Origin of the sequence: Pleomorphomonas sp. JP5, assembly GCF_023721815.1 — a bacterium.
Taxonomy (GTDB): domain Bacteria; phylum Pseudomonadota; class Alphaproteobacteria; order Rhizobiales; family Pleomorphomonadaceae; genus Pleomorphomonas.
Genome location: NZ_JAMDLI010000007.1, coordinates 55,495 through 112,536, shown reverse-complemented (window position 1 = coordinate 112,536; position 57,042 = coordinate 55,495). Strand labels below are relative to the sequence as shown.

The following is a 57,042-nucleotide window of genomic DNA, read 5'->3' as shown; positions in this document are numbered from 1 at the left end:
CTAGGATTGGTCGGGACTATTTCAGCGGTTTAGTTTCGATATCATTCAGCGCCTTTGACCCCTTTAAACCACCAATGGAGCAGCCAGACCCTTCTCAAGGGACGTGTTATTTTTATGTTGGTCTAAAAGATTACTCAGACGAAGCTGGAGCTAGTCTGAAATCTCAGCATGATCTATTGCGTGAACTTATAGAAAGCCTAGAGATTTGCCTGAGTGAACGTTCTCGAAGTCAGAGGTGGCTGGAAGCAATTCGGAACCTTGAGTCCGACGACAACTTTGCCGAAATGAATCTTGGTCAGCTAAGTAATCTACGTGACGAAGAGCTTAGAAGAAACGTTTGCTCGCTGTGGAAGCGAATGAGTTCGGGGCATGCAATAGTTTTGTTAATTATAACTAAGCTTGTAGCGAGAGTTGACGAAAAGACTTTGGTTCTTTTTGATGAGCCAGAAAGCCATCTTCATCCGCCTTTGTTATCTGCTTTGATCCGAAGCCTAAGTGGTTTGCTTTCTAGTCGGAATGCAATTGCGATAATTGCAACACATTCGCCGGTAGTCCTGCAAGAAATACCATGTTCCTGTGTCTGGAAGATCACTCGCTCGGGGCTCTCATCGTTGTCGCAGAGGCCGGAGATCGAGACATTTGGTGAGAATGTTGGATTGCTGACACGAGAGGTATTTGGTCTTGAGGTGGCAAAATCTGGTTTTAACTCGTTGCTGGAGGGGGAGGCGGAAAGGACGCCTACCTATGAGGAGGTCCTGCAGACCTTTTCTCATCAGTTAGGTTCGGAGGGGAGGGCAATTCTGCGCGCCATTATGCACCGAAAATCGACGGCTCAATAACGATGAGAAAGATTGCACCTGCGAATGTGGATTTTGCTACTGCTTTGGCCGAGAGCGTGCGGGGGATATCCGACATAGACACCCAGAGGATTTACGTGGCTTCAATACCCGATCCAAAGGCGATCGAAGAAGCTTACTTGGCTAGTGCTTATTCTGGTGTGCTGTGCAGCATGCCAAGGACTGTCGGAAATGGTGACCCTATAGTATACGGTAGTCTTCATAAATCAGAACTGATGAAGCTATATACGCAATACTTTGTTCAAAAAGGTAAGCCGGCGAGAGAGCTGTACGATCTTATTAAGGTAAGTGCGGGTGGTAAGTGTCCATTATGTGGAGGGGTCGGTAGTGTTCGTACACTCGATCACTATTTGCCTAAATCAACATTCCCATTGTATTCAGTTATGCCAGCTAACCTAGTCCCCTGCTGTCGGGATTGCAATACCGATAAGCTTGATGGATTTTCAGAATCTCCAGATAAGCAAGCATTACACCCATATTTTGACGATTCTAAGTTCTTTACCGAGAAATGGATTGAAGCAAAGGTTGTGCCGGGGCTTCCTCCGGTTATAGAATACTATGTATCTGCCCCAGAGAACTGGAGTGAGCGAGATAAGAGTCGTGTGTCCTGTCATTTTAAATATTATCGTCTTGCTAGCAAGTTTTCAGTAGAGGCTGCGGCGGATATTCCTGAGACAATACATGTCAGGCGAACAATTATGTCTTCTATTAGCCCCTACGATTTCAGTATGTATCTTTTTGAGAAGGGTCAAACGCCTGCTTTGCCTATAAATAACTGGCGAAGAGTTATGTTCTCTGCTCTGGCGATGGATCCTTGGTTTTGCGAGAATCTGTTTGATGAGATCTAGCTGGAGGCATTTGGCCACGCCAAGAGAGTGCCGGCCGTGGCTTGTGCGCCTTCTCACTTCAATACTGCGTTACTGCCTTTTCTGGGTAGAATGTCGATGCTGTGAGGACGTCAGAAGGGGCTGGCGAAGAGGGGCAGGTTTGTTCAGTCCTATGCAAACTCGTAAGATCGAGCGCGGGTGTGCCCTTATCTCGCAGGGATATCCGCTCTCCACTTTGAGGTATCAGCGAGCTTTACTTGGGCGTCCCGCCTTGCTGCAGAGTATCAATCAGATCGGGCTTGGCAAATTGCTGGTCGAGGAGGACGATCAATCAAGACCGATCGGAAGGATGCCTTGTTGGACGGGGCGTTGTAGGCAGGGGCTTTGGCGATCATGCGCGCTGTTTGCCGTTCCCCATCCCGCCACCGGCATACCTGCCGCCCTGTCAGCGCACTGGCTTGCCGATTGAATCTCGCGCTTTCGCGTCCCAAGTTCCTTGCTTGACGTGTTCAGCATTTCGCGGCGTGGTCGGGCCGGCACCCCACAGGCCCCGCCTCGCCGCCGATCCATCCTCAGGAGACCTCACCTCATGGCCGAATCCATTGCCCATTACATCGCCCGCTTTCTTGGCGAGGCCGGGGTCAAGCGCATCTGGGGGGTGACGGGCGACAGCCTGAATGGCCTCAGCGACAGCCTGCATCGGCTGGGCGAGATCCGCTGGATGGGGACGCGGCATGAGGAGGCGGCGGCGTTCGCGGCCGGGGCCGAGGCGCATATCACCGGCGAGCTGGCGGTGTGCGCGGGGTCGTGCGGGCCGGGCAACCTGCACCTCATCAACGGTTTGTTCGACTGCCAGCGCAGCCATGTGCCGGTGCTGGCGATCGCCGCGCACATTCCCTCGTCGGAGATCGGCTCGGGCTATTTCCAGGAGACGCACCCGCAGGAGCTGTTCCGCGAGTGCTCGGTCTATTGCGAGCTGGTGACCAACCCCGAGCAGATGCCGCGCGTTTTGGAGATTGCCGTGCGCACCGCCATCGCCAAGCGCGGCGTCTCCGTCATCGTGCTGCCGGGCGACGTGGCCTTGAAGCCGATGCCCGAGGGCGTCGACATCCGCTGGCGCGCGCCGGAGCTTGGTCGCCTGGTGCCGTCGGGCGCGCAGGTGGATGCGCTGGCCGACATGCTCAACGCCAGCTCGAAGGTGACGCTGCTCTGCGGCGCCGGCTGCGCCGAGGCGCATGACGAGGTGGTGGCGCTGGCCGCCCGGCTGAAGGCGCCCATCGTCCACGCCCTGCGCGGCAAGGAGTTCGTCGAATACGACAACTCCTATGACGTCGGCATGACCGGGCTGATCGGCTTTTCCTCCGGCTATCACGCCATGGGCGCGGCCGACACGCTGTTGATCCTCGGCTCGTCCTTCCCCTACCGCGCCTTCTATCCGGCCGGCGCCAAGATCGCCCAGGTGGACAGCCGGCCGGAAAGCCTTGGCGCCCACACCCAGATCGATCTCGGCATCGTCGGCGACGTCAAGGCGACGGTGGCGGCGCTCCTGGACAAGCTGCCCGAGAAGCGTGACGACGCCTTCCTCAAGACGGCGCTCGACCATTATGCCAAGGCGCGCAAGGGGCTGGACGACCTCGCCACCGACGATGGCGCCAAGGGGCAGATTCACCCGCAGTATCTCGCCCGCCTCGTCAGCGAGAAGGCGGCGGACGACGCCATCTTCACCTGCGACGTCGGCACGCCCACCGTGTGGGCGGCGCGCTACGTGACGATGAACGGCAAGCGGCGGCTGGTCGGCTCGTTCAACCACGGCTCGATGGCCAACGCCCTGTCGCAGGGCATCGGCGCGCAGGGCATCGATCCGAAGCGTCAGGTGGTGGCGCTGTGCGGTGACGGCGGCTTCGCCATGCTGATGGGCGACATCCTCTCCGTGCGCCAGCTGGACCTACCGCTGAAGATCATCATCTTCCACAACCGCTCGCTCGGCTTCGTCGCCATGGAGATGAAGGCCGGCGGCTACATCTCCGACGACACCGACCTCAACAGTCCCGACTTCGTCAAGGTGGCCGAGGCGATCGGCATCAAGGGCATCCGCGTCGACGACGCCAAGGCGCTGCCGGCGGCCCTCGACGAGGCCTTCGCCACGCCCGGCCCGGTGCTGGTGGACGTGATGACCGCCAAGCAAGAACTGGCCATGCCGCCGCAGATCACCCTCGAACAGGCCAAGGGCTTCTCGCTCTACATGATGCGGGCGATCCTGAGCGGCCGGGGCGACGAGCTGATCGAACTGGCCAAGACCAACTGGCGGTGAGGGCTGCCGGTCTTTTCGCGGCCTCATTGCTGGCTTCATGATTGACCATGGTTCGCCTTTGGCTCAATGGCGAGCCGGCCATGGCGCGGGAGGGTGGTGATGAGCGACGCGGGGATGACGGTGGACGACTACACGGCGGCGCTGAAGGACATCCTGTCGGCGCACGCCCAGCCAGCGCTCGACCGTCTCGCGGCCATCCGGCAAGCCCTGCCGCCGAAGGCCCGGCGGGTCACGGTCGGGGTGCATCCGGCGCAGGATGGAGACGGCTTCTTCGATGTGGTGGTCCACCTTGAGGGGCCGGACCTCTACGTGCTGAACAAGGCGATAGCGCCGCATCGCTTCCTGTTCGAGGTGAAGATCGTCGACGGCAAGATGCAGCCGGATGTGCCGATGTTCGACCCCGATGAGGTCGACTTTTCCGTCAACGATGCCATCGTCGACAGCTGCATGGCCTGGCTTGAAGGGCTGTGGCGGCAGCTCGGCGGCCTCGGTCTTCCGGCTGTCGTGTTTGGCGAGGAAGGATATGGCAGCGTGGCCAGCAAGCCGCTGCTGCCGTGAGGCGGGGCCTTTCGGGCTCTCCGCCGCCACTCGAACGGACGAGGAGCTGCCGGGTGACCCTCGACTTTTATGACGAGAATGCCGCCGACTACGCCGCCGATGGCGGGACGAACCCGCGCCTTCCGGGCTTTCTCGCCCGCTGCCGGCCGGGTGGTCGCATCCTGGAGCTGGGCACCGGCGGCGGCTTCGACGCCCGCGCCATCCTCGATGCCGGCTTCGCGCTGGATGCCACCGACGGCTCGGCCGAACTGGCGGCGATCGCCTCGTCGCGCCTCGGCCAGACGGTGAAGGTGATGCTGTTCAACGAGCTCGACGCGGTCGGGCGCTATGACGGCGTCTACGCCTGCGCATCGCTGACCCACGCCGCAAGGGACGACCTCGGCGCGGTGATCGCCCGCATCCACCGCGCCATGGTGCCCGGCGGCATCGTCTGGGCCAGCTTCAAGACGGGGACGGCCGAAGGCAAGGACGGCCTCGGCCGCTATTACAACTACCTCTCGGCCGACGAACTCGACCGCCTCTGGCGCGACAATGGCCCTTGGGCGCAGCTCGCCCTCGAAAGCTGGCAAGGCGGCGCCTACGACCGGCGGCTGACGGAGTGGACGGCGGTTACGGCGGTGGCGGGGTGAATTTATAGCTTCACTAGCCGGTCAGGATGCCCGTCTTTCGTCAATAAATGAAACTATGATTTAGATTGACTCGCGTCTTTCCTCACTATCTAATCATAAGGCTTTCAATCCGCTTTAGGTGGGATTGAATAAAGTCATGACTTCATTATATCGCCGTATGGTAGGTTCGTCGTGTGAGGTGAAGGTGTAGCTGCATGATCGCTAGAAGCGCCGACATTCTGTTCAAGGGGGAGCCGGCCGGCACGCTGGTCGAGACGGCCGGTGGCGGCACGCGCTTTACCTATCGGACCGACTGGCGCGGCGGCGATATCGGCTGCTGTCTGCTGTCGCTCCGGCGCGAGCATGAATGGTCGGTCGGGCTGCATCCGTTTTTCCAGCATATCGGCTCGGAAGGCTGGCTCCGGGAGCGAAAGGCCCGAGCGGCGCACGTGGTTGGCGACGATGATCTCGGGCTGCTGCTGCGATATGGTGCCGATTGCATCGGCGCGGTCAGCGTTCTCCCGTCCGGCGATGCCGAGCCGCTGCCCGCGATCACCGAGGCAACGGTCAACCCGGGTCGCACCGTGTCGGGCGTTCAGCGAAAGCTGCTGGTCTCAAGGGCAGCGGGCAGGGGCTTCGTGCCGGCGGCGGCAACGGGGCCGGCGCCCTATATCGCCAAGTTCAATTCCGATCGGATCGACAGCTTGGTTCGCAACGAGGCGCTCAGCCTCAGGTGGACGGCGGCAGTGCTGGGCAAGGCGGAGGTGACCGAGTTCACCACGGCGCTGATTGCAGATATCGGCGAGATCGCGCTGGTCGTCACCCGTTTCGACCGGACGGCAGAGGGCGGCAAGCTGCGGCTGGAAGATTTCGCCCAGATCCTGCGCAAGCCGAGGGGGCAGGATTACGCCGGCAAATACGATGCCGCCTATGAGGAGGTGGCCGCTGTCATCGGCCAGTACTCGTCGCGGCCGCAGATCGACCTTGCGCGCTTCTTCCGTCGTCTCATCGTCTTTGCGCTGGTCGGCAACTGCGACGCCCACCTCAAGAACTTCTCGCTTCTGGAAACGCCCGAAGGTCTGCGCCTGTCGCCGGCCTACGATGTGGTCAACACGGCACTCTATAAAGATTACGACCAGTTTCTGGCGCTGTCGATCGGCGGCCGGCGCGTGCAACTGGAGGCGGCCGATCAGGCGCTGTTCCGGGCCTTCGGCAAGGACATCGGCCTGCCGGACCGGGCGGTCGAACAGGCCTTCAGGGATGTGAAGCGCGGCGTCGAGCGGGCGGCATCCGTCATCCGGCCGCCGGAGGCTGAGCCCGAGGATGGCTTCACCCATCGCTTCAGGGAGATCGTGGACCGCTCATGTCTCAGACTTCTTCCATAGCGCCGCTGTCCTGGCCGCGCCTCGTCGAGGAGGCTTTGCGTCGTCGCAAGGCGGAGGGGCTGACGCAGAAGGACCATGCGGCGCTGGCCGGCGTCAGCCATCCGACGATGGCGGCCTTCGAACGCGGCGAGACGACGCTGACGCTGGCAAAGGCGATGGACATCCTGCGCGTGGTCGGCCTCGTGGACGAGCCGTCGCCGGAAGACGCGCAGTCGCGCTTCGTGCGCGAGGCCTTCGAGCGCTGGCAGGCGTTGGTGGCGCCGCTGGCGCAGGATGCGCCAGCCCGCTTCCCGCATGGCTGGTGTCGCATCGACTATTGGCTGGAAGGCGATCTCAAGACGCCCGACCTTGCCGCCTTCGAGCGGCTTCTGGAACAGGCGGTGGTGGCAAAGACCGGCTGGCCGCCGTTCTGGATGCCGAGCCGCGACGACATTCGCCCGCACGGGGTGGATGGGCTGATCGAATGCTGGCTGGCGCCGCCGGGCGAGGCGGTGGACCGGCTGCTGGCCGATGCCGCTCATTGCGATTTCTGGCGCGTTGCACCGAGCGGTCGGGCGGTGCTGATGCGCGGCTATCAGGAAGACGGCGCCGATACCTTCCCGGCCGGCGCCATCTTCGATACGACGTTGCCGATCTGGCGGATGGGCGAGGTGCTGCTGCACGCCGAGCGGCTGGCCTCCCTCCTCGGCAAGAATGAGGACAGCGCGGTGACCGTGCATTTCCGCGCGCTCTACACCGGGCTGAGCGGCCGCGCGCTCCGCTCCTGGGCCAACCCGCTGAGCGACCTCGTCATCCAGGGCCACGCCGCCCGCAGCGACGAGGCCGAGCTGCAAGCGGAAATCCCGGCCGCCGACATCGGAACGCGGCTCGCCGAACACCTGTTGCCGCTCACCGCCTCGCTCTACGAGCGCTTCGGCGTCGCCGGCCTGTCGCTTGATCGGGTGAAAGCGGAGGTGGAGCGCCTCAAGGCAAGTTCGGTGCGTTGAGCGGGCGGAGCGCCGGCCGTGGCTGGCACTCCCTCTTGTCCGCCTCACTTCACCGCTGCGTTCCCTCCATCGGCGTAGAGCGCCGAGCCCGTGACGAAGCTCGAGTGCGGGCCGGCGAGGAAGAGGGCGGCGTTGGCGATTTCTTCCGGCTGGGCGAGGCGCTTCATGGCGTGGAGGCCGGCGGCCCAGTCTTTCTGGGCCTGATCGCCGGCCATGCCGGTGTCGGTGCCGCCGGGCAGAAGGGCGTTGGCTCGGATGCCCCGGGCGCCGTAGTCGGCGGCGATGGTCTTGACGAGGCCCATCAGCCCGGCCTTGGCGGCGGCGTAGGCACCCATGCCGGGCAGGCCGACGCTGGTGCCGACGAAGCTCGACGTGAAGACGATGGAGCCGCCGCCGCGCGCGAGCATGGCGGAGATCTGTGCCCGGCTCGCCAGGAAGGCCGAGGTGAGGTTGGTGGTCAGCGTTGACTGCCATTCGTCGGGCGTCAGATCGGCCAGCGGCTTCAGGGCGCCGACGGTGCCGGCGTTGTTGAAGGCGATGTCGAGGCCGCCGAAGGCGCTCACGGCCTCGGCCACCAGCGCGTCGTGGCAGGCGGCATCGCCGACGTCGCCGACGACGAGGCTCACCTTGCCGCCCCGGGCCTTGATGTCGTCGGCCACCGCCTCCAGCGCCGCCGGGCCGCGCGCGTTGAGCACGACGGCCGCACCCTCGGCCGCGAACATCCGCGCCGCCGCCCGCCCGATGCCCGACGATGCGCCGGTGATGATCGCCACCTTGTTGTCCAGGATTCCCATCTCTTTCTCCTTTGTTTTGGGGAGACCGAGATAGGAAATGGCGGCTGCCGCCAGACACCCGATTTTCGCCACGCGGGATGATGACAGCCGAAAATGGCGAGCGCGGTTCTACGTCACCCCGCTCTCCAGGATGGTCAGCCTTCCGCTCCGGCAGTCGATTTCGGCCTCGGCGCCATAGGGCAGGGTGAGCATGGGCTGGGTGTGGCCGAAGTCGAGGCCGGTGAGCACGGGCAGGGTGGCAAGGCCGGCTTCGGCGAGGGCGTCGACGAAGGCGACCTCGATGGCGGCCTGATAGGTGGGGTCGCCCTTGGGATCGGCGCGGGCGATCAGGATGCCCTCGATCACGCCGAGGATGCCCTGCGCGGCGAGATTGCGCAGCCAGTAGCGGATGAACTGGGCCGGCGGCGCGTCTTCCGACGTCTCGTAGAACAGGATGGCGCCGCGCCACTGATCGAGCGGCGGCCACCACGCCGTGGCCTTGACCATTTCGATCACCTCGGCGCAGCCGCCGAATAGGTGGCCACGCGCCGTGCCTTCGCCCTGCAGGATGCGCGGCGGATCGGCGGGTTGCAGCTTTCGCGCCTGGTCCCGCAACTCGGGCCGGCTCCAGTCGTCGCGGGCGGCCGTCCAGCCCTCGTCGTTGAGGGGAATGAGGCCGATCGGCTCGGCGTCGAACAGCGTCTTGCGCAGGGACTCGACGACGTAGCCGTGCATGCCGCCGTTCTCGGCAAAGCCCGCCATGACGCTGGGGCCGTAGAACGAGCGCAGGCCGGCGGCGGCGCAGGCGAAATGCAGCGAGGTGGTGTCGGAGAAGCCGAGGAACACCTTGGGGTTGGCGGCGACCACCCCGAGGTCGAGGTGCGGCATCAGGCGGATGCAGTCGTCGCCGCCGATGGAAGCGATGATGCCGGCGATGCCGGGATCGGCGAAGGCGGCCATCAGGTCGGCCGCGCGCGCCTCGGGGTGCTTGGCGAGGTGATCGGCCGGGGCGAGGGTGTGCGGCATCTCGACGACCTTGAGGCCGAATGTCTCCTCCAGCTGGCGCTTGCCGGCCGCGTAGCGGTGGGGAAAGCTGCCCGGCCCGCCCCAGGAGGGCGAGACCACGGCGACGCTGTCGCCGGGCCTCAGACGCGGCGGCTTGATCCAGGACACCATCGGCTTCCCCTCTCCACTCGGGGCAGGATAGGGTAAATCGGCCGGGCCTGGGAAGCAGCCGCGTCCGCCGGCCGTCAGGTTTTCCCGCCGTCGTGCAAGATGTCCAGCGTCTCCTTCGGGTACTTGCCGATGACCGCACGATATTCCTGGTTGAAGCGGGCGAGGTTGCTGAACCCCCATTTGGTCGCCGCCTCCCGGACGGAGGTCACCTTGCCGGAAATCAGGTCGCGCCGGGCGCCCTCCAGCCGGCCGGCCTTCAGCAGGTTGTGCGGCGACTGGTTGAGATGGCGGCGGAAGCCGTCCTGCAAGGCGCGGACGCTGATGCCCAGCGCGGCGGCGAGGTCGTGGATGGTCAGCGGCGTGGTCTGGCAGTTGATCATGTCGACGGCCTGCATGACGTTGCGATGGGAGGCGCTGACGCGCTCGCCCCTCGCTGCGTCGAGGCCGCCGGTGACGAGCTCGGCGATCGCAACGATTGCGGCATCCTGGATGAGCTGCAGGCTGGTTTCGGAGAAGGTGCAGTGCGGCCGGCCGTCGAAGTTCTCGCGGTAGCGGTTCATCAGCGCCTGTATCAGGTTGCCGAAACCGCCGCCGATGGGAAACTCCCGAATGCCCGACCAGCGATGGGGTATGTTTTCTGAGTATTGTTCAAGGGTCTGATCGAAAACCGAGCGCTTGATCTGGATGGTGGAGATGGCCGTCGCCTGCGCTGTCGAGTAGCCGATGGCGTGGCTGGCGGTGTAGGCGAAGCCGATGTCGTGCGAGAGGTGGTACTCGTCGCTCCGGGTCCTGATCTCGTAGCCGCCGCGCGAGCGGATTTTAATAACGATGTCATCGTTGTCAGAATCGAACGAAGATCTGACGCCACTGGTGTAGGAATCGCAGAGCAGGAAAGCCTGATCGCCGTAGTTGGATGTTCGGAACAGGAAGTCGTCGTCATTCAGTGCCTTGAGGTGAACGGGCGCGTCGTAGATGAGTGACAGAAGATCGTTCACATCGTTTACATTTCTGTAGACACTTTTGAAGCTGGTCCGGCCGGATCGAGTGGTTGTGCCCTTCATGCCGATCTCTATTTTTAGTGTGTATAGATTGCGCAACTCGGCAACGCCCTTCGAATACGAGGAGGGCGGCCGGATTGCGTGCTGAAAGGATTCGATCTCGGTACTGGTATCTATTCGATAGACACTGGCGAGCCTTTTGTCACTGTCAAACGACAGAGAACAATGACGATTATGTATCCGATCTAGGTTCTGGATCGTGGAAATCCATTCGGACGATCAGTGCCGCGAGGGCGCGTGTGGCCGCTCTTGCTTGCGGTCTTGCCAAAGGGCGCGCGCGGCGAAGGCGGTCGCATCGCGGGTGCTCCAGCAAATGAATCTGGAGCATTCGCAGGACGACCAAATGTTTCAATGTGGTTGGCGAATGCTCTGGTACAAATTGCGCGGGGCTGCACAAAATACGCATTAGCCGGAAATCAGTAAAGGCGTCCCTATCGTTCGACCGGGTAAGGGAAACATGACCTGAACCTCGGCTGGGGCTGACGCTTCGATTTCTGTGCTTTCCGCGCTCGCGGGCCTTCGGGTCCGCCCGCGCCGGGTCTCGAAGTCGCCGGCGCCATCCCGGCGAGTTTCGAGGCAGGCCCGGTGACTCAAGATCCGGCGGACTTGCTGCTTCGCTCGTCAGGTTTCCCACGCCTCGCAGGGCGCTTTCGTCCAGATGTCGCGGAAGTCGGATGGGAATGACCTTGATCCACGGGTTGTTGCATGGCCATCGCGATGCGTCACCGCCGTTTCATGCCTCCCGCTGTTCGGTCGGACGCATGGTGAACGCCGTGCCGTACGCAGAAAGGTTGGTGATAGCGTGTTCGGACGAGATTTTTCGGGTGCGGAGACCTCGGAAGTCGGCGTTCCCCAGTCGCTTGTTGCGAAAAGGCGCGCCGCGCTGGATACCGCCTCCACCTTCTCGGGTATGGCCTTCCCGGAGAGGCGGACGGCGCTGCTCGTCCTGGCCGGCCTTGTCCGCAGCGAGTGCGACGTCTCCACGCTCCATGAGGCCTATCAGGACCTCGCCGACGCCAAGGTCATCCCGCTTCTCGCCGCGCTTCGGCATCATTGCCCCAGCACCTTCCGCCACTGCGTGCGTACGATGAAGTTCGTCATGATCATCGTCCGACGCCTGGGGATCTCTCGCCAGGAACATGCCTCGATCTGCGTCGGGGCGTTGCTGCACGACATCGGCAAGCTTTCGTTGCCCATCGACCTGCTGCGGCTCAGCCGCGAGCTCAAGCCGGCGGAAGTCGAGAAGATCCGGCAGCATTCCGAGGCCGGCTACGAGAGCATCTGCGACAAGCGCGTTTTCGGCTGGAACGCGGTGCTCGACATCGTCCGCCACCACCACGAGCGCCTGGACGGCTCCGGCTATCCGCTGGGGCTCGCCGCGAACCAGATTTCGCTCAGAACCCGCTGCGTCAGCGTCGGCGACGTCTTCGGCGCGCTGACCGAACATCGGCCCTATCGCGCCGCCCTGAGCGCCGAAAAGGCGTTCGGCATCCTCTCCGACCTCGTCGCCGCGGGCAAGCTCGACGGCGGTGTCGTCAGCGCCCTGGGCGCCGGCCTCGGCCTCGCGGCGGGCCCGTCCTGATCCAACTCCAATGGACGACCTCGAGAGATCGCTCCGAGGTCCGTTGCACCCTATGACATCAAGGAGCACGTGTCGTGTCGTTCAAGAATCTGGCCCTGCAGTGGAAGGTCATTTGTCTGCTTGCGTTGCTGGCCGTCGTGTCGTGCGGCGTCATCGTCTATGCCGGGACGCAAATCGACGCCGTCAATGAGGTGAACGGCAGGATCATCGACGGCCCCGCGGCGGCCACCACCGCGCTGTCGCGCGGCAACCGCGACATCCGCCAGATCGAGGCGGGCCTGCTGGCCATGGCGATTGCCGGCTCGAAGGAGGAGGTCGCGGCGGCCGGAGGCATGGTCGACCTAGCGATGGCCAGCTACGACTACCAGATGTCCCTCGCCATCAAGGCCTACCCGGACGGGACCGAGAAGCTCGCTTCGCTGGCCGAGAAGACCAAGCAGGTCATCAACGGCCCCTGCAAGGGCGCGGTGAGCATGGTGAAGGCCGGCAGCCCCGCCTTCCGCACCATGCAGAGCAGCTGTCTCGCCGCCATCGACAAGCAGACGGACGAGGCGGTGGCCTTCAACAGGTCGATCGACAAGGAACGCGACCGGCTCGACCTTGCCGCCGACGACATCGCCGTCCGGGCCGAGGTCGTCTCGGGCCTCGTCATGGTCATCAGCAGCCTGCTGATGATCGGCGTCTCGATCGTCCTGACGCGGCGCTTCATCGTCGGGCCGGTCAGGCAGTCGCTGTCCGTGATGGAGGCGCTCGGGCGCGGCGAGTTGCAGGTGGACGTGCCCCACACCGACCGCAAGGACGAGGTGGGCGCCATCGCCAACTCGCTTCTCAAGCTGCGTGCCGATCTCGTGCATGCCGACGAGATCCGCCAGCAGCAGAAGGAGGCCGAGGAGGCCGCCAGCCGCTCGGTGATCCACCGCAACGAGGTGGGCGAGCGCTTCGTGGCGGAGATGCAGGACATGGCCGGCATCTTCGCCCAGACGTCCGACGAGGTCGCCGCCAGCGCCCGTGGGCTGTCGGCCACCGCCGAGGAAACCTCGCGCCAGGCGCAGGCCGTGGCCGCCGCCGCCGAGGAAGCGGCCACCAACGTGCAGACGGTGGCCGCCGCGTCCGAGGAAATGGCCGTGTCCGTCCGCGAGATCGCCAACCAGGTGACCCATTCGGCCGAGATCGCCGACAGCGCCTTCCAGGAGGCGCAGGCCTCCAACGAGCGCATCGCCACGCTGGCCGAGGCCGCCTCGGCCATCGGCGACGTCATCAACCTGATCAGGGGCATCGCCGACCAGACCAACCTCCTGGCGCTCAACGCCACCATCGAGGCGGCGCGGGCCGGCGAGGCGGGCAAGGGCTTCGCCGTCGTCGCCGCCGAGGTGAAGCAGCTGGCCGACCAGACCTCCAAGGCGACCGGGGAGATCGAGGTGAAGGTGTCGGAGATCCAGTCCGCCACCAACGGCACCGTCAGCTCCATGTCGGAGATCATCAAGACCATCGGCGGCATCAAGGACGTGTCGGCGGCCATCGCCAGCGCCGTGGAGCAGCAGGGCGCCACCACCGACGAGATCGCCCGCAACTGCCAGCAGGCGGCCACCGGCACCGCGCAGGTGACGCAGAACATTTCCGGCGTCGGCCAGGCGGCGGAGATGACCGGCGCCGCCTCCACCCAGCTGATGACCATGTCGGGCGGGCTGTCGCAGAAGGCGGCCAACCTCAAGACGTCGGTGGAGACCTTCGTCAAGGATCTCGCGGCCATCGCCTGACGCTTCCACGCCCGGGGCGCCTCGCCGCGCCCCGGGGCACGACACATCCATCCGCCGGAGGAGCCCGTGATGGCCGTGACCCAGATCCCCCTCTCGGACGCCAGCCGGGACCGCCTGTTCGGCCGCGCCGAGGACCTGTTCCAGGCCGCGATCGACGATTTCACCCAGAAGGTCGCCAAGGCTGAGGCCGAGTGCAACTCGGCCGCGCTCGCCCGCTATGCCGACGTCTATCGTCAGGCGCGGGCGCTGACCGAACGCTTCCCGATCAACTCCGAGGAGGGGATCCGCGCGCGGCAGCTGCTGTTCGGCCTGGTCGCCTGCATCACCTCGGCCGTGGCGAGCGAACGCGAGGCGTAACGCCTGCTCCGTTTGATCCGGCATCCTCCGGTTCAAGCGGCATAAGCCCGCCAAACCGCGCCTTTTCCGGTCGCCGCAGCCGCTTCTCCCCCAAAATGCAGCATCCTCCATATCCTTGGCGGTACCTGTCACTACTCATCGACAGGCGTCTTGCGGTATGGTGAGGATAACGATCATAGAGGTCGCCGCGCAAAGCGGACACCGTCAAAAGGGAGTTGAGAGCCGATGACGCAGCAGGCCAAGGCCGCGGCGATCGCCGAGGGGCGCACATCGCTGGGTATCGAACTGGGGTCCACCAACATCAAGGCCTGCCTGATCGGGCCGGACCACGAGGTGCTGGCCACCGGCACCCACGGCTGGGAGAACCAGTTCGTCGATCGCCTGTGGACCTATTCGGAAGAGGCGATCTGGGCGGGCCTGCAGGCCTCCTTCGCCGCGCTCAGCGCCGACGTGAAGACGCGCTATGGCGTCGAGCTGGCGAAGGTCGGCGCTCTCGGCTTCTCGGCGATGATGCACGGCTATCTGGCCTTCGACGCCGCCGGCAAGCTCTTGGTGCCGTTCCGCACCTGGCGCAACACCAACACCGAGCGCGCCGCCGCCGAACTGACCAAGACGCTGGGCTTCAACTTCCCGCTCCGCTGGTCGGCCAGCCACCTCTATCAGGCGGTGATCGACAACGAGCCGCATGTGGAGAAGGTGGCCTTCATCACCACGCTCGCCGGCTTCGTCCACTGGCGCCTGACCGGCCAGAAGGTGATCGGCGTCGGCGATGCCTCGGGCATGTTCCCGATCGACGCCGCCACCCACGACTACGACGCGCCGATGATGAAGCGCTTCGGCGAGATGGTGAAGGCGCACAAGTCGGGCCTCGATGCGGCCAAGCTGTTCCCGAAGGTGCTGGTCGCCGGCGAGGACGCCGGTTCGCTCACCGCCGAGGGCGCCAAGCTGCTCGACCCCACCGGCAAGCTCAGCGTCGGCATCCCGGTTTGCCCGCCGGAAGGCGACGCCGGCACCGGCATGGTGGCGACCAATGCCGTGGCGCCGCGCACCGGCAACATCAGCGCCGGCACCTCGATCTTCGCCATGGTCGTCCTGGAAAAGCCGCTGACCACGGTGCATGAGGAGCTCGACATCGTGACGACGCCGGGTGGCGATCTCGTCGCCATGGTTCACTGCAACAACGGCGCCAGCGAGCTCGGCACCTGGGCCGGCGTGTTCACCGAATTCGCCAAGGCGATCGGCGGCAAGTCGGACGCCAACGCCGTGTTCGGCGCGCTGTTCGAGGCGGCGCTGAAGGGCGAGGCCGATGGCGGCGGGCTCCTCGCCTACAACTATCTGGCCGGCGAGCCGATCACCGGCCTCACCGAGGGCCGCCCGCTGGTGGTGCGCACCCCCGGCAGCCGCCTCACCCTCGCCAACTTCATGCGCACCCAGCTTTACGCCGCCTTCGGCACGCTGAGCCTGGGCATGAACGTGCTCACCGACGAGGGCGTGAAGCTCGATTCGATGTTCGCCCACGGTGGCATGTTCAAGACGGCCGGTGTGGCGCAGCGGCTCTTGGCGGCGGCCATCGGCGCGCCGGTGACGGTGGGCGACACGGCGAGCGAAGGCGGCGCCTGGGGCATCGCCGTGCTGGCGGAGTATCTCAGGAGCGGCAAGGGCAAGGTGCTCGGCGATTACTTGGGCGAGCGGGTGTTCGCTGGCGCCAAGCTGGACGTCGCCAAGCCCGACGCCGAGGACGTGAAGGGCTACGGCGCCTGGCTGAAGCAGTACGAGGCTGGGCTGGCGATCCAGAAGGCCGCCACGGAAGCCATCAGCTGAGAGCGCTGTGTGGAAGATGGAACATCCCCGGTGGCCTGCGCTGCCGGGGATGTTTTTGTTTTGGGGGCGCGATATCGGCCCCTCGCTTTACCGTCCTAAGGTCCACCTTGCATTCGCCCGCGAATGCAAGCGGCCTTCGCGCAGGATGACAGTTTTATATATTTTAAACAATGTGTTAGACGCTCGTTCGTCCTTCTGCCGTTCCCATGGAACGTCATCCTGCGCTTTAGGCGCAGGACCTCAGGCAGGAAAAGGCGAGCGGTTGATATCGGGCGTCACGCTTGCTTCGTCAGCACCTTCTTCAGGAAGAACCGGCGGGGCGTTTGGGCGTCGCCGTCGAGTTCGCCGATCAGCTGGAAGCCGAGCTTGAGGTAAAACGGTCGCGCCTGAAAATCGAAGGTGTCGAGGAAGATGCCGAGGTAGCCGCGCTCGCGGGCCACCCGCTCGGCCTCCGCCATCAGACGCGCACCAAGGCCCTGGCCTCTCAGCGCTTCCGGCACGATGAGATACCTGATGAACAGCCAGTTGTATTCGTCGGATGCGTAGAGGCCGCCGACGATTTCGGCCGTGTCGGGCCGTCTCAGCAGGATGCCGAGGTTGGTCCGCTCCGCGATATGGCTGGTATGCGGGGCGTTGAAGTCCAGCAGCAACTTGAGGAGCTGGTCTCGCTCGTCGGCGGTCGGCTCATCAGGGAGAATGCCGACGATGGGGCGCATCGTCCAGACATGGAGCAAGGCGGGATCGCTGTCCAGCCATCCCTTTCGGGTATCGGGTTCAGGTCATTTGGAGCGCGATATCGGCGTTGAGCTCCATTCTGCCCGAGGTCCTGCGCCTAAAGCGCAGGATGACGGCTTTATATAGATGAAACAAAGAGGTAGCCGCTCGCTATCCCTTCCATAGAACGTCATCCTGCGCTTTAGGCGCAGGACCTCAGGCAGGAAAGGGCGCGCGGCTAATATCGGGCTCCCGACCGTCTTCGCTGCACCCTCAATCCACCTCGCGGCCGTGGCGGCGGTCGAGCCAGCGCATGGCGGGGGTGACGGTGAGGCCGTGCATGAGGATGGAGACGAAGGCGACCAGCGACAGGATCACCCACAGGCGGTCGCCCTCCCGGAACGCGCCGTGGTTGAGGCCGTAGGCGAGATAGTAGAAGGAGCCGACGCCCCGGATGCCGAAGAAGGCGATGGTGAGCTTTTCCGAGAGGGTGGCGGGGATGCCGATCAGCGCCACCAGGCCGGCAAGGGGGCGGATGATGAGGAGGATCAGCGCCACGGCCAGCATGTCGACCCAGCCGACGGCCGCGAACAGGCCGGCCGCGATGGCGGCGCCGAAGGCGAGCAGCAGGGCCATCATGGTGAGGCGCTCGATCTGCTCGGTGATGTCGTGCATGTCGCGCTGGAAGTCGTGGTCGCGGTGCGAGTTGCGCAGCGTCAGGGCGGTGACGAAGACGGCGAAGAAGCCGTAGCAGTGCAGCATTTCCGAGACGCCGTAGGAGACGAAGGTGGCGGCGATGGCGACGAGGCCGTCGCCGGTTTTCGCCAGCGCGTCGCCGGGCATCTTGAACGTCGCCCAACCGAAGAGGTGCCCCACCAGCCAGCCGCAGGCGATGCCGGCGGCGATCTCCCAGACGACGTTGAGGGCGAGCCAGCGGGCGAACCATGGCTCGCCGCCGGTGGCCGTGAGGCTGAGCGCGATGGCGAGGTGGACGAAGGGGAAGGCGAAGCCGTCGTTCAGCCCGGCCTCGGAGGTCAGCGCGAAGCGGGCGGCGTCCTCCTTGCCTTCCAGCGGGTGGCCCACCTGCACGTCGGAGGCAAGCACGGGGTCGGTGGGGGCGAGGCTGGCGGCCAGCAGCAAGGCGGCCGCGCCGCCGAGGCTCAGCACCGTGACGCCGGTGAGCGCGATGGCGAGGATGGACAGCGGCATGGTGACGAGGAGCAGCCGCCAGGTGGCGACCCAGCCGCGGAAGGAAAAGCGGCGGTCGATCTTCAGCCCGGCGCCCATCAGCGCCACGATGACCACGAACTCGGTCAGGCGCTCGGTGAGATAGGGATGGGCAAGCGGCGAGGTGTCCGGCACCGGCAGCGGCCCGGCATAGACCAGGGCGCCGATGATCAGGCAGACGATGGGCAGCGACAGCGGCAGGCGACGGAGTGACAGCGGCAACCAGGCGACCAGGGCGATCAGCAGACCGGCGCCAGCCATGGTCGCCGGATAGGCGCCGATTTCCCAGCCGAAAACCTCCAAACCTGCCCCCTTTCGCGACGTGCCCCGTGTAGGGGCAATGCGCGAGGGGCGAAAAGGTTCCGTTCAAGGGGAGGACGACGTTCGGTTCGATGCCGTTCCGCCCGAGCTGGCGCGCCTGGGAGCGGTGAGGGGGAGGGGAAGCGGGAGCGTGATATCGGCGGTTCACCTCTTTCTGCATGAGGTCCTGCGCCTTCGCGCAGGATGGTAGAATTAGATAACAAAAACATAAACATAATTCGTCATCCTGCGCGAAGGCCGCTTGCATTCGCGGGCGAATGCAAGGTGGACCTCGGGCCGGAAAGGGCGAGGGGGTGATATCGGGCTCTATCGCTCGTATGCTGGCGTTGCGCCCTCTGCACGGTCGCCAACCTCGGGAGCCTCGTTTTGGACAGCGCCTCGCCCGTTCGCACCCTGTGTCCGCCGGCCGAACTCGACTATTACGATGCCCGCTCGCTGGCGCTGCCGGTGGACATCACGCCGCTTCAGGCCTGGGACCTGATGACTGGCGAGCCGGGGCCGCTGATGCGGCTGGCGTTCCGCGCGCGGGATGCGATTTCCGCGTTGTTCGGCGTGCGGCGGATCGGCGGCTTTTCGGGGCGGCAGCGCAGCGATGCGAAGGTCGGCGACCGGCTGGATTTCTTTCTGGTGGAGGCGTCCGCGCCGGACGCGCTGGTGCTGACCGAGCGCGACCGGCATCTCGACGTGATGATCTGCGTTTCGGTGGTCGAGCGGCTGCTGACGGTGACCGCCTCGGTCGTCACCCACAACGCGTTCGGCCGCGTCTACATGCTGCCGGTCGGGCCGGCGCACAAGCTGATCGTCGATCATTATCTCAGGCGGCTGAAGCGCCAGCTCGACGCGCGGACCACGCCAGCCGCGTGAACCTGCTTGCCAAGGCAATTTCTTACAAGAGCCCCGCCGGGGGCGGTTGCTATGAGGGCTCGACTGAAATGGGAGCGCTCATGGACACCACGATCCTGCTTTCGATGGCATCATTCGCGCTGGCCGCCTCGATCTCTCCGGGGCCGGTCAACGTCATCGCGCTGGCCTCCGGCATCCAGCACGGCTTTCGCCGGTCGTTTGCCTATGTGAGCGGCGCCACGGTGGGGTTCACAGCGCTGTTGGTGCTGACCGGCTATGGCCTCAACGACGCGGTCGGGCGTCTGCCGACGCTGATGCCGGTGGTGAAATGGGCGGGCATCGCCTTCCTGTTCTACATGGCGTTCAAGCTGGCCTTCGACCGGGGCGACATCGACGCCAGTCGCAGGGAGCGCGCTCCGTCCTTTCACCATGGGGCGCTGTTGCGCGAGCGGATCGGCAACCCTGCCCATGTCCGGCTGCTCAACCGGACGCTGGCGGTCCGGCTGGTGCTCAGCGCCGGTTATCTCGCCTGGGAGCGGGTGTGATTCAGCGGGCGTATTCGCCGGGGGTGATGGCGGTGGCGCGCTTGAACGCCCGGTGGAAATGGGCCTGATCGAAGAAGAAGGTCTCCAGCGCGGCATCCAGGATGCTCCGGCCACGAGGGATCAGCCCCCGTGCGATCTGAACCCGGCGGTCGATCAGGTAGGCGTGGGGCGTCAGGCCGTACCGCCGCCGAGAATGGCGCCGATGGAAAAGGTTTCGTGGCTGTGCGGGTCAAAGCAGTAGCGCCGGCCGTCGCGCACGGTGCGCGCCTCGATGAAGGGCAGGCGGGGGTCGTACCAGAAACCGTGGTCGTTGCCCGCCGCTGCCATTTTTCCCCGTCCGCCGTTGTTCGCGTCCGTCCTGTTCGGCGCCGGGCTCATGTGGGGTCGGCCGCCGCGATCGCAAGAGGCGTCGCCGGTCCGGTGAGGAGGCCGGCGAGAACGGAGAGGGCCAGCTTCAGCGTGTCGAACGGCGGGGTGCCGAGGCTGAGGCGGATGCCGCTCTCGGGCGATGTGGGGTCGACCAGCGGCAGGCGCGGCGACATGAGGACGACGCCCATGGCGGCGGCGTGGTTCACCAGACGCTCCGCCGCATCGGTGGGCATGGGCAGCCAGACGTGAAAGCCTTTCGGCCCCTCCGCCCGGGGGACGGGCAGCATGGCGGCGAGAAGCTCGTGCCGCCGCGCCGTGTCGAGGCGGATGGTGGCGGCGACCGATTGGGCGGTGCCGTCGGCCAGCCACTCGGCCATGATCATCGACGACAGCGCCGAGGCCATGGTGGAGGTGGCCTGAAGGCCTGCGATCGCCCGATCGACGAGGGGCGGCGGCACGGCCAGAAGCCCCATGCGCAGGCCGGGACTGACGCTTTTCGACAGGCCGCTGACGTAGAGCGTGCGCTCCGGCGCCAGCGCGGCCAGCGGCGGCAGGTCCGGCCCGGCGAAGACGGAGTAGACGTCGTCCTCGATGATGGTCACGTCGTGGCGTCGGCAGAGGCGGGCGATGTCGTGGCGGCGGGCGGCGCCCATGGTGGCGGCGGTGGGGTTGTTGAGCGTTGGGGTGACGTAGAGCACCGGCGCGGAACCGGCCACGGCGGGCGAGCAGAGCGCCGCGTCCAGCGCCTCGGGCATCAGGCCCTCGCCGTCGAGGGCGAGGCCGACCAGCCGGTGGCCGGCGCTGCGGGCCAGCATCAGCGCGCCGGGAAAGGTGGTGGCCTCGGTCAGCACCACGCCGCCCGACGGGCAGGCGGTGGCGAGCGCCACGGAGAGGGCGTGCTGAGCGCCGTTGCAAAGCAGCACGCAGTCGGCCGGCGCTTCCAGTCGCTGGCCGGCCAGCCAGCCGGCGGCCAGCGCCCGGTGGTCGGCCCGGCCGGCCGGGGGGATGAAGGCGCCGAAGGTGTCGGCGTCGAGGCGCTTGGCAAGGCGCGCCAGCGTGGCGGCGAGCAGGCGGTCGTCCAGCACGCGCGGCGGCATGTTGACGCTGAGGTCGATGACGGTGTCCGACCGGGGCGCGAGGCCGGAAACGAACATGCCGCGCCCGCGCACGCTTTGCACCAGACCGCGCCGTTCCAGCACGCCATAGGCCTTGGTGACCGTGCCGAGCCCGATGCCGAGCCGGTAGGCCAGATCGCGGTGCGGCGGCAGCCGGTCGCCCCGGGCAAGGGCGCCGTCGGCGATATCCTCGGCGATGGCCGCCACCAGCCGCTCGGAAGGGCGGCCCTCGGCGGCAAGGCGCGGCGTCCAGGGGGAGGCGAGATGCATAGTTCTAAAAGTGTCACATGACGCTATTTCGTTTGAGGCGATAGTGTCACATGTTTAGCTTGGCGGCCACCCCGGACAGCGGGTTTCCAGCAGGTGGCCTCCATGACGCTCGACCTCATCATCGCCTTCGCGGCCTATGCCTTCGTGACCTCGATCACCCCCGGCCCGAACAACACCATGCTCCTGGCATCGGGGGCGAACTTTGGTTTCGGCCCCACCTTTCCGCACATTCTCGGCGTCAACCTTGGCTTCTCGGTGATGGTGCTGGCGGTGGGGCTTGGGGCCGGCGGGGCTTTCGTCGCCTTTCCGCCGCTGCACGACGCGCTGCGCTACATTGGGGCGGCCTATCTTCTCTACCTCGCCTGGCGGATCGCCCAGTCGGGCGGCGTCAACGGCGGCGCTGGCCGGGCCAAGCCGATGACCTTTGCGCAGGCGGCGGCGTTCCAGTGGGTCAACCCCAAGACCTGGATCATGGCCATCGGCGCGATCACGGCCTACACGCCCGAGAACGGCTACTTCCTCAACATGCTGGTGGTCACGGCGATCTTCACGCTGGTCAACGGCCCCTGCGTCGCCGCCTGGGCGGGCTTCGGCACGCTTCTGAAGCGCGTTCTCGACCGTCCGGTGCTGCTGCGCGCCTTCAACATCGCCATGGCGCTGCTGCTGGTGGCCTCGCTCTACCCCATCCTGACGATGGAGATGTGACCTGGAGCAAATCCAGCAAAAGTGGGAACCGGTTTTGCGTCCGGAGTTGCGTGAAAACAAGGAGATAGAGCATGTTGGCGAACCGGAGTTCGCCGAACTTGCGGCTGGCAGGCCCGTCGGGCGGATGGCCTATCCCCTTGCCACCAGCAGCGTGCCGACGCCCAGCATCGCCGCGCCGATCAGCGTTGGCGCGCTGAGCCTGGCGCCGTCGGTGCGGATGGCGTCGGCGATCAGGCCGCCGATCAGCTGGCTCGCCACCAGCACGGAGATGGTGGTGCCGGCGCCGAGGCGCTGGTAGCCGACGAGGCTGGCGAAGACGAAGAAGGTGCCGAGCAGGCCGGGCACGAGGTTGCGCCAGCCGACGGCGGCGGAGAGCTCGCCAAAGCCGGCCGCGCCGGTGCGAAAGGCGAGCAGCGCCAGGAGCAGGCTGACGCCGACCAGCGCGTTGAGGGCCATGGCGACGATGGGCGTCGACGCGCCGCTGGAGATCTCGGCCATGATCAGGTTCTGCACCACGATGGCGCCGCCGGCAGCGATCAGCAGGGCGATGATCGTCATGGAACCTCCGTCAGGGGCGCGGCGCGTCCGGGGTGGCGCGATCGTCCAGCGTCAGTTGCAGGAAGGCGAGGTCCAGCCACTTGCCGAATTTCATGCCGACCTCGGGCAGCCGGCCGACCTCGGCAAAGCCCAGCTTGCGGTGCAGGCGGATGGAGGTGGCGTTGCCGGCCTCGATGCCGGCCACCATCACGTGCTTGCCGAGTGCGCGGGCGCGGCCGATCAGCGCCACCATCAGCGCCTCGCCGATGCCCCTGCCGCGCGCATCGAGCCGCACGTAGACCGAATGCTCCACCGTGTGGCGATAGCCATCGTGCGGGCGCCAGTCGCCGAAGGTGGCGTAGCCGAGCACGGCGTTATTCTCGTCCGCCGCCACCAGCATGGGGTAGCCCTGGCGCACCCGGTCGGCATGCCAGGCGGCGCGGTTGGCGACGTCGACCACCTGTTCGTTCCAGATGGCGGTGGTGTGGGCCACCGCGTGATTGTAGATGTCGGTGATGCCGGCAATGTCGGTCGCCACCGCGTCGCGGATGTGCAAGGGAGCCTCCGTCGTCCATTATATGACGACGTATTGTCTAATATGATGGACGGACGAAAACAAGCCCTCAAAGATAAGGCCCCAAAGTCAAGGTCGAGGCCGCTCGGCTCACCTCAGCTTCATCAGCGTCACCGCATAGGTGCAGTCGCGGTCGGACTCGTTGGCGAACACGCAGTCGGTCGGCGGCCCGAGTTCCAGGCAGTCGCCCTCGCGCATGTCGTGGCGCGTGTCGCCCTCGATGAAGGTGAGCTCGCCGTCGAGCACCCAGATCAGCTGGCGCAGGAAGGCGTAGGCCGAGGCCGGGATCGGCACGCGTCCGCCGGCCGGCAGCGTGACCTCGACGATCTCCATCGGCAGGTCGGAGCGGGGCGACACCTGCCGGCGCAGGTAGCCGGTGCCGGGGTCGGTCCACAGCGGCTGGTCGGCCTTGCGGATCAGGCGGCCCTCCGGCGCTTCGGCGCGGGCCATCAGCGTGGACATGCTGAGGCCGAGCGCGCCCGACAGCTTTGCCATGAGGTTGGCGGTGGGGCTGCTGTCGCCGCGCTCTACCTTGTGGATCATGGCGCGCGACACCGCGGCCCGTGTCGCCAGCTCGGTCAGCGACCAGCCGCGGCTCTCGCGCTCGATGCGGATGCGGGCGCCGATACGGCGGTCGATGTCGTTATTGTCGCTCATTCGTCCACGATAGTGGACTGTGGGCGGTGGGGCAACCGGCCGGCGCCGGCCGCCCCCCCCTGATGATTATCGCGCCGCCGGGTTGAGCGAGTAGGTGCCCATCGCCTCGCCCTCGGCCAGCACGTGGCCGGCGAGCGCCGCCTCCAGCGCCGGGCCGTCGAAGGCGCCGGTGAGGCCGAGCGAGGGCGTGTCGAGGGCGTAGACGCGGACGGTGTAGTGGTGCGGCCGGGCGTCGTTCATCGGCGGGCAGGGGCCGTCATAGCCGCCGTAGGTGCCGGCCATGTCGGCGTTGCCCGTGAAGAAACCGCTGAAGGCGTTGGCGCCGCGAAGGCCGTGCGGCGTCTCCCCCACCGGCTTGCCGTGCGGGGTGACGCCGTCGCTGTCGGCGCCCTCGGGGATCGTGGTGACGTCGGCCGGAATGTCGGCCAGCACCCAGTGGTGGATGGTCATGCGCGGCTCGCTGTCGGCGATCACCGTGGCCGGCTTGTTGATCAGGCTGAGGTCCTTGGGCACGTCCGGGTCGGTCATCACCAGCGCATAGGCGCGGGTGCCTTCGGGGCCGGGCGACCAGGTGATCTCGGGGTTGACGTTCTTCGGCCCGCCTTCGCCGGGGGCGCAGAAGGCGGCCTCGTCAGGCAAGCGGCCGGTGGCGTCGAGCCCGCCGATGGTCACCGTCAGCGGGTCGGCGGCGCTGGCGGCACCGGTAAGCCAAAGGGCAAGGGCGGCGGCGGAGAGCTGATAAAGGGCCTTCATGGGTACTATCCTCTTGCTTTGTAACGGCTTGAGGATAGGCGGCGGCCTGGCGGGCCGCGCGCCGGAGCCGATCAAGTTCGGTGCCGAACCGATCAGCCCGGCGGGGCGTCCATGGTCTTGCGCGGGCCGGCAGGCTGGCCGAGGGCGGCGGGACGGAGCCTGGTAATGGCGTTGCACCCGGTTCTGCCCGAGGTCCTGCGCCTTCGCGCAGGATGACAGCTAAATATTTGTTTCAATTATATAGTTTCGTCATCCTGCGCGAAGGCGCAGGGCCTCGGGAAGGTGGAGCGCGCCGTTGATATCATGCTCCAAAAGCCACGGCGGCCTAATCCTCCGCGCTCCACCGTTTCTGGGGCCTCTCACCGCCGATATGCGCTCAGGCGCCGGCGACGATCTCCCTGAGGCGGGCCATCGTGTCGGCCGCCAGCCGGCCCTGCCGCACCGCCTCGACGTTGTCGATGACCTGCGCCGTCGAGGTGAAGCCGGGGATGGGGATGGTCCGCTCGGAGGCGCCGAGCACCCAGGCCAGAGCACCTTGCGGCATGCTCCTGCCATAGGCGGTCAGCAGCGGCGTGATGTTCTCGAGGACGTCGAGATAGTGCTCATTGGCGGCGCCGGCCTTGAAATACTTCATCCACGCGGCCGAGCTTGCGCGCACGTCGGTGCCGCCCAACCGGCTCGCGCGGTTGTACTTGCCGCCGAGCAGGCCCATGGCCAGCGGCAGCCGCGCCAGCGAGTAGAGGCTGCGCGCCTCGATCAGGGCCAGCATCTCCGGTGCGGTGTCGAACACGTTGAGGTCGTGTTCCACCACCTTGAAGCCGGGGTAGTCGGCGACGGCCGAGACCAGCGGCACGAAGTCGCAGCTCCAGCCATAACATGTCATCAGCCCCTCGGTCCGCATCGCCTCCAGCGTATCGAATACCGGGCGGGCCAGGTCCAGGGCGAGCTCGTTGTGGTGCAAGAGCACCACGTCGACCGACGACCGCCCGAGCCGCTTGAGCGAGCCCTCTACACCCCGGCGGATGCCGGCGGGGCTGAGGTCGTCGGGCTGCTCGATGACGCGGGTGACGGGGTCGCCGATGTAGCCGCACTTGGTGACGATGACGACGTCGTCCTTGTCGGCCAGCGCCTCGCCGACGATCAGCTCGGAGTTGCCGGCGCCATAGGCGGCGGCGGTGTCGAAGATGCGCAGTCCGAGGTCGTAGGCGAGGCGGATGCCAGCAATGGCGTCGTCGCGCGAGATCGACCCGTAGCTACTCGGCCCATGCGGCCAGATCATCATCCCCCCGGCCGCCCAGGTGCCGAGACCCATGCGCGGCACCGTGGCGCCATTCCAGAGCGTGATGGTCTCGGCCGGGCCGGATGGGGTGAGCGTGTCTTTCAAGGACGGCATGGCAAATCTCCCTCTATGCCCTGCCGACATAAACGCAGGAGTGAAGCGATTTAAGCGTGCAGATTTGAAAGACGAGGTGCAGGGATGAAGGATGGGGGAGGGGACCTCCGAAATCAACGAATGGGGTAGGCTGAGGGTTGTACCTGAGCTTGCAACCGGTGCGTCGGTCGGTCACACTTCAGACACGCATACGTTCATTAACATGGCAACTCCGGATAAATGGATCGCCCCTTTTTCAACGCGAGCATCGGGGAGCTCGAAGCCAAGTTTGGCAACAATCGCTCCGATCGTTCTGTTCTTGAGTCCCTGCTGCGTGAACTGGAATTCCGGTCGAAGCCCCGAGCCGTTCACCTTCGGGAGCGCGTCGTTCAGGCGATTGGTGTGCTGAAGCAGGGCGATAAGCCAAAGGCACCGAAGCCCACCGTTTCGGGCTCAAAGGCGAAGCCACCGCCTGCCGCTCCGCCGATCGCTGAACCTCCCACGCCCGCTAAGCCGCTGTCACAGCCATCGCTTTTCGACAACTCCCCGTTGCCGAGCAGTCAGCCAAAAGTCGATGCGGAGCCCCGTTCGGCTCCAAAGCCCGATGTCAGGCCTGTGTTTGTTCCCCACCAGATCGAACGCGTGCCGCGTGATCGACCGTATACCGATAAGCCGGCCGACATTCTGTCGGTGTGGACGGCACTCGAAGTTTTGTCCCCATTCACGTTCGTCAAGCCGGAGGATTTGGCAGACGGGGATGGACGCCGGATAGCCAGATTTGGCGAAGGCGAACCGCTGCCTTGGGTCATCGGTAAGGACAAAGCCAAGCCCAACACTCAGTTGTTTTATCACGTTGTCCTCGGGGCTATCCGCATGGCGGAGGCCACGAGTGCGTTGCTTCAGGTTTTTGCCGACAGCGACGTGGACCGTAGTCCCGCTCGCGGCTTTGCGGGGATCGCAACCATTACCGTAACGCGTGACGGCCTCCCCGTCCCGGACAACGCAGTGGCAATATCCAGCTTTGCCTGGGGGCTACCATTGGCGCTAAAGCGGGACCTTGTCGGGCTTGGTCAGTGGCCGAACGTGGAGGGGCAGCTCCGAGACTTTCTCGACAAAAAAATCAGACGGCAGGACGATGAGGGTAATCCGCTTCCTCTCGATCTCTCCACCATCGATCGCGCTTATTCCGCGCTCGTCGATCGGTTGGGCATTGCGAGCGACTTGGTGGATGCACCCGGCTTTGCCACAAGGCACTATCACTATTGGAAGGCGACAGAGCCGCCCGATCCGCCGCTGCTGGGCAGCTTCTATCTTGGCGATCTGGCTTTGGCTCAAAGTGTCATGGCCGAGGGCAAGCATCGCAACCTTGCCCGCTACCTTGGCAAGGAGAAGCCGAACAGTTGGCACGATCTGTTGGAGGATGCGCGTAAGCTTACGGAAGTAGTCAGGCCCCGCAACATGCCGGCCGGACGCTGGACGGGCGAAAATCGGTATCCTTTGGTGCTCTTGCAGCAAGCCGCCGTTAACCTTGCCATGTCGGGTGACTCGGCAACGTCCATCCTGCCCGTGAACGGGCCTCCGGGAACAGGTAAGACGACGCTGCTCCGCGACCTCGTTGCCGCCTTGTTGGTGAAGAGAGCTGCGGCAATGACCGCATTCGACGACCCCGAGGAAGCCTTCACCTATTCCGGCCAGAAGCATAGATCCGGGGCGGGATTCACCCACATTTACACGCCGCATGAGTCCATTTGTGGTTTTGAGATGATCGTTGCCTCGTCCAACAACAAGGCAGTCGAGAACGTCAGCAAGGAGCTGCCGCTCCTGAAGAACATCGCGGACGATGCCCCTGATCTTCGCTACTTCAAGACCGTTTCGGATCGGCTAGCAAAAGGGCGAGACGATCAATCCGAGGCGGAAGAAACGTGGGGAATGATCGCAGCGGTCTTAGGGAATGCTTCGAACCGCTACACCTTCAGGGACGCTTTTTGGAGCGACCCTGACCTTGGCTTAAAGCCGTATCTTTATGAGGCGGCAGGGCATCCCCAACTTGTCGAAGAGGTCGACCCGAAGACTAAGAAGGTCCTTCGCAAGCGTCGTCCGGAAGTCGTTGCCCGCGAACATCCGCCGACATCGCACGATGCGGCCCTGAAACAGTGGCGCTCGGCCCGAAAGCAGTTCCAGAAAGCCTTGTCTCGAATGACGGGCTTTCTCGAGGCTGTGGAGAGGGCTCAGGCTGAGCTTGGCCGGCTCGATCGGTTACGGTCCGAAGCTCGCGCCGCTACAGAGTTAATCGCAGTCATCGAAAGTCAGGAGACGCGGGCGCAGGCCGCTTTGTCAGCTTGCGAGAGCGCTACGAAGTCGGCCTCACTGAAAGCCGACGAACTCACACGACATATGTCCGATCTCAATCGGGACGTTCCGGGCATCCTGTCCAAGGTCTTTGGTTCGGCAGCCGCCAAGGACTGGGAAGCTAGGCGCAATCGGCTGACTGCTGCGTTGGCATCAGCCAGGGTTTCAGTCTCAAATGCCCGGACAAACGAGCGTCAAGCTCGAGACGAAGTTGCCGCCTTGTGCGCCAAGCGAACAGCCGCCGGTCAACAGGCAGAGCGCTTGCGGATGGAGCTTAGCGATGTCGAGCAACTGGTCAGTCTCTATCTGGATCGTTGCGCACCCAGAGCCGTGGACCAAGGCTTTTTCCGACGCTCTCACGCCGAAAGGCATTGTGCTGCGCCATGGCTCGATGCCGAGGCTCAGCGACTGCGGGATGAGGTCTTCGAGGCAGCCGTCCGCGTCCACCGGGCGTTCATCGGCGCGGCGGCGAAGCCGATGCGAAACAACCTCGATGCTCTCTTCAAGACATTTTTCGGCCGTTCGGCTTGGTCGCCGAAAATGCGACCCCTGATGCCTTCGCTTTGGAAAACGCTGTTTCTCAGCGTGCCGGTTATCTCAACAACCTTTGCCTCTATCGAGCGGATGCTGGGTTTCCTGCCTCCCGAAGAACTCGGCTGGCTACTGGTTGACGAGGCGGGGCAGGCCTGCCCGCAAGAGGCGGTTGGCGCGCTGATCCGGGTCAAGCGAGCCGTCGTGGTTGGCGATCCGCTTCAGGTCCAACCTGTGACCAGCTTGCCGACGGAGCTCGCAGAGGCCATCTGCGACGATTTCAACGTCGACCCCGATCGTTGGAACGCGCCCAAGGCATCCGTGCAAACAGTGGCCGATGCGACCAGCAGTCTTGGCGGCGAGTTCGAGCTTGCAAGTGGGAAAATCCGCGTTGGCGTGCCTTTGCTCGTGCATCGCCGATGCTCGGAGCCGATGTTCACTGTTTCAAACGAGATCGCTTACAACAACCTGATGGTGAAGGCCACGCAAGCTCGACAGTCAAAGATCAGGGATGTGCTCGGTCAGTCCCGCTGGATCGATGTCGCGCCGGGGCGGACTGAAGACAAATGGAGCGAGGCGGAAGGCTTGGCGGTGCGAGGCCTGCTCAAGCGCTTGGAGGCCGGCGACGTTGAAACCCTCGACCTCTACGTCATCACGCCGTTTCGCATCGTAGCGCAGAAACTGCGCGAGCGGCTGGCCATGCCCGGCGTTCTCAATCGCTGGACTGACAAACCGTGGGAGTGGGCGCGCGATCACGTCGGCACGGTTCACACTGTCCAGGGCCGAGAGGCGGACAGCGTCATATTCGTGCTGGGAGCCGCCTTGCCGGCGCAGGGTGGCGCAAGAGGGTGGGCTGGCGCGACGCCCAATCTCTTGAACGTGGCCGTCACGCGCGCCAAGGAGAATATCTACGTGGTCGGCTCTCACTCGGTCTGGCAGAACGCTGGCTTGTTTGGGCGGCTAGCCGATCACTTGCCGGTTCACAGAGCCTGATTGACCATCACCCCCACACCCCCACACCCCCACCCACCCCCTCGAACACCGGCTTGCCGAAGTAATACCCCTGGAAGAGAAGCGCGCCCATTTCCCTCAGCGTGTCGAACTCGGCCTCCGTCTCCACGCCTTCGCAGAGGGCGGTGATGCCGAGGTCGGCGAGCATGGCCAGCGTGTGGGCGACGATGGCGCGGCGCGCGGGGTTGGTGTCGATGTCTCGGATGAGGTCCATGTCGAGCTTGACGATGTCGGGCTGGAACCTGGCGAGCAGGCTGAGGCCGGCGTAGCCGGCGCCGAAGTCGTCGATGGCGGTCTTGAAGCCGATCTCGTGGTAGGTGGTGAGGATCCTCAGGAGGTGGGCGGTGTCGAGCGGCTCGTTCTCGGTGAACTCGAAGATGATCTTCTCGAGCGGGAAGCCGACGCGTTCGGCGGTTTCCAGCGTCTTGCGGATGCAGGCGCGCGGCTCGTAGACGGCGTTGGGCAGGAAGTTGATGGAGAGCCCAGACTCTTTGGTGGAGCAGCCGCTTTTCGATCAGGTTGGACAACCTGATCGGCGGGTGCTCTGGTCGCCACCGGCCGGGAACAGGCGCGAGGCCAGCTCGATGGCCTTGACGCGGCATTGCTGGTCGAACCAGTAGCGGTTGTCGGCGTCCACCTTCGAGAGGATGCTGCCGGCGCCTTCGCCGGCCGTGCCGCGCACCAGCGCCTCGTGGCCGAAGATCGTGCCGGTGCGCGTGTCGACGATGGGCTGGAAGGCCATGGAAAAGGCAAGCGGGAACCCGTTGTCGCGCTGGCAGCCCTGACATCCTGTCTGCATGATGGCCCCCATGGGCGAGCCTTCGCCCAGCTCCGTCCCGTCCATCCTTAGCCGGGGCGGGTTACGGCGGCGTAAAGCCGAGGGCTGGGGGAGCGGAGCCGCCGACGCAAGCCCGGTGCCCGCGTTTACCCGAGGTGCGCTTGTCAAAAAGCGTGGCGATCGGCGGTGGATTGAACCGTTTGGCCGTCCCCTGCGTATCTCTTCAGAGACCGTCCGGCGCTCCGGCGCCGGCCAACGGCAGGAGAGGAGGATGACCCATGACCTCACGCGTCCTGATCGCCATGCTTGCATCTCTCATGGCGGCGCCCGCGCTCGCCGCCTCCGACGCCACGCTGTTCGGCCTGTGGGCGCGCGGCGACGGCAAGGCCAAGGTGCGGGTGGAGCGCTGCGGCGAGAACATCTGCGCCGTCAACACCTGGGTGCGCAAGGGCACCAAGGGTGAGAAGGCCGGCGACATCCTGGTGATGTCGGTCGTGCCCGACGACGGCGGCCGCTGGTCCGGCACCGCCTTCGACCGCCAGCGCGACCTCACCTATCGCATGACGCTGAAGGTGGGCGAGAAAGAGATGGTCACCGAGGGCTGCGTTCTCGCCGGCATCGTCTGCAAGGAGATGGCCTGGACGCGCCTCGATTTCGAATGACAGGCGTTTCGCTTGATCGACCGGCCGCCGGCCCGGGAGTTGCGCAGGCCGGCGGTCCTGTCGATGCCGCGCGCGATCAGCCGGCGCGGAGGCTGGTGACGAAGTTGGCGACTTCGTCCTGAAGGGTCGACGACTGGCCGCTCAGCGTCGATGACAGGGTCATCAGCTGCGTGGAGGCCGCGCCGGTCATCTCGGCCGCCGTGCTGACGCCGGTGATGTTGTTGGTCACGTCGGTGGTGCCGGTGGCGGCGAGCTGGGTGTTGCGGGCGATCTCGCTGGTCGCCGCGCCCTGTTCCTCCACCGCGCTGGCAATGGCGGCCGACGAGCTCTGGATGCTGTTCACCGTGCGCACGATGCGCGAGATTGCCTCCACCGTGGCGCCGGTGGCGCCCTGGATCTCGGCGATCTTGCGGCCGATCTCGCCGGTGGCCTTGGCGGTCTGGTCGGCCAGTTGCTTGACCTCGGCGGCCACCACGGCAAAGCCCTTGCCGGCCTCACCGGCCCGCGCCGCCTCGATGGTGGCGTTCAGCGCCAGAAGGTTGGTTTGCGCCGCGATGTTGGAGATCAGCGTCACCACCTCGTCGATCTGCTGGGCGGCCTGCGACAGCGTCTGCACGTTCTGGGCGCTGGTTTCCGCCTCGGTCGCCGCGTCGCGGGCAATGGAGGACGACTGGCTCACCTGCTTGGAGATCTCCTGGATGGAGGCCGACAGTTCCTCGGTGCCGGCGGCCACCGTCTGCACGTTGCCGGCCGCTTCCTCGGCCGCGCCGGTGACGGCCTGCGCCTGACGGGCGGTTTCCTCGGCCGTCGCCGACAGGTTCTTGGCCGCGTCCGCCACTTCGGCGGACGACTTGGCGAACTCTTGCGCCAGCGCGCCCATCTTGGATTCGAAGGTGTCGGCGATCTCGCGCCGGGCGCGGTTCATGGCCTCGCGGTTCTTCGCCTCGTTGTCGATGGCCTGCTGGCGCAGCCGCTCGGTTTCGGCAAGGCTGTCGCGGAAGCTCGACAGCGCGCCGGCGATCATGCCCACCTCGTCCTTGCGCTGGAGGTAGGGCACCTCGGTGGCGAGCTCGCCGCCGGCGATCGCCTTCATGCGGGTGGTGATGGTCTTGATCGGCGTGGAAATGGCGCCGTTGAGCACCAGGATGCCGAGACCGGCGAACAGCACCATCAGCGCGCCGCCGGCTATGATCGACCAGGTAATGGAACGAAAGGCGTTGTCGCGGGCCCGGGCGCGCTCGTCGAGCAGGCTTTCCTCGGCGCCCTTCAGCTCCTTGACGATGACGCGGATGCCATCCATCGACTTCTTGCCGACGCCATTGCGTTCGAGGTCGTAGGCGGCCTCGCGGGTGAGGTCGTTGCCGCGCAGGCCGATGCCCTTCTCGGCGACGTTCATGCGCCAGGCATCGGCGGCGGTGGCGATCTGGTCGAGCCGGCCCTGCTGCGCCGGGTTGTCGGCGGTCAGCGTGCGGAGCTTGGAAAGGGCGGCCTGGAAGTTGCTGCTGCCGGACTTGTAGGGGCCGAGATTGTCAGGGTTGCCGGTGACCAGGAAACCGCGAAAGCCGGTTTCCTGATCCACCATGGCCGCCTGCATGGCGTCGGCCTGCTGCAGCACCTCATAGGTATGGACGGTCCAGTCGTCGGCCTGTTCCAGTACGTTCTTGTTGTAGAATATGTAGGAGTTGAGCGCGACGGAGATCACGATCATCGCCCCGAAAGCCGCCAGCAACTTGTAGGCGATCGACATGTTGTTCAGCATTTTCATCTTCGTCCTTCTTGGGTTCCGAAGGAAAACAGAGTGCGAAAGGCAAGGGCGCGCGCGACGGAGTGCCGCCTCGCACGGTTCATGGGTGGACCGGTATCTCGGAGTGCATTCCAACCCGGCCCGCCATGGCGCCGGACGGCGACCGACAGGCTCGGGCGTCCCTGGCGCGGAGACCGGGGAGACTCAACCAAACGGTGTACCGAAATGTCGAACCTACTCTTCAGGGATGAAATTGCCGCCGGTATGGTTAATGAAATGCTAATAAAAAGGCTCGAAAATCACCTATTACGGGTATTGATGGATATATTTCAACCTCCCGTCGGTGGCCGTGGCGAATCCGCCTTGGAGCTGGCGTGTCGGTATCTTTTTGAAAAACGGAATAGATTTTTGGGGGAGAGCCCAAACTCGCCAATAGTGCGCATGCGCGCAAGCGAAGGTTGCCTACAACTTTTGCGGAGGAGTGGCGCAACCAAGTAAATTTGCCGCGCACCGCTCTTTTTGCCGCGAGCCCGCTGCCAGCCGTTCTCTCCGGCTGTCGCCATGTGGCCTTGGGAGGGCCCGGCACGCCGGGGCGGACGCGCGTTCTCGTTCGCCGCCGCCCCCAAACCGAACAATTGGACGGCACCGCTTTTGCGGCGATCACGCCGCCAGATCGGCCGGCCGGTAGAGAAGGGACCGCCCGTCCGCGAACAGGTGGACCTTGGACGGGTCCGCCGAAAGGCCGACCAACGCGCCGCGCAGCTCCTTGTGCGAACCGCCGAGCTTGGCGATCACCGGCGCCTCGCCGTCCCGCGCCTCGAAGTAGAGCAGGGTCACTTCACCCAGCGCTTCCGTGATCTTCACCTTGCCCCGGAAGGCCGCTTCGCCGTCGGTCACGCGGCAGTCTTCCGGCCGGATGCCGACATTGACGCGCCTGCCGAGGTCGCCCTCCCGCGTGGCGACGGCGGACTGGATGGCGCCGCCGGCATCCAGCCTGACCGTGGTCATGCTGCCCGTGCCGGTGATTTCGCCGGAGAGCAGGTTCATGGAGGGCGAGCCGATGAACTGGGCGACGAACTCGCTGTTCGGCGTCTCGTAGAGTTCAAGCGGCGTGCCCACCTGGGCAATGCCCTTGTCGGCCAGAACGACGATGCGGCTGGCCAGCGTCATGGCCTCCACCTGATCGTGCGTCACATAGATCATGGTGCTCTTGGGCATCGATTCCTTGAGCTGGGCGATCTCGATGCGCGTCGCCACGCGCAAGGCGGCGTCGAGGTTGGAGAGCGGTTCGTCGAACAGGTAGACCTTGGGGTCGCGGACGATGGCGCGGCCGATGGCCACCCGCTGCCGCTGCCCGCCCGACAGCGCCTTCGGCAGGCGGTCGAGATAAGGCTCGAGCTGCAGGATCCTGGCGGCGTGCTCGACGGCGCGGGCGATCTCCGCCTTGGACCTCCGGGCGATTTTGAGCGCAAAGCTCATGTTCTCGCGCACCGTCATATGCGGATAGAGCGCATAGGACTGGAACACCATGGCAATGCCGCGCTGGGCGGGCGGCACGTCGTTGACGCACTGCCCGTCGATCTCAAGCGTGCCGCCAGTGATTTTCTCCAGGCCGGCGATCATGCGCAGCAAGGTCGACTTGCCGCACCCCGACGGCCCGACGAAGACGATGAGCTCGCCCTGTTCGATTTCGAGGTTGATGTCGTTCAGTATCTGAACGGTTCCACCATAGGACTTTTCGATCCCGGTCAGCTTGAGGCTCGTCATCGTCCCCTCGACTATGCTCGCGTTGCCAGAAATGCCTGCCAGGGCTCGAGCCGGACATGATTGCCGGACACCATGGTGGCGTCACCGAATTCACCGCCGACCGGACGCCAGTCGCCCTCCGGCAACGGGGTCTCCCTCGGCGTCTCGCCAAGGTTGAAGGCGCAGAAGATGTCGCCGTCCGGCCCGCGACGGACGAAGCGCAGCAGGTCGCCGTCGGCGACCAGATCGTCCATCGCCCCGTTCCGCAGCGCTCCGAACTGGCGACGCAGCGCGATCGCCCGGCGGTAGTGATGAAGAAGGGCGGTGGCGTCGGCTTCCTGCGCGGCGACCGAGCTTGGAAGATGCGCCTTCGGAACCGGGAGCCAGGGCGTCGCCGCGCTGAAGCCGGCGCCGGCGTCGGTCGTCCAGGCCATGGGCGTGCGGCAGCCGTCGCGTCCCTTGTATTCGGGCCAGAACTCCAGGCCGGCCGGGTCCCGCACCTGATCGAGCGTCAGCTCGGCTTCCGGCAGTCCGAGCTCCTCGCCCTGATAGAGGCAGGCCGAGCCCTTGAGGGCCATGAGCAGCGTGACATAGGTGCGCAGGGCGGCCGGCGACAGGCCCCAGCGCGTGCCATGACGGACGACGTCGTGGTTGGAGTAGGCCCAGCAGGCCCAGGCGTCGGGCGAGTAACCGTCGAGTTTGTCGAAGACGGTTTTCACCAGCTGGGCGGTCACGCGGCCGGCGTCGAGAAACTCGAAGGCGTAGCACATGTGGGCGCGGTCGCCTCCGGCCGTGTATTCGGCCAGGATCTCCAGCCCCCTTTGCGCGTCGCTGATCTCGCCGACGCAGGCCCGCCCGTTGTAGCCGTCCAGCAGCGCGCGCAGGCGCTTGAGAAAGCCGAGGTTCTCCGGGCGGTTCTTGGAATAGATGTGTTCCTGGTGATTGTAGGGATTGACCTTGGGGGCGACGGAGGCGTTCCGCCTCTCAGGGGCCAGCGGCGGATTGTTCCTCAGTTCGGCGTCGTGGAAGTAATAGTTGATCGTGTCCAGCCGAAAGCCGTCGACGCCGCGCTCGAGCCAGAAACGCACGACGTCGAGGACGGCGTCCTGAACGGCCGGCTCGTGGTAGTTGAGGTCCGGCTGGCTGGTCAGGAAGTTGTGCAGGTAATACTGCTCGCGCCGGGTGTCCCACTGCCAGGCCGGCCCGCCGAAAATCGACAGCCAGTTGGTGGGCGGCGTTCCGTCGTCCTTGGCATCCGCCCAGACGTACCAGTTGGCCTTGGCGTTGTCGCGGTTGGCCCGGCTTTCCTTGAACCAGGCATGCTGATCGCTGGTGTGGCTGAGGACCAGGTCGATCATCACCCGAATGCCGAGGGCATGGGCGCGGCTCAACAGGGCGTCGAAATCGGCCAGTTGCCCGAACAGCGGATCGACATCGCAGTAGTCGCTGATGTCGTAGCCGAAATCCTTCATCGGGGAGGTGAAGAAGGGGGAGATCCAGATGGCGTCGACGCCCAGCGAGGCGACATAGGGCAGGCGCTCGGTGATGCCCTTCAGGTCGCCGACGCCGTCGCCGTCGCTGTCCTGGAAGCTGCGCGGATAGATCTGATAGATGACGGCGCCGCGCCACCAGTCGCGGTCGGTTCCAGGCTGGGCAACAGAATTGATGGGTGTCACGACGTTCATACCAGTCCCTTGTCCACTATTTCACAGATCCGGCCAGCATGCCGCGCACCAGATATCTCTGCATCGAGAAGAATACGGCCAGCGGGATGGCAATCGACACGAAGGCGCTGCTTGCGAGAATTTCCCAATTGCCGCCGCGCGTGCCCAGCAGCTCGACGATATGCTTCGTCATCACCGTCGTGTCGCCGGAGCTGTCGATCAGGAAGACCATGGCGACCAGAAGGTCGTTCCAGGTCCACAGGAACTGGAAGATGGCGAAGCTCGCCAGCGCGGGATAGGACAACGGCAGAATGATCTTGGCGAAGATCTCGAACTCCGTCGCCCCGTCGACGCGGGCGTTCTCGATGATGTCGCGCGGCAGGCCGGCCATGTAGTTGCGCAGGAGATAGATGGCCATCGGCATGCCGAAGCCGGTGTGGGCGAGCCAGGCGCCGATGTAGCCCTTGCCGATGCCGATCTCGTTGTGCAGCCTGAGGAGCGGGATGAGCGCCAGCTGCAGGGGCACCACCAGCAGCGCCACGACAGCGGCGATGATCAGGCTTCGGCCGGGAAACTCCATCCACGCCAGCGCGTAGGCGGCGAAGGCCGCCACGAGAATGGGAATGATGGTGGCGGGAATGGTGACGGTCAGCGTGTTGTAGAACGCCTTGGCGATGCCGTCGACATTGCCCTCTTCAAAGAGAATGCCGCGGTAGTTCTCGAACGAGAAGCTCGGCGGCACGTTGGCGGTGACGAAGACGCGCTGGCCGCGCGCGCCGGTGAACGCCGTGTCGCTGGTCATGCGGTAGGCGCCATCGGCGCCGACGCTGAGGGTTCCGCCATCGCGCAGGCTGACGCTGTCGCCCGGCTTGTTGGCGCCAATGTCGTTCGAGGAGGTGCCCCAGGCGGAGATCGTCATCGTCTGGCCCGGTTCGAACAGCTGGCCCTCGATCACATACTGGCCGTCGATCTGGCGCTGGGCCTGCGCGTCGGCCGTTCTCAACGTCAGCGTTTGCTCCTGCGGGAACAGCGCATCCCACCAGCCGCTCGTCGCGATCTGGTCCGCCGTCCGGAACGACGACACCAGCAGGCCGAGCGTCGGCAGGGACCACAGGATGACCAGGAGCGCCGCCGAGATGTGAACCGCCCAGGTCAGGGCGCTCTTGCGCCCCGCGATATGTTCCATCACCGCATCTCCTTGCGCGCGTTGCGAACGTTCCAGACGAGGATCGGCGTCACCAGCAGCATGATGACCATGGCGCTTGCCGAGCCCACGCCCCAGTCGTTGGCGCGAAAGAGCTTGTCGTACATGTAGTTGGCAAGGACCTGGGTTTCCCACTGGCCGTTGGTCATCGCGAAGACGATGTCGAAGATCTTCAGGACGATGATCGTGATCGTGGTCCACACCACCACGATGGTGCCCATGATCTGCGGCGCCTTGATGCGGAAGAAGACCTGCAGCGGGTTGGCGCCGTCGATGATCGCCGCCTCGATCGTCTCCTCGGGAATGCCCCGGAGCGCGGCCGACAGGATGACCATGGCAAAGCCGGTCTGGATCCAGATCAGGACGGCCATGAGAAAGAAGTTGTTCCAGAAGGGCAGCGTCAGCCAGTGCTGCGGAGTGTCGCCGCCGAAGAACAGGTAGACGGCGTTGAGAATGCCGATCTGCTCGGTTCCCTCCGGTCGCGCGTCGTAAACGAGCTTCCAGATGACCGATGCGCCGACGAAGGATATGGCCATCGGCATGAAGATCAAGGACTTGGCAATGTTGCCCCAGCGGATGCGATCGGTCAGCTGGGCGGCCAGAAGGCCGAAGGCGGTGGACGCCGCCGGCACGATCACCAGCCAGAGCATGTTGTTGCGGATGGATTCCCAGAACTTCGGCTCGGACAGCATCTGGCCGTAGTTGGCCAGCCCTGCCCATTCCTCGCCGCCCCCGACGCGCCGGGTGACCGACAGCCACAGCGTCGCGACGACGGGATAGGCGAGATAGACGCTCAGGACGAACAGCGCGGGAAACAGGAACAACCAGGGCCGGATCATGTTGGCGCGGTTGATGTTGCGGCCGGCGCGGATGCCGCGAGCTGGAAAAATGACCTTGTCGATCAACAGGTTGGACAGGTAGAAATACGCGGTACACGCCCCAACCGCGACCACGATGGCGACAATGCCAAGTAGAGCCGGGTGCATTGCGCCCTCCCAACACCGGTATCACTGAACTTCAGGCCGAGACCCCTCCCGGTCGGGGCCGGGAGAGGGCGTTTCGGGAGAGGTTCTTACTTGAGGTTCTTCCAGCTGGACTGGATCTCGTCGGCGGCCTGTTCGGCCGTCTTGGCGCCGGAGGTGTAGTCGACCATCCCGGTCCAGAACGTGCCGGCGCCGATAGCGCCCGGCATCTGATCCGAGCCATCGAAGCGGAACGTCGTCGCGTTGAGCAGGATGTCGTTCATCTTCCTGACTTCGTCATTGGGGAACTTGGCCTTGTCCACGCTCTTCAGCGGCGTCAGGAAACCGCCCCGCGCCATCCAGATCTCGTGGGCTTCCGGCGTCTCCAGGAACTTGATGAAGTCGCGCGCTTCCGGGCTGTCCTTGGTGATCACCGCCATGGTGCCGGCGCCGAGAACCGGCGAGCCGAGGTCCTTGCTGGCGTAGGACGGGAAGTAGAAGAAGTCGGCGTCGACGCCCACTTTCGTCCCTTCGGGGAAGAAGGTGGGAATGAAGGACGCCTGGCGGTGCATGTAGCACTGCGGGGGCGAGGTGAAGAGGCCCTTCGGCGAGTCGCGGAAGTCCGTTGAGGAGACGGCGCCGACGCCGCCGGAGACGTATTTGTCGTTGCGGGCGAAGCTGCCGTATTCCTCGATGGTGGCCACGATCCTCGGATCGTTGAACGGGATCTTGTTGGACACCCAGCCGTCGTAGACCTCGGGCGGCTGCATGCGCAGCAGCAGATCCTCGACCCAGTCGGTCGCCGGCCAGCCGGTCGCCGCGCCGGAGCCGAGCCCGATGCACCAGGGCGTCTTGCCGTCGGCGACCATCTTGTCGCTCAGCGCCTTGAGTTCCTCCATCGTGGTGGGGACCTCGTATCCGGCGTCTTCGAAGTTCTCGGGCGAGTACCAGACGAGCGACTTGAGGTCGACGCGGTAGAACAGCCCGTAAAGGTGCTTCTGACCGCTCTGGTCGGGGAAGCTTCCGAGGTCGGCCCAGGACTGGCCGGCGGCGTAGTTGTCCTTCACCCAGTCGGCCGTTCCCTCGGGAAGGGGGGTCAGCGCGCCCCGCTTGGCGAGGTCGGCGGCGAGGCCGGGCTGCGGAACGAAGGTGATGTTGGGCGCCGATCCCGCCTCGACGTCGATGATGATCTGCTGCTCCATGCTGTCGGAGCCGACATAGGAATACGCGTGCCCGGTGGCCTTCGAATAGGCGTCGAGCATGGCCTCCATTGACTTCTGGTCCTCGCCCAGCCAGCCGCCGAGGACGGTGAGCTGTTCGGCATGCGCCGCGCCGGCGGACATCGCAAGGCAAGCGATGCCGGCCATCAGATGGCTTTTCATGACTTCCTCCCAGGTTCCCATAAGACGAAGCGCTGACCAAATTTGAAAGCGCTTTCGAATTGACCTATAGCGACATCCGTGGGGCATCGTCAAGAAGGGCGTTCCCATATTGTGGGGATCTTGCTACAATCTCATTGAAAACGCTTGATATTAGGCTCTTGATTGTTTCGACTTGTTCGTCGCTGGCAAGGGAATCCATGTCAGGGTGAGGCTCGGATTTCGAAAGCGGTTTAAAATGACGATGACCTTGAAGGAGTTTTCCAAGACAATCGGCATGTCGCAGACGACCGTCAGCCGTGCCTTGGGCGGCTATCCCGAGGTCAACGAAGCGACCCGGCGGAAAATTCGCGAGGCGGCGGAGCAGTACAACTATCACCCGAACAGCCGCGCCACCGGGCTGGCGACCGGCCGGTCGATGATGATCGGGCACATTCTGGCGACGAGGACCCGCCACGAGATGGTCAACCCGATCTTCGGCGATTTCGTTGCCAGCGCGTCGAAAACCTATGCCGAGCATGGCTACGACATGATGTTCACCCGGGTGGAGGACGGCAACGAGGAGGCGTCGTATCTGAAGCTCAAGGCAAGGCAGGTTCTGGACGGCCTGGTCGTTCAGGGACCGACCGTCAAGGATGCCCACATCCCCATCCTGAAGAAGATCGGGATCCCCTTCGTGGTCCACGGCCGGTCGAGCGAGCTGACGGAGTCCTACTCCTGGGTGGACGTCAACAACCGGGCGGCCTTCAAGCGGGCGACCCAGTTCCTGATCGATCTCGGCCACCGCCGCATTGGCCTGATCAACGGCCTCGAGCACATGGACTACGCCTTCCGCCGCCGCGAGGGCTACACGGAAGCGTTGACGGGGTCGGGCATCGAGGTGGATCCCGCGCTGATGAGCTGCGACGAGATGACCGAGGCCTTCGGCTATCAGCGCGCGCAGCAGATGCTGCAAACCGACGCGCCGCCAACCGCCTTCGTCGTGTCCTCGCTCATTTCCGCCTTTGGCGTGCGGCGGGCGGCCGAGCAGCGCGGACTGGTTCTCGGCAAGGACTTCTCGGTCGTCTGCCACGACGACGATCTGTCCTATTTCGAAAACGGCCGGGACGTGCCGATTTTCACCTCCACCAGGTCGTCGGTGCGCGAGGCGGGCCGGCTTCTGGCCGAGCTGCTGATCGAAAAGATAGCGAACCCCAGAATGAAGGACCGGCACATCCTTCTCGAGGCGGCCCTGGTTGTCGGCACATCGACGGGCCCGGCGCCTTCGGCGGGATGAGCGGCGGGCCGGTCGCGCCTTACGGGCGAGAGAGCGCCGTCAGTTCGTCGTTCTCGTGGACGAAGCGGCCCGCCTCCTCGTGGCCGATGAGGGCGACGATGGCGTCGGCCACCGTTTCGGCGTGGATGCCGGCATAGCGGCTGAGCGGGCCGATCATCACCGGCGCCAAGGTATCGAACAGGCGCTGGCCGAACGCCTCCATCGGCCGCCGCTCGCGGCGCTCGCCGATCAGCATGCCCGGCCGGATGATGTCCACCCGCTCGAAGCCGAGGTCGGTCACCGCCTGCTCGATGGCGCCCTTGGTCTTGAGGTAGAAACCGGGGCCGCCGGCGCCGGCCGAGGTGACCAGGATGAACTGCCGCGCGCCGAGCGCCCGCGCGCCCTGCGCCACCGCCAGCACATAGTCGTGGTCGACGCGGAACATGGCTTGTTCCGAGCCGGCGGCGCGGATGGTGGTGCCGAGGCAGGAGATGCCGACGTCGATGCCCTCGGGCGCCAGCGGGCCGAGCAGGGCGGCCGGCGCCTCGGTCAGTCGTTCGAACTCCACCTCGTGGCCGCCGGACGGCGCGCCGGGGCGGACGAGGCAGGTGGCGCTGACGTCGAGGCGCGAGGCGAGGTGGCTGCGCACGAGACCGCCGACCAGCCCGGTGCCGCCGGCAAGAAGCACGCGTTGGATCATCCGAAGATATCTCCTCAGAGTCCGGCCCGGAACGTCACCGGGACGGACAGCTGGTGTGGCCCGGCGAAGTTCGCGTCAGGCTCTATGCGCTAGATGGTAGGTCGTCAGGGTTGTGCAAGGCTGGTCATTGGGCGAGAGGCGGGGCCGCCGGCCCCACATCCTGGTTCTTGGCCCAGGTTCACGGGCGCAGAAGAACCTTGCCAACCTTGCCCGGCGTGAGCGAGGCGGCGACGGCATCCTTGATCCGGTCGAGCCCGAAGACGCCTTCCACCGGCAGCTTCAGCTCGCCGCCCGCCACCAGCCGCATCAGCTCGCCGATCAGCGCGGCGCGCTTTTCCGGCGCCATGTCGGCGCTGACCTTGGCGCCCCAGAAGCCCTTGACGACGGCCTGCTTGAAGATGGTGGCGCCCGAGGGGATGCGCATCGGTTCGCCGGCCATGCTGCCGAAGGAGACGAGAAGGCCGTTGTCGCCGAGCAGGTGCATCAGGTCGCCGCTGGCGTCGCCGCCGATGGAGTCGACCGCCGCGCGGATCGGCGCGCCGCCGGTGATCTCGGTGACGCGCTCCTTCCAGCCGTCCGAGGCGGTGGAGACGGCGTTGGCGATGCCGAGGGTTTCAAGTTCGCCGACGCCGGCGTCGCGGCGGACGAGGTTGACGACGTTGATGCCGCGCGCCTTGGCCAGCATGGCCAGCGTCTTGCCGACGGCGCCGTTGGCGGTGTTCTGGATCACCCAATCGCCTTTATCGACGCCGAGGAAGTCGAGCAGCGTGATGGCGCTGAAGGGCATGGCGATCAGCTGGGCGGCGGCCTCGTCGGGGATGGCGTCGGGCAGCGGCACCAGCGACTTGGCCGAGGCGAGGAAATACTCGGCCCAGCTCTCGTGAACGCCGGCCGCCGCCACGCGCGCGCCGGGCGCGATGCCGGTGACGCCGGCGCCGAGCGCGTCGACGATGCCCACCGCCTCGCTGCCGCCGATGGCCGGCAGTTCGGGCTTGTAGCCATACTGGCCGCGCACGGTCCACAGGTCGTGGTTATGGATGGGCGACAGGATCATCCTGATCCGAACCTCGCCGCCGCCGGGCTCCGGCATGGGGCTGTCGGCCGGCGTCAGAACCTCGGCCGGGTCGCCGAAGGTGCGGTGCAGTGCGCTCAACATGGGTTTGTCCTCGAAAAGGTGGATCAGCTTTGGGTCTGCCATTCGGCCAGCGGAAAGAGGCGATCGTAGGCCCAATTGAACACGAAGGCGTAGGCCATGTAGAAGGCCGCGAAGGAGATGTCCATCATCAGCGCCTGCCAGATTGTGATGCCGAGGTAGAGCGCGATGAAGGGCATCAGCACCGCCAGAAGCCCCGCCTCGAACAGGATGGCGTGGAACACGCGCATCACCGCGCCCTTGGCGGTATTGCCGCGCGCGGCGCGGAGGCCAAGGTCGAACAGGTAGTTGTAGACGAGGTTCCACAGCGTGGCGACCACGGCGATGATGGCGCTGAGCACGCCGATGTCCAGCATCGGCTGGTGGAAGGCCAGCGCGCCAAGCGGCGTCACCAGCGCCAGCCCGATGATCTCGAAGCTGACGACATGACGAATACGGTCGGGCAAAGAACGCATGCAACCTCCTGGTGCCGGCTGACGGGGGAGGTCGCCCTCGCGTGAGTGGGAAGGATATATACGGATGCGCCGGGGCGCAATGCGGGGGTGGGGATATCGGCGCGCGTGGTTCGGGGAGCGTGATATGGGCCGCGGCGCTTTCTCGTCCCGAGGTCCTGCGCCTAAAGCGCAGGATGACAGGAAATTGATATGAAACAGGAGGATAGGCGTTTCGCTTGGGGGAGGGGAGTGGGTGCCTTCCATCAGGACAGGCAAACGGGCCACTGGGTTGGCGATCGGCTTATCCCGCTGTTTTATCTATATAAATCGTCATCCTGCGCTTTAGGCGCAGGACCTCGGGCAGGAAGGGGCGCGAGGTTGATATCGGGCGCCCTGGTTCAGGGAGCGTGATATGGGCCGCGACGATTTCTCGTCCCGAGGTCCTGCGCCTAAAGCGCAGGATGACAATTAATTGATATGAAACAAGGAGATAGTGCCTTGCGTGCCCGTCCCCTCACCCCCTGATGCGCAGGCTCGTTTCGGCGTCGAAGAGTTGCGTCTTGGTCGTTGGCAGCGTCAGGCGGAGAGTGGCATCGCTGCGCATGCCCCAGCGGTCGTGGAGTTCGGCGGCGATGGTGGCGCCGGCGCAATCCAGGTGGACGAAGGTGGCGTTGCCGAGTTGTTCGACGGTTTTCACCTTGGCTTCCAGCGGGCCGTCGCCGAGTTCGACGTTTTCGGGGCGGCAGCCGATCACCACGCGGCGGCCGGGGCGGAGGCCGGGGATGGGGGAGGGGAGGTCGACCTCGGTTCCCACGGGGCGGAGGCGGCCGGTGATTTGCACTTCGGCGGTGAGGAAGTTCATGCGCGGCGAGCCGAGGAAGCCGGCGACGAACAGGTTGTCGGGGTCGTCGTAGAGGTGAAGCGGCGCGCCCACCTGCTCGATGCGGCCGGCGCGCAGCACGACGATGCGGTCGGCCAGCGTCATCGCCTCCACCTGGTCATGCGTCACGTAGATCATGGTGGCGCCGAGGCGTTCGTGCAGGGCGGAGAGCTCGGCGCGCATCTGCACGCGCAGTTCGGCGTCGAGGTTGGAGAGCGGCTCGTCGAACAGGAACACCTGCGGATCGCGGACGATGGCGCGACCGATGGCGACGCGCTGGCGCTGGCCGCCGGAGAGCTGGGCCGGCTTGCGGTCGAGCAGCTCGGTGAGCTGGAGGAGGGCGGCGGCCTTTTCCAGCCGCGCGGCGGCGTCCGCCTTGGGCACCCGGTTGACGCGCATGCCGAAGCCCATGTTCTGGCGCACCGTCATGTGCGGGAACAGCGCGTAGGACTGGAACACCATGGCGACGCCGCGCTTGGCCGGATCGACGCGGGTGACGTCGCGCTCGCCGATGACGATCTCGCCGGCCGTGACCTTTTCCAGCCCGGCGATGAGGCGCAAGAGCGTCGACTTGCCGCAGCCGGACGGGCCGACGAAGACCACCAGCTCGCCATCGGGGATCGTCAGATCGACGCCGGAAATGATCTCGGTTGGGCCGAAGGCCTTGCGCAGGCCCTTGAGTTCAACACCGCTCATGGCGTCATCCCTTGATGCCAGAGCCGGCGAGGCCCTGCACGTAATAGCGTTGCAGCGGAATGAGCAGCAGCATGGGGATCAGCGCCGTGATGACGGCCGCCCCGAACAGCTGGTTCCACGCCGTGGTGTATTGATCCTGGAAGGCGGCCATGCCCACCTGGATCACCTTGAACTGCTGGGCCGGCATGGCGAGCAGCGGCCACAGGAAGGCCTCCCACTGGAAGATGAACAGCATCAGGCCGGCGGAAATGCAGGTGGGCAGCGACAGCGGCACGTAGACCGACCAGAGGATGCGCAGCCAGCCGGCGCCTTCGAGGCGCGCCGCCTCGTAATAGTCTTTCGGCACCTGCTGGAAGAACTGGTAGAACAGGAAAACGGCAAGGCCGTTGGCAACCGAGGGCACCACCAGGGCGGCCACGTGGTCGATCCAGCCGAGCTGGCTGACCACCGAATAGAGCGGCATGGCGATGGCCTCGAAGGGCAGCATGAAGCTGACCACCACGACGCCGAGCACGGCGGACTTGCCGGGAAACTCGAACAGCGCGAAGGCGTAGCCGGCCAGCGCGTTGACCACGAGGCCGAGCGCCGTGGTGAGGCCGGCGACGAGCAGCGTGTTGGCGATGATCGAGCCGAAGCCGCGCTCGAAGATCGCCACATAGGCCTCGACCGTGAACGGCTCGGGCAACAGCGCCCGCGGCGTGAAGGGGAAGAGGTCGGCGAACATGGCGTCGTTGGGCCGGAAGGACGAGGCGATCGCCCACCAGAGCGGCAGCACGAAGACGAAGGCGGTGACGGCGATGGCGAGATAGATCAGCGCCTTGCGCGCGGTGGGCGACATCACTTGCCCTCCCTGGCCGGAGCGGACGACAACAGGCGGAACTGGATGGCGACGATGATCAGCAACATGACGACGAGGCAGACGACGATGGCCATGGCCCGGCCCATGTCGCCGAAGACGAAGCCGGACTTGTAGGCCTCGTACATCAACACGTTAGTGGAGCCGCGCGGGCCGCCGCCGGTGAGCATGAACACCGGCGCGAAGAGAAGGAAGTTGATGGTGATGTCGGCCACCAGAACGAACAGCAGCGTCGGCTTCAGCAGCGGCAGCGTCACCAGCCACAGGCGCTGCCAGGGCGAGGCGCCCTCGAGCCGCGCTGCCTCGTTGATCTCGGGCGGAATGTTCTGCAAGCCGCCGACCAGGAAGATCATCCAGTAGCTGATGCCCTTCCAGGTGGCGATGCCGATGATGGAATAGAGCGCGAAATCAGGGCTGGTCAGGAAGCGGTAGGGGCCGAGGCCGATGGCGCCGAGCGCGCCGTTGAGAAAGCCTTCCGGCAGCAGCACGATGCGCCAGATGATGACGGCGACCGGCAGCGACACGCCGATGGGGATGAGGAACAACAGGCGGAACAGCGCCATGCCCGGCAGCTTCTGCACGAACATCAACGCCAGCGCCAACGCCAGCGCCACCTGCAGCGGGTTGATGATCAGGTTGAACCACAGCGTGACGCGCATCGACTTCCAGAAGCCGCTGTCGGCGAAGAGGTCGGCGTAGTTGCCGAGGCCGACGAAGATCCGCTCGCCGCCGATGGTGGTGTAGAGGCTTTCGTAGAAGGCGAGGCCGATTGGGTAGGCGCGGAAGATCGCCAGCCCCAGCAAGGCCGGCGCGAGCGTCAGGACCAGAAGGGCGACAGGCGAGCGATTCATCGGGACTCCGAGCCTACCCCAAACTCTACTGGGGCGGGCACCTCTGGGCATCCGCTTGGCCCGAAAAGTCTGCAACTTTTCGGGCGGATGCCTGAACTGCGAGTTCTGCGCTTCCGGTGCTCTCGAACCCTCAAGTTCGCTCCGCTCCGGTTCTCGAACGTCTTGCTATCTGCCTCGCCCCAGCGAGTTTGAGGCAGGCTCTTTTACCTTGAAGCGACCGCGCCCGAAGGCGCGGCCAACCATTCCTGAGAAGGCTTACTTGCGGTTCAGGCGCTTGGCGGCCTGATCGTAGGCGTCGACGGCGGTGTCGAGAGCTTCCTCCACCGGAACGCCGTTGGCAATGTCGGTGAAGGCGGTGCGGAAGGCATCCTGCAGCTGGCTGAAGGCGACGGTCACCGGCCGGGGCACGGCGGTGTTGCGCGATTCCCAGGCCGACAGGCGCATGACCGAGGCGGGGAAGGCGTCGTAGGCCGGGTCGGCGTTGATCTCATCGAGCAGGCGGTTGGTGACCGGCAGCTGATTGAGCGTCTTGAACCAGACGTCGGTGCCCTTGTCGCTCAGCGCGGCGAACTTGGCGAAGTCGGCGGCGGCGGCGGCATCGGGGCTGGCCTTGGTGACCGACAGATACCAGCTGCCGGTGGGGGTGGCCGCCTTGCCCTCGGCGAACTTGGGGTGCGGGGCGATGCCGAAGTTGATCGACGAGCCGGCGACGCCGGCAACATTCCAGGTGCCGCCGACGAACATGGCCAGCTGGCCGTTGTTGAACATCTGCGCCGCCTCGCCGAAGCCGAGCGAGCGGGGGCTGACGTTGTCCTTGTTGAACAGGTCCGACCACCAGGTGGCGGCCTTGGTCCAGGCGTCGCCGTTCAGGTGGCTCTCGGCGGTCATGGCGTCGGAAGAGATCAGCTCGCCCCCGAGCGAGGCGCCCAGCGGCTGCAGCTGGTAAAGCTCGCCGAACTGTTCGAAGGCAAAGCCCCAGGGCTTGCCCTTGCCGCCCTCGTCGCCGGAGACGGCCTTGGCCGCTTCCGCCACCTGTTCGAAGGTCCAGCGGTCGTCCTCGGCCAGATTGACGATGTCGGTCGGCTTGGTGACGCTGTCCTTGGCAAGGCCGTTCGGCGGGGTGACGCCGGCGGCCTTCAGGAGGTCGATGTTGTAGAACAGCACCTGCGCCGACGAGTTCATCGGCAGCGAATAGAGCTTGCCGTCATAGGTGCCGGTGGCGACCGAGGAGGCAACCAGCTTGCCCTTGGCCTCGCTGGCGACGGCGTCGTCGAAGGGCAGGATGTAGCCATTGGCGGCGTAGGAAGCGACCACCGGGGCGTCGGTGTAGATCAGGTCGACGGCGGCATCCTTCGACTTCAGCCGCATCTCCGATACCTGGAAGAACTGGTTCCACGGCAGGCTCTGGATCTCCACCTTCACGTCGGCATGCTTGGCCATGTAGGCGTCGGCGACGGCCTCCATCGAGCCCTTGTCGAGGCCCTCGATCATCAGCACGGTCAGCGTGGTCTCGGCGTGGGCGGTGGCGGTGAGCCCAATCGCCAGGGCGGTGGTCAACAGTGGCAGCCGGGTCATGGTCTTCTCCTCGGAAAGTTCTTTTTATGGCGGATCTAGCGGTCCAACGGTCTTTTCTTTTTTTAGCGGATCTAGCGGTCCAAACGTCTTGTTTTTGCTTTTTGTTATCTTTTGGCGATGCGGCGGGCGGCTTCCACCAGCGCATCGGTCACGTGTCTTGCGACGGCGGGGCGGTCAAGATCGAGCGCCACGCCGATGCGGGCGACGCCCTGGGGCGCCCAGGCGCGGCGGTCGGCATCCGTCGCGCCATAGTGCGGGCCGGGCGCGGTTTCCACCGTCACCGCCAGCTGCTCGATGGTGAACAGCGCGGGGTCGACGAGGAAGGCGAGCGGGCAGGTGTCGTGCAGGGCCGGGCCGGGCGCGCGGCCGGCCGCCACGTCGCCGGAGCGGTCGGTGTAGAACTGGATGATGTCGGCGACGGGGTTGGCGCCCGGTACGGCGGCGCGGATGCGGGCGAGGTCGTCACCGTCGATGAAGGCGCGGTTGGTGACGTCGAGCCCGAACATGGTGGTCTTGATGCTAGAAGCCAGCACGATGGCGGCGGCCTCCGGGTCGGCCCAGAGGTTGAACTCGGCGCGCGGGGTGACGTTGCCGCCGATGAGCCCGCCGCCCATGAACACCAGCTCGCGCACCTTGCCGGGCAGCTCGGGGTCGAGGGCGATGGCGAGCGCGAGGTTGGTCATCGGGCCGAGGACGGCCAGCGTGATCTCGCCCGGCGCGGCGTTGACGCGGCGAACAATCTCCTCGGCCGCGTGGCCCGGCGCCAGCGCCCGGCGCGGCGGCGGCAGCGTGGCGCCGGCCGAGTCGAGCCCGGTGACGCCGTGGAAATCGGCGGGAAAATCGTAGCGGTGCAGAAGCGGCGCCACCGCGCCGGCATAAACGGGAATGGCGGTGCCCAGCGCATCGGCGATGGCCAGCGCGTTGGCCGAGGTGCGATCGAGCGGCGCGTTGCCGCAAACGGCGGTGATCGCCTCGATGTCGAACGCACCGGAGGTCACCGCCAGCGCAATGGCCGCGAAATCGTCGTGGCCGGGGTCGCAGTCGATGATCAGGCGGCGGCGGGTCGTCGGGGGTACGGTCATGGGCCGGGACAATGCTGCGTTTTCGCCGGCCGAAAAATCGATGGTTTGTGCGTTCGGTTGAGTTTGGCTCAAGGGTTGGGGGGGAGGGGCGAGGAAGTGGGCTTGGTGGCGCGGAGGCGTTAGCCGCATTGGTGGGCTGCGCAGGTGCGCTGATTGGGCACAGATCTGATCCAGCCCGATCGATCAGCCGACGAACAAGAGCGGCTCGTGCCGGATTCCCGGGAGTTGGCAGGACGAACGGTGGACCGCTTTGATCCGGAGGAGGACGCGCGGAGAAGGCGGCTTTGCGCCCCATGGCGGTCGTCCAAGTAGCATTTGCGCTTTCTTGAAAGCGGGCGGTCCAGTCCCTCCATTGGGGCACATTGTGCCCTCAATCAGCGGTGAAGTTCGAGGTTCGCTATGTTGCGTCGGAAGGTTCCCCTTCGTTGGCAACTAAGCCGACTTGCCTAGGATGCGCCGTTTCCTCGCGGAACGAGCCGGCTCGAAGGCATTCGACCTGCCGTGTACAAAGACGCAGCTACTAGAGAAGCTTGTACTTCTCGGCCTCGGCGCTCATCCCGTTTAGTGATACCTCGTTGCGCGCGTGACGGAATGCCGTCTGATAGTCCTGTCCATTAGCCACAGCGCGATAAAATGCACGAGAGAACGCAATCGCTGCGTCGTCGGCGATCGATTGGTCACATCCGATCACCCACGGCACATGCGCTCGAACGGCCTTCGCAACATTCTCGGAATAACATGCGCTGAGGATCACGCACTTAACCGTATCCGCATGGAGGCCAATCAACTCCCCAAAAGATTTCGTATCGACAGGCGCTGCGTCACCGTTACGATCTTCAAAGAACAGCACGCCAGTATCACCATGTCCACTGAAATGCAGCACCTGCGGCTTCTCATTAAAAAGGGCATCCTGAATCTGGTCCACGCGAACAGCCCACTCGTTAACGACTACAACATCGACAACTGCATTCTGAACCATCCTCAACTTGTCCTTGAGATCGCGAACTTCTTCGTCGAGCCGCAGGCGATTAGCGTCCTTCGGCGCTGCCAACAGCATGAGTGCTTTCACGGTCTGCCTAACCGGCTTGGTCTTCTTGATTGACTGCATGAAATCGTCCTCCTCGCCGAAGAGATCAGCCGTGCCCATGCGTAGATCCTGCAGACGCAATTTGTTGTAGAGGGGAAGGCCTTCTGCTCCAAGCCGAAGATGGTCGCGTAGTTCGGGATTCGCATCAAATAGCTTTAGGGCTTCTTCCTCGTACATCACACATACGTTGGAGAACCGAGCGAAATGCTGCGCAATCAACTTGCGAACGTATTCGACAGACTCCTGCTTGGACCAGTCAAGCATGATGCCTTCAAGCCCCTCGTAGTAGACCGAGAGCAAGCCCTTCGCCATTCCTTCACGCGCGTCGGCGTTGGGTAGGTACGGTCCGTCAAGCATCAGAGCATGTCGTTTGTCATGATCGCTCTCGCGCGTCGCGACAAGCTGCATGACTTTAGCCTGAACGTTTGTTGGCAGTGCATCCACCGGGTGTGTGCTCACTCCTAGATCGTGCATCCCGAGCTTCTTATTCTCGATGATTGCCCAGACCGAGTACTGCACCACGACGTCGTCGGGGTAGGTTCCAAGCGCTTTAATAATCTGTCCGTTGCTGTGCTTCGGGTGGAAGAGGTTATCGATATCCCGGTTCAGCCCCACGGTTATGAGGGCCAGCTTCAAAATTTCCTTATCCGCTTTGTCAATGTCGATGCGCACCTTGGAAAGATCGAGGAACTTTGGGTCGGTGTTTTGGAGTGCCGCGAGTGTGCGCAAGCACGGATCGCAGTTTTGAAATAGATCAATCTCCTCTATCCGGCCGCCATGCATACTCGACAAAGCAGCAATACCAGCCGCAGTAATTTCTGGATCACCATCATAGTGCTTCAGGGCCAGCCTAACTGGGTTGTCTGACTTCGTCCTTCGACCCAATTGGCCTAAAGCGTTGAGGCTCCAGCGCACGACCTTCCGGTCTTGGTTGCTTTGAAGCAAAAGACCGTCAATGGTGGTCTCAACGGCCTCCAAGTTCTCGGCGTTGAAGCGCGCTCCATCACGGTACATTCGGGAAACGTCTTGCAGCGCCTTCTTTTTGCGACGTGTGTCACCATGGTCCAATTCGAACCTGAGGAACGCCGTCTGTTGAGGGGATATGACCGGTGAGAGCGCCATTCATTACTGCCGTTAACGGATACAGTCCAACGCAGCGCGAGACCAAGGTTCGAAGTCATCGATATTGTTCACCCGCGATGACATATCGAACCAACATAAATCATTCAGGGATAGACGCCGAGTAGTGGGCTCGAACCATTCGGGGCACTTCCACTGCATTATCAGCAGTATTGTCGGCTTATCGCCCGAGTAATCCAGCTTCACGATGTCTGTCGACGTGGGGAGCTCGACCTTTCCCTCGCTCGTAAAGGAGCGCAACGAGAGATCAAGGTCGGTCAGCAATGCTTCAAGCGCACCTTCGGCAGCACCGTAGTCGCCCTCCGAGAACAACGTATTGTCGGTAAAGCCAACGATCCCAGGAAACCCGATCGTGCGACGGTTGGCAAACTGGTCGCGGTCATCCCGATATCGGCCTATGCGATAGGAGAGGACGCACTGGGCGCGCCGCACGAGCGAGAACGACCAGATCATAATGAAGTCGGATGAGGTGTGCTTCGGATCGACATACTTGACTGCATCGTGGCGTTCGGCGTCCACGACGAGGTCATGCCAACTGTGAAATTCCGAGAACCGGTCCGACATGACGTATTTCGTCGCCAACGCGAGACTCGGCTCGTTCAATAGGTCGCGAGTTCGGCGCCGCGCCGGGAACGCGGTCTTGAATTCCTGCGGGATCGACGGATCGGACATTAACTCAGTGAGAAAGAATACGCCTGGCTCGGTCCGAAAAAACAGCGTGTTACGACGGTTATAGAGGATCTCCTCGCTGAGTCTTGCCTGCAAAGTCTTGAACTGAGTCTTGCCGTACAAATGATCGGGTACGATCCCAGCCCGATACGCCGCGCTTATAATGGCACGCGCGCTCATCGGCCTCTTCGAAGCTTTTAGCACTCGTTCTGCGATGTCGAGATAGGAGTCCATTGGCCACCGATTTTACTGGTTCTTTCTATGATAGCAAAGCGATGGCAAAGACGCGATTCCAGAGTGACGATCGTACGCTCAATTGATCTATTGTTCTTCACGGTCTCCGAAGTGCGGTCCCGGCCCATTCTCTGATGTCGCCATTAAACAAATCGTGGCCCGAGATGATTTGGCCTCTTGCATCGCGCCATTCTTGGTCGGGCTTTACCTGTGGCGGCAACAGAGCCGGCTTCTCGCCATTACTCTTCCGGAGCATCTCTAGGAGGCGATCACCATCCACCAAATCCAGTTGAAGCTTGTGTTTTGCGCCAGCAGCTTTTGCGGTCATCGCTTGCGCTACTCGTGTGAAATTGGACGCCGTTGTCACGAAGACACCATGGTCTACCCGTTCGAGGACCATGGCACCTACGAAGTTTCTGACCTCCTTGACAGATTCGGCTTTTGACGTGATACGGCGCTTTACTTGGACGGCTCGTCGGATCGCTCCGCCCTCCGCCACAAGATAGAGGTCGATCCCACCGTCCGCACTGTTGGCGTTCGCCGAGAGCCTGACGACCTGGCCACCGTGATGTTCCTGCAGAAGGGATGCGACCAAGTCTTCCGCCTGCTGTGCCGATAACAGGGTCCTGTCCTCCCAGCGCTTCACCAGATGTCGCTGAAGCGTTTCAATGGGGAGCGTCGTCTCCCCGAGATCGATCTCTGATTGGAGAGCGTGGGTCAGTTCCCACCACGTGGCTCGGGACACCTTGCCCGGATAGTTGGGGAGTGACACTTCGCTATCTTGGCGAAAGTGCCACCAGCCACACGATGGGCAAATCTCTGCCGTGAGCCACCGAAGTTGTACGTGTCCGGGTTTGAGTGGCTGCGTAGGCAGCTCGTGCTCGAACGCGAGGAGGCCAATCGAGCAGCAGGGGCAGATCCGCTCCCGCAGCGCGTTTGAGAAAAACATCGCTCCAGCATCGAGATCCACGTGGTCATAGTTGATCATCCCTATGTGGATGTTTCGCTTGTATGTAGTCACCACGCAAATTCCAAATATTTTCGAAACGAAATTCGAAAATAATCACGTTCCAATACGCGGAAAACAGCTATTATACGTATTCTATGGAGATTTTTACATATGAATCTCATGAGAAAATCTCCGGACATGAGGGGATATAAAGATATATGTAATGCAAACGCGACTACGATGATATTCATCGCCGAGAGAGAGTTTTCTTCCGGTATCGCTTGCTTTGCTCTGGATCGATATACCGGTCCCGCCCAGATTACGCTCCAACCCGCGTTTGCCGAGCTGGACAAAGGGCCAGCTTGCAGGATTCGCTATCCACCCGTGAATGGCCGTAATGGGCCGTTAGCCAAACGTCAGCTCTCTCAGTGAGCCATCCAAAACCGGCCGGTCCCCTCCCGGCCAAAATTCGCCCCTCCAAGCGCAGCGGGACAAGCGCCCCTAGTGACGTAGGCAGCCTTAACAGAGCCACAGTGCTGTCGCCCGTTTCGCATGAACAGACCCCACCTCTCTCCGTCCTCGTTGACCATGGCCGCCGCGCGCGGCTAGGATTACCGCAGTTCCGAGTGGAAAGGAGGCACGCATGCAAAAGAGCAATGCAATCCGCCGTTTGTCCGGCGTGTCTCGTGCGACGGTGTCGTCGCAGCTTCCTTTCCTTGCGGCTCCTTAGGGAGCCGAGCTCAGGACGTTCTTTCATGTTCAAACTCGAACCGAATGGCTTTGCGGCCATCGCACCGCTTTTTGACAACCTTTCCCTTCGCCACGGCAGCGTCAGGGCCGTTCTCCGCGATCCGTCTCTCGGCGATATCTGGGTCGACGATCCGGCGTCGCCGCGTCAGGCCATTCTGCGGGGGCCGGAGGGGGTGTATCTCGCCGGCGATCCCCGTCGCGACCTCGGCGGCCTTGCCGACGAGATTGAAGATTGGGAGTATGTGTATCCCGATGGACCCTGGCTTCCGGTCATCGGCGAGGTTCTGCCCAATCGGTTCATGATCGCGCACGACCGGGTGCGGCTTGCCCTGGACGCAGGCCGCGCGCGGTCCTTTCCCGTGCCCGACGGCTTCGAGCTTGTCGCGGACAGCCAGTCCGTGGACGTATCGATCACATATGCGGGCGACGTCGTTTCGCGTTGTTCGGCTGACATGGTCGTCGATGGCTATGCCGAGTTCGGCGTCTGGACGCACCCGGCCTATCGCGGGCGGGGCCTCGCGAAAGCTGCCGCCGCCGCCAGTCTTCACCGGGCCGGCGAGCAGGGCGTCACCGCCTTTGGCTGGCACTGTTACGCTTCGAACACTCGGTCCCAGAAGGTCGCCTCGGCTCTGGGCTTTGAGGTGACCGATCGCTACCTGGGCTTCGCCGCCCGTGTGCCGGCCGAAAACGACGGCGACCTCGATGTCGCCTATTGCCGAGAACTGGCCGCGACGTTCGAGGCCGGCGCCTCCGAGATCGTCTGGCTCTACTTTCATGCGGCGGTGGCCTGGGTTCTGGCCGGCGAGCCCGACAAGGCCGTGACCACGGTCGAGCGACTGGTGGAACGCGGGTGGTGGGGCAAGACGGAGTGGCTGGAACAGCACTGGGCGCTTGAAAGGCTCAACGCCGATCCACGCTTCCAGGGCGCGGTCAGGGCGCACCGCGCGGCCCGCTAGACTTGCAAAGGCGCAGCTCCGGCACCCACTGTTGCCGGAGCTAGCCGCTCCACCCCTCGACCAGCCGCCCCGAGCCCGGCCTTCGCCTCTTCCGGCAGGAAGTCGTCTCACGGCTTTGAGGTTGTGGGCGGGGATGTCGTGATCGGGCCTAACGATGTGGCGTTCTGGAGGCTCGAAGAACCGACGCCTTGTGCGTTCGGTCGGCTCCTAGAGCACGTCCGGCGAACCTTGGTTCGCCAACATGCTCTATCTCTTTGTTTTCACGCAACTCCGGGCGCAAAACCGGTATCCACTTTTGCTGTAGTTGCTCTAGAACGCTGTTCGATCTGATTGAATCAGATCGGCGCCCTAAGCTCTTGTTTGCAACGCATCATCTTGTCGATCCTCGTATCACTCCGGTCGGATGATGCTCTGTTCAAGGGCTGGCGAGCTTCGTGGATCAGCGCGCGGAGGTTTCCGCGCGCTTTCTTCCTGTTCGGGGCCCGTTTCCGCCACGTCGTCGTCGTGGAGGAGGGGCGGTGTCACGCGGCGCGCAGCGTGTCGGCGAAACCGGCCACCGCGATCTTGAGTTCCTTGGCCTTGTCGGTCAGGCTGCCGGCCAGCCCCATCAGCTGGGTCGAGGCCGAGCCGGTCATTTCGGCGGCGGTGCCGACGCCGGAAATGTTGTTGGTGACCGATGCGGTTCCCGAGGCGGCGAGCTGGGTGTTCTGGGCGATCTCGCCGGTGGCCGATCCCTGCTGCTCGACCGCGCCGGCGATCGCCGCCGAGCTCTCGCGCACCGAGGCGATCGTCCGCACGATCTCGGCGATGGACGCGACGGCGGTGTCGGTGGCCTGCTGCATCTCGGTGATCTTGGCGGAGATGTCCTCGGTGGCGCGTCCGGTCTGGGCGGCCAGCGCCTTGACCTCGGAGGCGACGACGGCGAACCCGCGCCCGGCTTCGCCAGCCCGCGCCGCCTCGATGGTGGCGTTGAGGGCGAGGAGATTGGTCTGCTCGGCGATGCCGGAGATCAGGTTGACCACGTCGCCGATGGCAGCGGCGGCCGACGACAGGACGGCGATGCGCCCGTTGACCTCTTCCGCCTCGTGATAGGCGCGGTCGGCGACCTTCGACGACTGGCTGACCTGATTGTTGATCTCGTGGACCGAGGCCGACAGTTCCTCGGCCGAGGCGGCCACCGTCTGCACGTTGACCGAAGCCTCTTCCGCGGCGCCGGCCACCGTCTGGGCCTGCCGCGCGGTCTCCTCGGCGGTCGAGGCGAGGTTGGTGGCGGCGTCCTTGACCTCGCCCGACGTGCTCAGGAAAACGTCGGCCAGGGAGCCGACCTTGTCGATCAGGTCGTCGGCGATGGCGATGCGCTCGTCCTTGGCGCGTTGGGCGGCGGCGGCGTCGCGCTCGGCCTGTTCGGCGCGCTGCTGTTCCGCGTCCGCCAGCTTGTGCCGGAAGTCGTCGACGGCCCGGGCCATGATGCCGAGCTCGTCATGCCGGGCGATGCCGGCGATCGATGACGCGTAGTCGCCGGCTGCGACGTTTGCGATGGCGCCGGACAGCCGGCCGAGAGGTGCCGTCACGCGCGACCGGACGAAGACGATGGCGGCCAGGCCGAGCAGCACGCCGACGATGATCGTCGACCAAACCATGGTGCGGGCGCCGCCAAAGGTCTGCTCGGCGTCGACACGGGCGACTT

At 64.6% G+C, this 57,042-nt stretch carries 50 protein-coding genes and 1 pseudogene (2 of these 51 cut by a window edge); 18 read left to right on the top strand and 33 right to left on the bottom strand.

The genetic code is table 11. The features are described 5' to 3' along the window. The 7 genes from M4J40_RS07500 to M4J40_RS07470 form a co-directional block, all read left to right on the top strand. Positions 1-839: the 3' portion of an AAA family ATPase gene (locus M4J40_RS07500; protein WP_251753347.1), read on the top strand. It extends 553 nt beyond the left edge of the window; only the last 839 of its 1,392 coding nucleotides appear in the window; its start codon lies off the left edge, out of view; it ends in the stop codon at positions 837-839. A 2-nt stretch (positions 840-841) separates the two neighbouring features. Further along, positions 842-1,705, top strand: a complete 864-nt coding sequence (locus tag M4J40_RS07495; protein ID WP_251753346.1) for an HNH endonuclease — start codon at positions 842-844, stop codon at positions 1,703-1,705. 568 nt (positions 1,706-2,273) lie between these two features. Continuing rightward, positions 2,274-3,995 (top strand): ubiquinone-dependent pyruvate dehydrogenase, encoded by a 1,722-nt coding sequence (gene poxB, locus M4J40_RS07490; RefSeq protein WP_251753345.1) that lies wholly within the window; start codon positions 2,274-2,276, stop codon positions 3,993-3,995. 99 nt (positions 3,996-4,094) lie between these two features. Continuing rightward, positions 4,095-4,553 (top strand): DUF6389 family protein, encoded by a 459-nt coding sequence (locus M4J40_RS07485; protein ID WP_251753344.1) that lies wholly within the window; start codon positions 4,095-4,097, stop codon positions 4,551-4,553. A 53-nt stretch (positions 4,554-4,606) separates the two neighbouring features. Continuing rightward, positions 4,607-5,182 carry a class I SAM-dependent methyltransferase gene (locus M4J40_RS07480; protein WP_251753342.1) on the top strand — a complete coding sequence of 192 codons (576 nt, stop codon included), beginning with the start codon at positions 4,607-4,609 and terminating at the stop codon, positions 5,180-5,182. Positions 5,183-5,376: 194 nt separating this feature from the next. Then, positions 5,377-6,546 (top strand): type II toxin-antitoxin system HipA family toxin, encoded by a 1,170-nt coding sequence (locus M4J40_RS07475; RefSeq protein WP_251753340.1) that lies wholly within the window; start codon positions 5,377-5,379, stop codon positions 6,544-6,546. Beyond that, complete coding sequence (locus M4J40_RS07470; protein ID WP_251753338.1) at positions 6,525-7,532, top strand: helix-turn-helix transcriptional regulator; 1,008 nt, start codon at positions 6,525-6,527, stop codon at positions 7,530-7,532. The genes M4J40_RS07475 and M4J40_RS07470 overlap by 22 nt, the downstream gene beginning before the upstream one ends. 44 nt (positions 7,533-7,576) lie before the next feature. On the opposite strand, the gene M4J40_RS07465 is transcribed toward M4J40_RS07470, so the two are convergent. The 3 genes from M4J40_RS07465 to M4J40_RS22515 all read right to left on the bottom strand — a co-directional run bounded on the left by M4J40_RS07465 (position 7,577) and on the right by M4J40_RS22515 (position 10,476). Then, positions 7,577-8,326, bottom strand: a complete 750-nt coding sequence (locus M4J40_RS07465) for an SDR family oxidoreductase (protein ID WP_251753336.1) — start codon at positions 8,324-8,326, stop codon at positions 7,577-7,579. Positions 8,327-8,434: 108 nt separating this feature from the next. After that, complete coding sequence (locus tag M4J40_RS07460) at positions 8,435-9,481, bottom strand: S66 peptidase family protein (protein WP_251753334.1); 1,047 nt, start codon at positions 9,479-9,481, stop codon at positions 8,435-8,437. A 74-nt stretch (positions 9,482-9,555) separates the two neighbouring features. Then, the gene (locus M4J40_RS22515; RefSeq protein WP_251753332.1) at positions 9,556-10,476 is read right to left on the bottom strand and encodes an AraC family transcriptional regulator; all 921 of its coding nucleotides are present in this window, start codon (positions 10,474-10,476) and stop codon (positions 9,556-9,558) included. A gap of 865 nt (positions 10,477-11,341) precedes the next feature. Between M4J40_RS22515 and M4J40_RS07450 the strand changes: the two genes are divergently transcribed. The 4 genes from M4J40_RS07450 (at position 11,342) to M4J40_RS07435 (ending at position 16,056) form a co-directional block, all read left to right on the top strand. After that, the gene (locus M4J40_RS07450; protein ID WP_251753331.1) at positions 11,342-12,121 is read left to right on the top strand and encodes an HD domain-containing phosphohydrolase; all 780 of its coding nucleotides are present in this window, start codon (positions 11,342-11,344) and stop codon (positions 12,119-12,121) included. Between the two features lie 74 nt (positions 12,122-12,195). Then, complete coding sequence (locus M4J40_RS22510) at positions 12,196-13,878, top strand: methyl-accepting chemotaxis protein (protein WP_251753329.1); 1,683 nt, start codon at positions 12,196-12,198, stop codon at positions 13,876-13,878. Between the two features lie 69 nt (positions 13,879-13,947). Further along, a complete protein-coding gene (locus M4J40_RS07440) occupies positions 13,948-14,235 on the top strand; it encodes a hypothetical protein (protein WP_251753328.1) in 288 nt (95 codons plus the stop codon). Between the two features lie 225 nt (positions 14,236-14,460). After that, positions 14,461-16,056 (top strand): xylulokinase, encoded by a 1,596-nt coding sequence (locus tag M4J40_RS07435; protein WP_251753327.1) that lies wholly within the window; start codon positions 14,461-14,463, stop codon positions 16,054-16,056. A gap of 275 nt (positions 16,057-16,331) precedes the next feature. Here M4J40_RS07435 and M4J40_RS07430 read toward each other — a convergent pair whose 3' ends face one another. Together M4J40_RS07430 and M4J40_RS07425 are read right to left on the bottom strand one after the other, a co-directional pair. After that, positions 16,332-16,790: a GNAT family N-acetyltransferase gene (locus tag M4J40_RS07430; RefSeq protein WP_251753326.1), complete on the bottom strand. Its 459-nt coding sequence runs from the start codon at positions 16,788-16,790 to the stop codon at positions 16,332-16,334. Between the two features lie 253 nt (positions 16,791-17,043). Then, positions 17,044-18,300: a sodium:proton antiporter gene (locus M4J40_RS07425; protein ID WP_251753325.1), complete on the bottom strand. Its 1,257-nt coding sequence runs from the start codon at positions 18,298-18,300 to the stop codon at positions 17,044-17,046. A 384-nt stretch (positions 18,301-18,684) separates the two neighbouring features. Here M4J40_RS07425 and M4J40_RS07420 point away from each other — a divergent pair, with 384 nt between their 5' ends. Both M4J40_RS07420 and M4J40_RS07415 read left to right on the top strand, forming a co-directional pair. After that, positions 18,685-19,182 carry a DUF2867 domain-containing protein gene (locus M4J40_RS07420; protein WP_251753324.1) on the top strand — a complete coding sequence of 166 codons (498 nt, stop codon included), beginning with the start codon at positions 18,685-18,687 and terminating at the stop codon, positions 19,180-19,182. 80 nt (positions 19,183-19,262) lie between these two features. Continuing rightward, positions 19,263-19,706, top strand: coding sequence for a LysE family translocator (locus tag M4J40_RS07415; RefSeq protein WP_251753323.1), 444 nt, complete (start codon positions 19,263-19,265; stop codon positions 19,704-19,706). Position 19,707: 1 nt separating this feature from the next. Here M4J40_RS07415 and M4J40_RS22605 read toward each other — a convergent pair whose 3' ends face one another. From M4J40_RS22605 to M4J40_RS07405, 3 genes are read right to left on the bottom strand one after another with little or no spacing between them, the layout of a single operon-like run. Further along, positions 19,708-19,860, bottom strand: coding sequence for a helix-turn-helix domain-containing protein (locus tag M4J40_RS22605; protein ID WP_405030738.1), 153 nt, complete (start codon positions 19,858-19,860; stop codon positions 19,708-19,710). A gap of 17 nt (positions 19,861-19,877) precedes the next feature. Then, a complete protein-coding gene (locus tag M4J40_RS07410; RefSeq protein WP_251753322.1) occupies positions 19,878-20,033 on the bottom strand; it encodes a hypothetical protein in 156 nt (51 codons plus the stop codon). 47 nt (positions 20,034-20,080) lie between these two features. After that, positions 20,081-21,460 carry a PLP-dependent aminotransferase family protein gene (locus M4J40_RS07405; protein WP_251753321.1) on the bottom strand — a complete coding sequence of 460 codons (1,380 nt, stop codon included), beginning with the start codon at positions 21,458-21,460 and terminating at the stop codon, positions 20,081-20,083. A 102-nt stretch (positions 21,461-21,562) separates the two neighbouring features. Here M4J40_RS07405 and M4J40_RS07400 point away from each other — a divergent pair, with 102 nt between their 5' ends. Continuing rightward, positions 21,563-22,165 (top strand): LysE family translocator, encoded by a 603-nt coding sequence (locus M4J40_RS07400; protein WP_251753319.1) that lies wholly within the window; start codon positions 21,563-21,565, stop codon positions 22,163-22,165. Positions 22,166-22,294: 129 nt separating this feature from the next. Here M4J40_RS07400 and M4J40_RS07395 read toward each other — a convergent pair whose 3' ends face one another. The 5 genes from M4J40_RS07395 to M4J40_RS07375 all read right to left on the bottom strand — a co-directional run bounded on the left by M4J40_RS07395 (position 22,295) and on the right by M4J40_RS07375 (position 26,079). Further along, a complete protein-coding gene (locus tag M4J40_RS07395) occupies positions 22,295-22,723 on the bottom strand; it encodes a DMT family transporter (RefSeq protein WP_251753317.1) in 429 nt (142 codons plus the stop codon). A 10-nt stretch (positions 22,724-22,733) separates the two neighbouring features. Further along, positions 22,734-23,258 (bottom strand): GNAT family N-acetyltransferase, encoded by a 525-nt coding sequence (locus M4J40_RS07390; RefSeq protein ID WP_251753315.1) that lies wholly within the window; start codon positions 23,256-23,258, stop codon positions 22,734-22,736. 108 nt (positions 23,259-23,366) lie between these two features. Further along, complete coding sequence (locus M4J40_RS07385; protein ID WP_251753313.1) at positions 23,367-23,933, bottom strand: XRE family transcriptional regulator; 567 nt, start codon at positions 23,931-23,933, stop codon at positions 23,367-23,369. A gap of 66 nt (positions 23,934-23,999) precedes the next feature. Then, positions 24,000-24,686, bottom strand: coding sequence for a YbhB/YbcL family Raf kinase inhibitor-like protein (locus M4J40_RS07380; RefSeq protein ID WP_251753311.1), 687 nt, complete (start codon positions 24,684-24,686; stop codon positions 24,000-24,002). 376 nt (positions 24,687-25,062) lie between these two features. Next, positions 25,063-26,079 carry an aldo/keto reductase gene (locus M4J40_RS07375; RefSeq protein ID WP_251753310.1) on the bottom strand — a complete coding sequence of 339 codons (1,017 nt, stop codon included), beginning with the start codon at positions 26,077-26,079 and terminating at the stop codon, positions 25,063-25,065. Between the two features lie 219 nt (positions 26,080-26,298). Here M4J40_RS07375 and M4J40_RS07370 point away from each other — a divergent pair, with 219 nt between their 5' ends. Continuing rightward, positions 26,299-29,931: a DEAD/DEAH box helicase gene (locus tag M4J40_RS07370; RefSeq protein WP_251753308.1), complete on the top strand. Its 3,633-nt coding sequence runs from the start codon at positions 26,299-26,301 to the stop codon at positions 29,929-29,931. A 7-nt stretch (positions 29,932-29,938) separates the two neighbouring features. Here M4J40_RS07370 and M4J40_RS22505 read toward each other — a convergent pair. Together M4J40_RS22505 and M4J40_RS22500 are read right to left on the bottom strand one after the other, a co-directional pair. Further along, a pseudogene (locus tag M4J40_RS22505) lies at positions 29,939-30,430 on the bottom strand (EAL domain-containing protein); the annotation flags it as partial. 33 nt (positions 30,431-30,463) lie between these two features. Further along, positions 30,464-30,748 (bottom strand): hypothetical protein, encoded by a 285-nt coding sequence (locus M4J40_RS22500; RefSeq protein ID WP_311134079.1) that lies wholly within the window; start codon positions 30,746-30,748, stop codon positions 30,464-30,466. Between the two features lie 257 nt (positions 30,749-31,005). Between M4J40_RS22500 and M4J40_RS07360 the strand changes: the two genes are divergently transcribed. After that, entirely contained in the window at positions 31,006-31,389 is a 384-nt protein-coding gene (locus M4J40_RS07360; protein ID WP_251753306.1) for a DUF2147 domain-containing protein, read from the top strand. 76 nt (positions 31,390-31,465) lie between these two features. Here the strand turns inward: M4J40_RS07360 and M4J40_RS07355 are convergent, their stop codons facing one another. The 6 genes from M4J40_RS07355 to M4J40_RS07330 form a co-directional block, all read right to left on the bottom strand. Next, positions 31,466-33,154 (bottom strand): methyl-accepting chemotaxis protein, encoded by a 1,689-nt coding sequence (locus M4J40_RS07355; protein WP_251753304.1) that lies wholly within the window; start codon positions 33,152-33,154, stop codon positions 31,466-31,468. A gap of 639 nt (positions 33,155-33,793) precedes the next feature. Continuing rightward, positions 33,794-34,900: an ABC transporter ATP-binding protein gene (locus M4J40_RS07350; RefSeq protein ID WP_251753303.1), complete on the bottom strand. Its 1,107-nt coding sequence runs from the start codon at positions 34,898-34,900 to the stop codon at positions 33,794-33,796. Between the two features lie 11 nt (positions 34,901-34,911). After that, the gene (locus M4J40_RS07345) at positions 34,912-36,564 is read right to left on the bottom strand and encodes an alpha-amylase family glycosyl hydrolase (RefSeq protein WP_251753301.1); all 1,653 of its coding nucleotides are present in this window, start codon (positions 36,562-36,564) and stop codon (positions 34,912-34,914) included. A gap of 16 nt (positions 36,565-36,580) precedes the next feature. Beyond that, positions 36,581-37,729: a carbohydrate ABC transporter permease gene (locus M4J40_RS07340; protein ID WP_251753299.1), complete on the bottom strand. Its 1,149-nt coding sequence runs from the start codon at positions 37,727-37,729 to the stop codon at positions 36,581-36,583. Then, positions 37,729-38,733: a carbohydrate ABC transporter permease gene (locus tag M4J40_RS07335; protein WP_251753298.1), complete on the bottom strand. Its 1,005-nt coding sequence runs from the start codon at positions 38,731-38,733 to the stop codon at positions 37,729-37,731. The genes M4J40_RS07340 and M4J40_RS07335 overlap by 1 nt, the downstream gene beginning before the upstream one ends. An 86-nt stretch (positions 38,734-38,819) precedes the next feature. Beyond that, the gene (locus M4J40_RS07330) at positions 38,820-40,091 is read right to left on the bottom strand and encodes an ABC transporter substrate-binding protein (protein ID WP_251753296.1); all 1,272 of its coding nucleotides are present in this window, start codon (positions 40,089-40,091) and stop codon (positions 38,820-38,822) included. 235 nt (positions 40,092-40,326) lie between these two features. Between M4J40_RS07330 and M4J40_RS07325 the strand changes: the two genes are divergently transcribed. Then, positions 40,327-41,364: a LacI family DNA-binding transcriptional regulator gene (locus M4J40_RS07325; RefSeq protein ID WP_251753295.1), complete on the top strand. Its 1,038-nt coding sequence runs from the start codon at positions 40,327-40,329 to the stop codon at positions 41,362-41,364. 19 nt (positions 41,365-41,383) lie between these two features. Here M4J40_RS07325 and M4J40_RS07320 read toward each other — a convergent pair whose 3' ends face one another. The 11 genes from M4J40_RS07320 to M4J40_RS07270 form a co-directional block, all read right to left on the bottom strand. Then, complete coding sequence (locus M4J40_RS07320) at positions 41,384-42,043, bottom strand: hypothetical protein (protein ID WP_251753293.1); 660 nt, start codon at positions 42,041-42,043, stop codon at positions 41,384-41,386. Between the two features lie 178 nt (positions 42,044-42,221). Beyond that, a complete protein-coding gene (locus tag M4J40_RS07315) occupies positions 42,222-43,199 on the bottom strand; it encodes a zinc-binding dehydrogenase (RefSeq protein ID WP_251753291.1) in 978 nt (325 codons plus the stop codon). 23 nt (positions 43,200-43,222) lie between these two features. Next, on the bottom strand, positions 43,223-43,651 hold the full coding sequence (locus M4J40_RS07310; protein WP_251753289.1) for a PACE efflux transporter: 429 nt from the start codon (positions 43,649-43,651) through the stop codon (positions 43,223-43,225). A 493-nt stretch (positions 43,652-44,144) separates the two neighbouring features. Continuing rightward, positions 44,145-45,206: an ABC transporter ATP-binding protein gene (locus M4J40_RS07305; RefSeq protein WP_251753288.1), complete on the bottom strand. Its 1,062-nt coding sequence runs from the start codon at positions 45,204-45,206 to the stop codon at positions 44,145-44,147. 4 nt (positions 45,207-45,210) lie between these two features. Continuing rightward, positions 45,211-46,044 carry a carbohydrate ABC transporter permease gene (locus tag M4J40_RS07300; RefSeq protein WP_251753286.1) on the bottom strand — a complete coding sequence of 278 codons (834 nt, stop codon included), beginning with the start codon at positions 46,042-46,044 and terminating at the stop codon, positions 45,211-45,213. Then, positions 46,044-46,913, bottom strand: coding sequence for a carbohydrate ABC transporter permease (locus tag M4J40_RS07295; RefSeq protein ID WP_251753284.1), 870 nt, complete (start codon positions 46,911-46,913; stop codon positions 46,044-46,046). The genes M4J40_RS07300 and M4J40_RS07295 overlap by 1 nt, the downstream gene beginning before the upstream one ends. A 255-nt stretch (positions 46,914-47,168) precedes the next feature. Beyond that, positions 47,169-48,488, bottom strand: a complete 1,320-nt coding sequence (locus tag M4J40_RS07290) for an ABC transporter substrate-binding protein (protein WP_251753283.1) — start codon at positions 48,486-48,488, stop codon at positions 47,169-47,171. Between the two features lie 104 nt (positions 48,489-48,592). Further along, positions 48,593-49,570 carry a nucleoside hydrolase gene (locus M4J40_RS07285; RefSeq protein ID WP_251753282.1) on the bottom strand — a complete coding sequence of 326 codons (978 nt, stop codon included), beginning with the start codon at positions 49,568-49,570 and terminating at the stop codon, positions 48,593-48,595. 520 nt (positions 49,571-50,090) lie between these two features. Then, a complete protein-coding gene (locus M4J40_RS07280; protein ID WP_251753280.1) occupies positions 50,091-51,779 on the bottom strand; it encodes a CHAT domain-containing protein in 1,689 nt (562 codons plus the stop codon). A 12-nt stretch (positions 51,780-51,791) separates the two neighbouring features. Continuing rightward, positions 51,792-52,700 carry a winged helix-turn-helix domain-containing protein gene (locus tag M4J40_RS07275; RefSeq protein WP_257235146.1) on the bottom strand — a complete coding sequence of 303 codons (909 nt, stop codon included), beginning with the start codon at positions 52,698-52,700 and terminating at the stop codon, positions 51,792-51,794. Positions 52,701-52,797: 97 nt separating this feature from the next. Next, a complete protein-coding gene (locus M4J40_RS07270) occupies positions 52,798-53,688 on the bottom strand; it encodes a restriction endonuclease (RefSeq protein WP_251753277.1) in 891 nt (296 codons plus the stop codon). 716 nt (positions 53,689-54,404) lie between these two features. On the opposite strand from M4J40_RS07270, the gene M4J40_RS07265 reads away from it, so the two are divergent. Beyond that, positions 54,405-55,355, top strand: a complete 951-nt coding sequence (locus M4J40_RS07265) for a GNAT family N-acetyltransferase (RefSeq protein ID WP_251753275.1) — start codon at positions 54,405-54,407, stop codon at positions 55,353-55,355. A gap of 521 nt (positions 55,356-55,876) precedes the next feature. Here M4J40_RS07265 and M4J40_RS07260 read toward each other — a convergent pair. Beyond that, on the bottom strand, positions 55,877-57,042 hold the 3' portion of the coding sequence (locus M4J40_RS07260) for a methyl-accepting chemotaxis protein (RefSeq protein ID WP_251753274.1). It continues 514 nt past the right edge of the window; the window shows 1,166 of its 1,680 coding nt (coding positions 515-1,680); its start codon lies beyond the right edge, outside the window — the gene reads right to left on this strand; it ends in the stop codon at positions 55,877-55,879.

Bases quoted from the DNA above. Each gene is read 5' to 3' on its own strand.
- M4J40_RS07310 (WP_251753289.1), bottom strand. From the start codon at position 43,651: ATGCGTTCTTTGCCCGACCGTATTCGTCATGTCGTCAGCTTCGAGATC.
- M4J40_RS07320 (WP_251753293.1), bottom strand. From the start codon at position 42,043: ATGATCCAACGCGTGCTTCTTGCCGGCGGCACCGGGCTGGTCGGCGGT.
- M4J40_RS07385 (WP_251753313.1), bottom strand. From the start codon at position 23,933: ATGAGCGACAATAACGACATCGACCGCCGTATCGGCGCCCGCATCCGC.
- M4J40_RS22500 (WP_311134079.1), bottom strand. From the start codon at position 30,748: ATGCAGACAGGATGTCAGGGCTGCCAGCGCGACAACGGGTTCCCGCTT.
- M4J40_RS07415 (WP_251753323.1), top strand. From the start codon at position 19,263: ATGGACACCACGATCCTGCTTTCGATGGCATCATTCGCGCTGGCCGCC.
- M4J40_RS07410 (WP_251753322.1), bottom strand. From the start codon at position 20,033: ATGGCAGCGGCGGGCAACGACCACGGTTTCTGGTACGACCCCCGCCTG.
- M4J40_RS07285 (WP_251753282.1), bottom strand. From the start codon at position 49,570: ATGACCGTACCCCCGACGACCCGCCGCCGCCTGATCATCGACTGCGAC.
- M4J40_RS07370 (WP_251753308.1), top strand. From the start codon at position 26,299: ATGGATCGCCCCTTTTTCAACGCGAGCATCGGGGAGCTCGAAGCCAAG.
- M4J40_RS07440 (WP_251753328.1), top strand. From the start codon at position 13,948: ATGGCCGTGACCCAGATCCCCCTCTCGGACGCCAGCCGGGACCGCCTG.
- M4J40_RS07465 (WP_251753336.1), bottom strand. From the start codon at position 8,326: ATGGGAATCCTGGACAACAAGGTGGCGATCATCACCGGCGCATCGTCG.
- M4J40_RS07360 (WP_251753306.1), top strand. From the start codon at position 31,006: ATGACCTCACGCGTCCTGATCGCCATGCTTGCATCTCTCATGGCGGCG.
- M4J40_RS07355 (WP_251753304.1), bottom strand. From the start codon at position 33,154: ATGAAAATGCTGAACAACATGTCGATCGCCTACAAGTTGCTGGCGGCT.
- M4J40_RS07340 (WP_251753299.1), bottom strand. From the start codon at position 37,729: ATGGAACATATCGCGGGGCGCAAGAGCGCCCTGACCTGGGCGGTTCAC.
- M4J40_RS07375 (WP_251753310.1), bottom strand. From the start codon at position 26,079: ATGCCGTCCTTGAAAGACACGCTCACCCCATCCGGCCCGGCCGAGACC.
- M4J40_RS07305 (WP_251753288.1), bottom strand. From the start codon at position 45,206: ATGAGCGGTGTTGAACTCAAGGGCCTGCGCAAGGCCTTCGGCCCAACC.
- M4J40_RS07395 (WP_251753317.1), bottom strand. From the start codon at position 22,723: ATGACGATCATCGCCCTGCTGATCGCTGCCGGCGGCGCCATCGTGGTG.
- M4J40_RS07460 (WP_251753334.1), bottom strand. From the start codon at position 9,481: ATGGTGTCCTGGATCAAGCCGCCGCGTCTGAGGCCCGGCGACAGCGTC.
- M4J40_RS07325 (WP_251753295.1), top strand. From the start codon at position 40,327: ATGACGATGACCTTGAAGGAGTTTTCCAAGACAATCGGCATGTCGCAG.
- M4J40_RS07435 (WP_251753327.1), top strand. From the start codon at position 14,461: ATGACGCAGCAGGCCAAGGCCGCGGCGATCGCCGAGGGGCGCACATCG.
- M4J40_RS07380 (WP_251753311.1), bottom strand. From the start codon at position 24,686: ATGAAGGCCCTTTATCAGCTCTCCGCCGCCGCCCTTGCCCTTTGGCTT.
- M4J40_RS07350 (WP_251753303.1), bottom strand. From the start codon at position 34,900: ATGACGAGCCTCAAGCTGACCGGGATCGAAAAGTCCTATGGTGGAACC.
- M4J40_RS07330 (WP_251753296.1), bottom strand. From the start codon at position 40,091: ATGAAAAGCCATCTGATGGCCGGCATCGCTTGCCTTGCGATGTCCGCC.
- M4J40_RS07295 (WP_251753284.1), bottom strand. From the start codon at position 46,913: ATGAATCGCTCGCCTGTCGCCCTTCTGGTCCTGACGCTCGCGCCGGCC.
- M4J40_RS07275 (WP_257235146.1), bottom strand. From the start codon at position 52,700: ATGGACTCCTATCTCGACATCGCAGAACGAGTGCTAAAAGCTTCGAAG.
- M4J40_RS07315 (WP_251753291.1), bottom strand. From the start codon at position 43,199: ATGTTGAGCGCACTGCACCGCACCTTCGGCGACCCGGCCGAGGTTCTG.
- M4J40_RS07345 (WP_251753301.1), bottom strand. From the start codon at position 36,564: ATGAACGTCGTGACACCCATCAATTCTGTTGCCCAGCCTGGAACCGAC.
- M4J40_RS07470 (WP_251753338.1), top strand. From the start codon at position 6,525: ATGTCTCAGACTTCTTCCATAGCGCCGCTGTCCTGGCCGCGCCTCGTC.
- M4J40_RS07485 (WP_251753344.1), top strand. From the start codon at position 4,095: ATGAGCGACGCGGGGATGACGGTGGACGACTACACGGCGGCGCTGAAG.
- M4J40_RS07300 (WP_251753286.1), bottom strand. From the start codon at position 46,044: ATGTCGCCCACCGCGCGCAAGGCGCTGATCTATCTCGCCATCGCCGTC.
- M4J40_RS07475 (WP_251753340.1), top strand. From the start codon at position 5,377: ATGATCGCTAGAAGCGCCGACATTCTGTTCAAGGGGGAGCCGGCCGGC.
- poxB (WP_251753345.1), top strand. From the start codon at position 2,274: ATGGCCGAATCCATTGCCCATTACATCGCCCGCTTTCTTGGCGAGGCC.
- M4J40_RS07335 (WP_251753298.1), bottom strand. From the start codon at position 38,733: ATGCACCCGGCTCTACTTGGCATTGTCGCCATCGTGGTCGCGGTTGGG.
- M4J40_RS07290 (WP_251753283.1), bottom strand. From the start codon at position 48,488: ATGACCCGGCTGCCACTGTTGACCACCGCCCTGGCGATTGGGCTCACC.
- M4J40_RS07265 (WP_251753275.1), top strand. From the start codon at position 54,405: ATGTTCAAACTCGAACCGAATGGCTTTGCGGCCATCGCACCGCTTTTT.
- M4J40_RS07280 (WP_251753280.1), bottom strand. From the start codon at position 51,779: ATGGCGCTCTCACCGGTCATATCCCCTCAACAGACGGCGTTCCTCAGG.
- M4J40_RS07270 (WP_251753277.1), bottom strand. From the start codon at position 53,688: ATGATCAACTATGACCACGTGGATCTCGATGCTGGAGCGATGTTTTTC.
- M4J40_RS07405 (WP_251753321.1), bottom strand. From the start codon at position 21,460: ATGCATCTCGCCTCCCCCTGGACGCCGCGCCTTGCCGCCGAGGGCCGC.
- M4J40_RS07495 (WP_251753346.1), top strand. From the start codon at position 842: ATGAGAAAGATTGCACCTGCGAATGTGGATTTTGCTACTGCTTTGGCC.
- M4J40_RS07400 (WP_251753319.1), top strand. From the start codon at position 21,563: ATGACGCTCGACCTCATCATCGCCTTCGCGGCCTATGCCTTCGTGACC.